At 39.7% G+C, this 44,133-nt stretch carries 44 protein-coding genes and 1 tRNA gene (1 of these 45 cut by a window edge); 18 read left to right on the top strand and 27 right to left on the bottom strand.

Going from position 1 to position 44,133, the window contains the following annotated elements; translation table 11 throughout:
• The first annotated feature begins 105 nt into the window (after positions 1–105).
• The 4 genes from dnaN to W908_RS08640 all read left to right on the top strand — a co-directional run bounded on the left by dnaN (position 106) and on the right by W908_RS08640 (position 5,771).
• Positions 106–1,209 (top strand): DNA polymerase III subunit beta, encoded by a 1,104-nt coding sequence (gene dnaN, locus W908_RS08655; protein WP_053820762.1) that lies wholly within the window; start codon positions 106–108, stop codon positions 1,207–1,209.
• A 13-nt stretch (positions 1,210–1,222) separates the two neighbouring features.
• A complete protein-coding gene (gene recF / locus W908_RS08650) occupies positions 1,223–2,311 on the top strand; it encodes a DNA replication/repair protein RecF (RefSeq protein WP_053820761.1) in 1,089 nt (362 codons plus the stop codon).
• 100 nt (positions 2,312–2,411) lie between these two features.
• Positions 2,412–4,799, top strand: coding sequence for a DNA topoisomerase (ATP-hydrolyzing) subunit B (gene gyrB / locus W908_RS08645; RefSeq protein WP_053820760.1), 2,388 nt, complete (start codon positions 2,412–2,414; stop codon positions 4,797–4,799).
• Positions 4,800–4,910: 111 nt separating this feature from the next.
• On the top strand, positions 4,911–5,771 hold the full coding sequence (locus W908_RS08640; RefSeq protein ID WP_053820759.1) for a phosphoribulokinase: 861 nt from the start codon (positions 4,911–4,913) through the stop codon (positions 5,769–5,771).
• A gap of 18 nt (positions 5,772–5,789) precedes the next feature.
• On the opposite strand, the gene leuS is transcribed toward W908_RS08640, so the two are convergent.
• Complete coding sequence (leuS, locus tag W908_RS08635) at positions 5,790–8,249, bottom strand: leucine--tRNA ligase (RefSeq protein WP_053820758.1); 2,460 nt, start codon at positions 8,247–8,249, stop codon at positions 5,790–5,792.
• A gap of 9 nt (positions 8,250–8,258) precedes the next feature.
• Positions 8,259–9,197 (bottom strand): dihydroorotate dehydrogenase, encoded by a 939-nt coding sequence (locus tag W908_RS08630; RefSeq protein WP_053820757.1) that lies wholly within the window; start codon positions 9,195–9,197, stop codon positions 8,259–8,261.
• Between the two features lie 50 nt (positions 9,198–9,247).
• On the opposite strand from W908_RS08630, the gene bioD reads away from it, so the two are divergent.
• Positions 9,248–9,889, top strand: coding sequence for a dethiobiotin synthase (gene bioD, locus W908_RS08625; RefSeq protein ID WP_053820756.1), 642 nt, complete (start codon positions 9,248–9,250; stop codon positions 9,887–9,889).
• Here bioD and W908_RS08620 read toward each other — a convergent pair.
• The 6 genes from W908_RS08620 to W908_RS08595 form a co-directional block, all read right to left on the bottom strand.
• Positions 9,881–10,240, bottom strand: a complete 360-nt coding sequence (locus tag W908_RS08620) for a ClpXP protease specificity-enhancing factor SspB (RefSeq protein WP_053820755.1) — start codon at positions 10,238–10,240, stop codon at positions 9,881–9,883. The two genes, bioD and W908_RS08620, sit on opposite strands and share 9 nt — an antisense overlap.
• Positions 10,241–10,246: 6 nt before the next feature.
• Positions 10,247–10,876: a glutathione binding-like protein gene (locus W908_RS08615; protein WP_053820754.1), complete on the bottom strand. Its 630-nt coding sequence runs from the start codon at positions 10,874–10,876 to the stop codon at positions 10,247–10,249.
• Between the two features lie 75 nt (positions 10,877–10,951).
• Positions 10,952–11,635 carry a cytochrome c1 gene (locus W908_RS08610; RefSeq protein ID WP_053820753.1) on the bottom strand — a complete coding sequence of 228 codons (684 nt, stop codon included), beginning with the start codon at positions 11,633–11,635 and terminating at the stop codon, positions 10,952–10,954.
• A gap of 3 nt (positions 11,636–11,638) precedes the next feature.
• Positions 11,639–12,862, bottom strand: coding sequence for a cytochrome b (locus tag W908_RS08605; protein ID WP_053820752.1), 1,224 nt, complete (start codon positions 12,860–12,862; stop codon positions 11,639–11,641).
• Positions 12,863–12,870: 8 nt separating this feature from the next.
• The gene (petA, locus tag W908_RS08600) at positions 12,871–13,488 is read right to left on the bottom strand and encodes a ubiquinol-cytochrome c reductase iron-sulfur subunit (protein WP_053820751.1); all 618 of its coding nucleotides are present in this window, start codon (positions 13,486–13,488) and stop codon (positions 12,871–12,873) included.
• Between the two features lie 85 nt (positions 13,489–13,573).
• Positions 13,574–13,927 (bottom strand): hypothetical protein, encoded by a 354-nt coding sequence (locus tag W908_RS08595; protein ID WP_236849149.1) that lies wholly within the window; start codon positions 13,925–13,927, stop codon positions 13,574–13,576.
• Between W908_RS08595 and secA the strand changes: the two genes are divergently transcribed.
• Positions 13,926–16,592 carry a preprotein translocase subunit SecA gene (secA, locus tag W908_RS08590; protein WP_470250166.1) on the top strand — a complete coding sequence of 889 codons (2,667 nt, stop codon included), beginning with the start codon at positions 13,926–13,928 and terminating at the stop codon, positions 16,590–16,592. The genes W908_RS08595 and secA overlap by 2 nt on opposite strands.
• Before the next feature lie 36 nt (positions 16,593–16,628).
• Positions 16,629–17,666, top strand: a complete 1,038-nt coding sequence (gene pyrC, locus W908_RS08585) for a dihydroorotase (RefSeq protein WP_053820816.1) — start codon at positions 16,629–16,631, stop codon at positions 17,664–17,666.
• Here the strand turns inward: pyrC and ribF are convergent.
• The 10 genes from ribF to uppS all read right to left on the bottom strand — a co-directional run bounded on the left by ribF (position 17,663) and on the right by uppS (position 27,121).
• Positions 17,663–18,586, bottom strand: a complete 924-nt coding sequence (gene ribF, locus W908_RS08580; RefSeq protein ID WP_053820749.1) for a bifunctional riboflavin kinase/FAD synthetase — start codon at positions 18,584–18,586, stop codon at positions 17,663–17,665. The genes pyrC and ribF overlap by 4 nt on opposite strands.
• A 40-nt stretch (positions 18,587–18,626) precedes the next feature.
• The gene (gene mutY, locus W908_RS08575) at positions 18,627–19,643 is read right to left on the bottom strand and encodes an A/G-specific adenine glycosylase (protein ID WP_053820748.1); all 1,017 of its coding nucleotides are present in this window, start codon (positions 19,641–19,643) and stop codon (positions 18,627–18,629) included.
• 2 nt (positions 19,644–19,645) lie between these two features.
• Positions 19,646–20,698 carry a homoserine O-succinyltransferase MetA gene (gene metA / locus W908_RS08570; RefSeq protein WP_053820747.1) on the bottom strand — a complete coding sequence of 351 codons (1,053 nt, stop codon included), beginning with the start codon at positions 20,696–20,698 and terminating at the stop codon, positions 19,646–19,648.
• A 4-nt stretch (positions 20,699–20,702) separates the two neighbouring features.
• Positions 20,703–21,533, bottom strand: a complete 831-nt coding sequence (locus tag W908_RS08565; RefSeq protein WP_053820746.1) for an ATPase — start codon at positions 21,531–21,533, stop codon at positions 20,703–20,705.
• Positions 21,534–21,545: 12 nt separating this feature from the next.
• Positions 21,546–22,346, bottom strand: coding sequence for a DUF2797 domain-containing protein (locus tag W908_RS08560; protein ID WP_053820745.1), 801 nt, complete (start codon positions 22,344–22,346; stop codon positions 21,546–21,548).
• Positions 22,337–23,212, bottom strand: a complete 876-nt coding sequence (locus W908_RS08555; protein ID WP_053820744.1) for a phosphoribosylaminoimidazolesuccinocarboxamide synthase — start codon at positions 23,210–23,212, stop codon at positions 22,337–22,339. Before W908_RS08555 ends, W908_RS08560 begins: the two co-directional genes overlap by 10 nt.
• 78 nt (positions 23,213–23,290) lie before the next feature.
• A complete protein-coding gene (locus W908_RS08550) occupies positions 23,291–24,409 on the bottom strand; it encodes a M23 family metallopeptidase (protein ID WP_053820743.1) in 1,119 nt (372 codons plus the stop codon).
• Between the two features lie 11 nt (positions 24,410–24,420).
• Complete coding sequence (dxr, locus tag W908_RS08545) at positions 24,421–25,572, bottom strand: 1-deoxy-D-xylulose-5-phosphate reductoisomerase (RefSeq protein ID WP_053820742.1); 1,152 nt, start codon at positions 25,570–25,572, stop codon at positions 24,421–24,423.
• Positions 25,569–26,375, bottom strand: coding sequence for a phosphatidate cytidylyltransferase (locus tag W908_RS08540; protein WP_053820741.1), 807 nt, complete (start codon positions 26,373–26,375; stop codon positions 25,569–25,571). Before W908_RS08540 ends, dxr begins: the two co-directional genes overlap by 4 nt.
• Entirely contained in the window at positions 26,375–27,121 is a 747-nt protein-coding gene (gene uppS, locus W908_RS08535; protein WP_053820740.1) for a polyprenyl diphosphate synthase, read from the bottom strand. Before uppS ends, W908_RS08540 begins: the two co-directional genes overlap by 1 nt.
• A 122-nt stretch (positions 27,122–27,243) precedes the next feature.
• On the opposite strand from uppS, the gene hisF reads away from it, so the two are divergent.
• Genes hisF through W908_RS08515 form a run of 4 tightly spaced genes read left to right on the top strand, consistent with a single transcriptional unit; the run spans position 27,244 to position 29,703 of the window.
• On the top strand, positions 27,244–28,017 hold the full coding sequence (gene hisF / locus W908_RS08530) for an imidazole glycerol phosphate synthase subunit HisF (RefSeq protein WP_053820739.1): 774 nt from the start codon (positions 27,244–27,246) through the stop codon (positions 28,015–28,017).
• 59 nt (positions 28,018–28,076) lie between these two features.
• Entirely contained in the window at positions 28,077–28,613 is a 537-nt protein-coding gene (locus W908_RS08525; protein WP_053820738.1) for a redox-active disulfide-containing membrane protein, read from the top strand.
• Positions 28,613–29,509 (top strand): heme o synthase, encoded by an 897-nt coding sequence (gene cyoE / locus W908_RS08520; protein ID WP_020026680.1) that lies wholly within the window; start codon positions 28,613–28,615, stop codon positions 29,507–29,509. Before W908_RS08525 ends, cyoE begins: the two co-directional genes overlap by 1 nt.
• A 2-nt stretch (positions 29,510–29,511) precedes the next feature.
• Positions 29,512–29,703, top strand: coding sequence for a DUF2970 domain-containing protein (locus W908_RS08515; protein ID WP_020026679.1), 192 nt, complete (start codon positions 29,512–29,514; stop codon positions 29,701–29,703).
• Here the strand turns inward: W908_RS08515 and W908_RS08510 are convergent.
• Both W908_RS08510 and W908_RS08505 read right to left on the bottom strand, forming a co-directional pair.
• Positions 29,689–30,423 (bottom strand): SCO family protein, encoded by a 735-nt coding sequence (locus W908_RS08510; protein WP_053820737.1) that lies wholly within the window; start codon positions 30,421–30,423, stop codon positions 29,689–29,691. The two genes, W908_RS08515 and W908_RS08510, sit on opposite strands and share 15 nt — an antisense overlap.
• 23 nt (positions 30,424–30,446) lie before the next feature.
• The gene (locus W908_RS08505; RefSeq protein ID WP_053820736.1) at positions 30,447–31,421 is read right to left on the bottom strand and encodes a COX15/CtaA family protein; all 975 of its coding nucleotides are present in this window, start codon (positions 31,419–31,421) and stop codon (positions 30,447–30,449) included.
• 311 nt (positions 31,422–31,732) lie between these two features.
• Between W908_RS08505 and coxB the strand changes: the two genes are divergently transcribed.
• From coxB to W908_RS08470, 7 genes are all read left to right on the top strand, one after another.
• Entirely contained in the window at positions 31,733–32,854 is a 1,122-nt protein-coding gene (coxB, locus tag W908_RS08500) for a cytochrome c oxidase subunit II (RefSeq protein ID WP_053820735.1), read from the top strand.
• Between the two features lie 15 nt (positions 32,855–32,869).
• A complete protein-coding gene (ctaD, locus tag W908_RS08495; RefSeq protein WP_020024941.1) occupies positions 32,870–34,483 on the top strand; it encodes a cytochrome c oxidase subunit I in 1,614 nt (537 codons plus the stop codon).
• A gap of 99 nt (positions 34,484–34,582) precedes the next feature.
• The gene (locus W908_RS08490; protein WP_020024939.1) at positions 34,583–35,104 is read left to right on the top strand and encodes a cytochrome c oxidase assembly protein; all 522 of its coding nucleotides are present in this window, start codon (positions 34,583–34,585) and stop codon (positions 35,102–35,104) included.
• A gap of 15 nt (positions 35,105–35,119) precedes the next feature.
• Positions 35,120–35,998 carry a cytochrome c oxidase subunit 3 gene (locus W908_RS08485; RefSeq protein ID WP_020024938.1) on the top strand — a complete coding sequence of 293 codons (879 nt, stop codon included), beginning with the start codon at positions 35,120–35,122 and terminating at the stop codon, positions 35,996–35,998.
• Positions 35,999–36,067: 69 nt separating this feature from the next.
• Complete coding sequence (locus W908_RS08480; RefSeq protein ID WP_053820734.1) at positions 36,068–36,286, top strand: DUF2909 family protein; 219 nt, start codon at positions 36,068–36,070, stop codon at positions 36,284–36,286.
• Positions 36,286–36,984, top strand: coding sequence for an SURF1 family protein (locus W908_RS08475; RefSeq protein WP_053820733.1), 699 nt, complete (start codon positions 36,286–36,288; stop codon positions 36,982–36,984). The genes W908_RS08480 and W908_RS08475 overlap by 1 nt, the downstream gene beginning before the upstream one ends.
• Positions 36,985–37,047: 63 nt before the next feature.
• Positions 37,048–37,123 (top strand) — tRNA-Thr (locus tag W908_RS08470).
• Between the two features lie 52 nt (positions 37,124–37,175).
• Here the strand turns inward: W908_RS08470 and W908_RS08465 are convergent.
• From W908_RS08465 to W908_RS08435, 7 genes are all read right to left on the bottom strand, one after another.
• Positions 37,176–38,819 carry an acyl-CoA synthetase gene (locus tag W908_RS08465; protein WP_053820732.1) on the bottom strand — a complete coding sequence of 548 codons (1,644 nt, stop codon included), beginning with the start codon at positions 38,817–38,819 and terminating at the stop codon, positions 37,176–37,178.
• Positions 38,807–39,631, bottom strand: coding sequence for an enoyl-CoA hydratase (locus W908_RS08460; protein WP_053820731.1), 825 nt, complete (start codon positions 39,629–39,631; stop codon positions 38,807–38,809). Before W908_RS08460 ends, W908_RS08465 begins: the two co-directional genes overlap by 13 nt.
• Positions 39,632–39,671: 40 nt before the next feature.
• Positions 39,672–40,124, bottom strand: a complete 453-nt coding sequence (locus W908_RS08455; protein WP_020024933.1) for an OsmC family protein — start codon at positions 40,122–40,124, stop codon at positions 39,672–39,674.
• 28 nt (positions 40,125–40,152) lie between these two features.
• Positions 40,153–41,292 carry a glycine cleavage T C-terminal barrel domain-containing protein gene (locus W908_RS08450; RefSeq protein ID WP_053820730.1) on the bottom strand — a complete coding sequence of 380 codons (1,140 nt, stop codon included), beginning with the start codon at positions 41,290–41,292 and terminating at the stop codon, positions 40,153–40,155.
• Positions 41,293–41,373: 81 nt separating this feature from the next.
• Positions 41,374–42,459: a M24 family metallopeptidase gene (locus W908_RS08445; RefSeq protein WP_082345037.1), complete on the bottom strand. Its 1,086-nt coding sequence runs from the start codon at positions 42,457–42,459 to the stop codon at positions 41,374–41,376.
• Positions 42,460–42,485: 26 nt separating this feature from the next.
• A complete protein-coding gene (locus W908_RS08440; RefSeq protein ID WP_053820729.1) occupies positions 42,486–43,463 on the bottom strand; it encodes a dipeptide ABC transporter ATP-binding protein in 978 nt (325 codons plus the stop codon).
• On the bottom strand, positions 43,463–44,133 hold the 3' portion of the coding sequence (locus tag W908_RS08435; RefSeq protein ID WP_053820728.1) for an ABC transporter ATP-binding protein. 301 nt of this gene lie beyond the right edge of the window; only the last 671 of its 972 coding nucleotides appear in the window; its start codon lies off the right edge, out of view; it ends in the stop codon at positions 43,463–43,465. Before W908_RS08435 ends, W908_RS08440 begins: the two co-directional genes overlap by 1 nt.

Genomic DNA, 44,133 nt, shown 5'->3' with positions numbered 1-44,133 from the left:
ATAACCACAACACAAACTATTGATTATTTTCAAAAAAAGAAAGTAATTAACAAATAATAGATCAGCTAATAATAACAATAATTAATTTAATAAGAAAGGCAACTTATGAACACTGAATTAAGCGTTGAAGAACTTATAGAGCCGTTGCAAACTGTGATTGGAGTAGTTGAGAAAAAACAAACTTTACCAATACTCTCTCACGTACTAATTCAATTAAAAGACAACAAACTTACACTAACAACCACTGATATGGAACTAGAAATCAGTGCTTCAAATAAAATCATAAGTGATTCAGAAGTCACCTTTACAATTTATGCAAAAGACTTGATTGACATTGTAAGAAAACTCCCAGAAAAAACCCAAATAAAATTTAAAATAGAAGAGAACAAAGTTTATCTAAATGCTAACAAAAATACGTTTGAACTAAATACTTTTAATCACTTAGACTTTCCCGCCCTTCCTAAAACTCAAAACTCAAGTATTATCAAAATTAAGCAAGATACACTCAAAAAGTTAATTGAAAACACTAGTTTTTCAATGGGAAATCAGGATATTAGGGCATATTTAAACGGTCTCTTTTTTGAACTAAATAAAGACTCTTTAACAGTGGTTGCAACAGATGGGCACAGACTCTCAATCGGCGAGGTCAATCAAGAAAGTAGTTTAGAAGAAAAAAAGACAGTGATTCTTCCTAGAAAAGCAGTACTAGAACTAACTAAACTACTGAATAAAAGCACACAAAGTATTGCTGAAATACACCTATCTGATAATTATTTTTCATTAGTTGACTCTAGTAGTAAAATTATCAGCCGTTTGATCGATGGTAATTTTCCAAACTATAAACAAGTAATGCCAACTGATTTTAGTAACACTATTGTTATTGATCGTGAAGACTTTTTATCTAGCTTGCAGCAAGCCTCAATATTTGTAGATGAGAGAACTAAAGGTGTCAAACTTGTTTTTAGAGAAGACAAGCTTAGTATTTTTTCTCACTCAGAGAGAGGTAGAGCTGAAACCCAAATTGAGGTAACGAAGCAAGAAAAAGAACTAGAAATTGCTTTTAATATTCATTATTTAATTTCAGTTCTTGAAAAACTAACTTCTAAAGAGGTGAACATGGTCATACCAGGAGGTGAAAACAAATCGTGTTTATTAAGTGCTGTCGGTGACGAAAGTTATCAATATATTATTATGCCAATGAGAATATAGTTGTTGTGCTTTAATGGCAATTATTGAAAAGCTGCATGTTTTAAAGTTTAGAAATTTGACAGATCAATATCTGCTGCCCAACAATAACATCAATTTAATAATTGGACAAAATGGCCAAGGCAAAACAAACTTCATTGAATCAATATATTACTTAGGACATAGTAGGTCATTTAAGACTAAAAACCTAAAAGACATCATTCCATTTGACGAGCAACAAATAAAAATAACCGCACTTGTAGACAAACAAAAAGTCAGTATTATAAAATCTCGCGATAAAAGCCAGATTTTAATTGACGAAGAAAAAATCTCTAGTAATAGTCTTTTAAGCCAAATTCTTCCGATACAAATTATCTCACCAGATCGTGGATTTGTTGTAGGGGGGTCTCCCAAATTAAAAAGATCTTATCTTGATTGGGGGGTTTTTCATAATAAAAGTAACGAAACACTTACAGCATATAAAACTTATAAAAAAACCCTTAAAAACATTAACACGCTGCTCACAAGCGGGAACAAAGGAGAGCTTGACGAGTGGTTTACACAGTTTGCAAGTCTTTCTGTAGACATTACAAAGGGCCGTATGGATTATGTGGAGCAGTTAAAAACTCTCCTTAACGACCAATCCAAGGGAAGACTCAATAGTTTAATTAAAGCTAATGATAATTTTACTTTTCACATTCAAACAGGCTGGCCAAAAGAGGTTGATCCCCTTAGTCAGGTAAAAATATTAGAGTATCTTTTAAAAAATAAAACAAATTTTTTTAAAACTAAATACTTGAGTTATGGACCCCATAGGGCGAATATTGAATATCTCTTAAACAAAAGAAACGAAAGCTTTCTTTCAAGAGGTGAGCAGAAAAAAATGTCAATTGTTTTTTGGATGCTTCAAGTTTTGATTCTTGTTCAAAACAAAACAAAACCAATTGTATTAATTGATGATGTTTCATCAGAACTTGACCAAAGCAAAATTAAGTCTATTATTGATTATTTAACTGAAATCAATATTCAAATTTTTATTTCAGATATTGGCAACATTGACTTACCCTTAGACCCCAAAAAGACAACCATTTTTGAAATTAAAAAAGGCGTTCTAAAGGGTTTATAACGATCTTTTTTTAATACATAATTAGACTTAAAAAATACAGATGAAATGGCGCTAAACAACGCAGCCGTGGTATAATAAATTTATTTTTAAAGGGGCAGTTATGACCGAAGAATACCAAGCCTCCAATATTAAAGTTTTAAAGGGTTTGGACGCTGTTAGGAAACGCCCTGGAATGTATATTGGCGATACCGATGATGGTACAGGTTTACACCACATGGTTTTCGAAGTTGTCGATAACTCAATTGATGAAGCTTTAGCCGGCCATTGCTCCAAAATTGAAGTTGTAATCCACGATGATAACTCCATATCAGTTACTGATGACGGAAGAGGTATTCCTGTAGACATTCACCCTGAAGAACAAATATCTGCCGCTGAAGTTATTATGACAATCCTGCATGCGGGAGGTAAGTTTGATGATAACTCTTATAAGGTATCTGGGGGGCTTCATGGGGTTGGTGTTTCAGTAGTAAATGCTTTGTCTGAGTCGCTTCATTTGACTATTTTCAGGGGTGGTGATATTTATGAGCAAGACTATGTGTTGGGCGTTCCTAAAGAGCCATTAAAGACAACAGGAAAAACAGATAAAACTGGAACCATAATTCATTTTAAGCCTAGTGCAGAAATCTTTACAGAAACCGTTTATAAGTTTGAAACACTTTCTAATAGATTAAGAGAGCTTTCATTTTTAAATTCAGGCGTACACATTGAGATCAATGATGAAAGGTCTGATAAAAAAGATGTCTTTGTTTATGAGGGCGGAATTACAGCCTTTGTTGAGCATTTAAACAAATCAAAGAACCCTATACATAGTGATATTATTTCCATTGCTACAGAAAAAGATGACATCTCAGTTGATGTTGCGCTTCAATGGAGTGATTCTTATCAAGAGAGCGTTTATTGTTTTACAAACAACATACCGCAAAGAGATGGAGGAGCCCATCTTGCAGGCCTTAGGGCCGCCCTCACTAGAACACTTAATAATTTTATCGATGCCTCAGGACTAGCTAAAAAAGAAAAAGCAGCTATTACCGGAGAAGATACCAGAGAGGGTTTAACAGCGATACTTTCCATTAAGGTTCCTGACCCAAAATTCTCTTCCCAAACTAAAGATAAGCTTGTTTCCTCAGAGGTTAGGGCGCCTGTTGAGTCTTCTGTAAACGAAAAGCTTGGAGAATATCTTCTTGAAAACCCCGCAGAAGCAAAAATCATAATAAGTAAAATTTTCGAGGCCTCAAGGGCGCGCGACGCAGCCAGAAAAGCCCGAGAAATGACCCGTAGAAAAGGTGCTTTAGATATTGCAGGCCTTCCTGGAAAGTTGAGTGATTGTCAAACAAAAGACCCTGCTGAATCAGAAATTTTCCTTGTTGAGGGGGACTCAGCGGGAGGCTCTGCTAAACAAGGAAGAGATAGAAGAACTCAGGCAATTCTTCCTCTTAAGGGAAAAATATTAAATGTAGAGAAAGCTAGATTTGAAAAAATCCTTTCCTCCCAAGAAGTTGGTACTTTAATTACTGCTTTGGGTTGCGGAATTGGCAAAGAAGAATATGATATTGAAAAACTCAGATACCACAAGATTGTGATTATGACGGATGCTGATGTAGACGGCGCCCACATTAGAACCCTTCTATTAACTTTCTTTTATAGACACTTTCCTGAGCTTATTGAAAATGGCTATCTTTATATTGCACAACCGCCTTTATATAAAATCAAAAAAGGAAAACAAGAGCGATACTTAAAAGATGATGCAGAGCTTGATGAGTATTTGCAACAAGAGGCTATCCATGATGCTAATCTTTTTGTTAATAGCGATACTCCAGCAATTCAAGGTGTTGCACTTGAAAAAATTGTATCAAGCTACTATGAGTCTATTGGGATTATTGTAAAACTTGGTAAAAAATACAATGAGCCTTTGTTAAGGGCTATTCTAGGAATGCCAAAGATGGACCTAAATGATCCAAAGAAAGCTAAAGAATGGTGTGAGTCTCTTCAACAAAAAATGAATAATAGTAGCTCCATGTCTGAGAGTCACGATCTAAGCTTTTCAAACAATAGCGTGATTTATTCGATGAAAACATATGGTGTTGAAACAAGTACATCTGTTCTTGATGTAGGTTTTTTTGAATCAAGAGAATATAAAAATATAGAAAAGTACTCAAGCCAGGTTGAGAGTATGTTTACTGACGAAACATTTGTTCAGAAAGGCGCAAAAGAGGTAAAAACACCAGACTTTACTACCGCCCTCAACTTTCTTTTGGTTGAGGCAAGAAAGGGACAGGGTTTTCAACGATATAAGGGGCTTGGAGAAATGAATCCTGATCAGTTGTGGGATACTACAATGAATCCTGAGTCTAGAGTAATGCTTAAAGTTAAAATCGAAGATGCAATTGCTTCAAACGATGTTTTTACAACACTTATGGGTGACGAGGTTGAGCCAAGAAGAAACTTTATTGAAGAAAATGCACTTAAGGTAGACAACCTCGACTTCTAATTTAGTAAACTAATAACTTGAATTGAATTAATTCGAGTTACGAATTTATTTACTAACCACCTGACCGCATTTGTAAGATAATTACTTTAATTACTTACAAATGGTAGGGTTATGTCAAAAGAACATCCTGTTATCGCTATAACTGGCTCTTCCGGAGCTGGAACGTCGACTGTTAAAAATGCATTCAATCATATATTTGGAAGGGTTGGTGCTAGGCCAGTTATTATTGAGGGTGATAGTTTTCATAAGTTTGATCGCAAACAGATGAAGACTGCAATGGAGCTTGAAGATAAAAAAGGAAATAAGTACTTTAGTCATTTTGGTCCTGAAGCAAATCATTTTGATCTGATTGAAAAAACATTTAAACAGTATGGTGAAAAAGGGCATTGTGATCGACGCTACTATATTCATTCTGATGAAGAGGGGGCTCCTTTTGGGAAAAATGCTGGTGAGTTTACCGAGTGGGAAGATGTTGGAAGAGATAGTGACTTATTGTTTTATGAGGGCCTGCATGGGGGCGTCAAAGATGGAAACATCGACGTAGCTAAATATGTTGATTTACTGATAGGCGTGGTGCCCGTTGTGAATCTGGAGTGGATTCAAAAAATTCATAGAGATAAAGAGCAAAGAGGATATAGTGCAGAGGCAACTGTTGACACAATCCATAGACGAATGTGGGATTATATAAACTACCTTACCCCCCAATTTTCAAGAACCCATATAAATTTTCAAAGAGTTCCAACTGTTGACACGTCTAATCCTTTTATAGCAAGAGACATACCAACTCAAGATGAAAGTTTTGTCGTTGTTAGGTTTCAGGACCACAAGTATTGTGACTTTGTTTACCTACAAGATATGGTAGCAGGCTCATTTATGTCCCGACCCAATACGTTAGTTGTTCCAGGCGGAAAGATGGGCTTTGTAATGGAGCTAATTTTAAGAGAGCAAGTAGAGAAAATGCTTAAGCATTAAGCACGATCCATTAGATATTTAGTCTTTTACAACAATGTTGATTAGTCGATTTGGAACAACAATTACTTTGATTATTGCTTTGCCTTCAGTGAACTTTAAAACTCTTTCATCTGAAAGCGCTGCCTCTTCTACAAGTTTATTTTCGGAGTCTAATGGCACTTCTATTTTTGCCCGTAGTTTTCCATTAACCTGGGCTATTAGTTGAACATTTTCTTGAACAAGGGCTGAATCATCCACTATAGGCCAGCTTGAGTTAACTACCGCTTCTTTCCCTCCCAACAAAAACCAAAGGTGGTGACAAACATGAGGCATAACGGGGCTGAGGCATTTAACCATTATCTCAATTGCCTCTCGTTTTATGAAGGCCCCTTCTCGTGAGTCATCATTATATTTTGATAGCGTATTGTTTAACTCCATCATAGCAGCAATTGCGGTATTAAAAGAATGCCTTCTTCCAAAATCATCGCCTACTTTTTGCAGGGCTAAATGGGTTTTTTGACGAATTGTTTTTTGCTCTTCTGTAAGCTTAGAGGTATCTATTTTTGAAACAACAACGCTGTTTTTTGACTCCACAAAACTACTTACAAGTCGAAAAAATTTGTTTATAAACCTATGAGAGCCTTCGATGCCCGTGTCTGACCACTCAAGATCTTGAGTTGGAGGAGCAGCAAATAAAATAAAGAGTCGTGCGGTGTCTGCCCCGTATTTTGAAATCATTTCTTCTGGGTCAACTGTATTGCCTTTTGATTTGCTCATTTTGGCCCCATCTTTAAGCACCATCCCCTGAGTGAGAAGATTGGTGAACGGCTCATTTGTCTTTACAATGCCCTCATCCCGCAGGAGTTTTGTAAAAAAACGTGAGTATAAAAGATGTAATATGGCGTGCTCTATGCCTCCAATATACTGGTCTACTGGAAGCCAATAATTGGCTCGTTCATCTAATATCGCATCCTTCTGATCAACACAGGTGTAACGTGCAAAATACCAAGAAGATTCAAAAAAAGTATCAAAGGTATCTGTTTCTCTCTCCGAATCTATTCCACATTTTGGACAAGGCGTCTTATAAAAACCAGGCATTTTTTTAAGTGGTGAACCCACTCCATCTATTGCCACATTTTCTGGGAGTCGAACCGGGAGATTTTCAAGAGACTCTGGAATAGCCCCACAAGAAGGGCAGTTTATTATTGGAATTGGACAACCCCAATATCGCTGTCTTGAAATTCCCCAATCTCTTAGGCGATAATTAGTTTTTTCTTCACCCATTTTTAGGCTCGATAGTTTTTGGCTTATTGCCTTAAATGCGACGCCGAAGTCAAGGCCACAGAACTCACCAGAGTTGATAAGAATTCCTTTTTCAACGAATGCTTCTTCGCTTATATCAACTAGGCCATTGGAGTCAGCAATCACTTCTTTAATAGGAATATTGTATTTATTGGCAAACTCATAGTCTCTTTGATCATGGGCTGGAACACTCATAACTGCTCCAGTGCCATAGCCCATTAAAACAAAGTTTGCAATCCAGATAGGAGTTTTTTCCCCAGTTAGGGGGTGGATGCACGTGAGTCCAGAATCAACACCCTTTTTTTCCATGGTTTCGATTGCAGCCTCAGCAGTTTCCATTTTTTTGCATTCATCAAGAAATTTTTGAACCTGTTTATCTTTTTTACCGGATTCTATTGCCAGAGGGTGCTCTGCAGCGATGGCAAGATATGTAACGCCATAGAGCGTATCTGGCCTTGTTGTATAGACTGTAATTGAATTTGCGTTATTAAGCTTAAACTCAATATCTAGACCAACTGATTTACCTATCCAGTTAGTTTGCATCATTTTAACAGCATCAGGCCAACCATCAAGTTTTTGAATGTCTGCCAAGAGCTCGTCTGCATAATCAGTTATTTTCATATACCACTGAGAAATCTCTTTTTTCTCAACGGGAGCGCCCGAGCGCCATCCACAACCATCCACAACTTGTTCGTTAGCAAGTACTGTATGATCAATGGGGTCCCAGTTTACAACAGCCTTTTTTTTGTAGACTAGGCCTTTTTCAAATAACTTAATGAAGAACCATTGTTCCCATCGATAGTATTCTGGATGACAGGTTGCTAGCTCTCGCGACCAGTCATAGCCAAAACCTAATTCGATTAATTGATGCTTCATATGGCTTATGTTTTCATAAGTCCATCCTGCAGGCGGCACCTCATTTTTTATAGCAGCATTCTCTGCTGGGAGGCCAAAAGCATCCCATCCAATTGGCTGCATAACGTTTTTACCCAGCATCTTTTGATACCTTGATATAACATCACCAATACTGTAATTTCTTACATGTCCCATATGGAGTCTCCCAGAGGGATATGGCAACATAGATAGGCAATAATATTTCTCTTTAGTTTCGTCCTCTGTAACTACAAAAGAGTTATTTTTTTCCCAATAATTTTGAGCCTCTCTTTCGATTTTTTTGGCGTTGTATTCTTGTTGCATTGTTTAGTTTTAATTTAAGTTGAGAGTTCCAACGAGCGAGCCTACACTATTCATTTCATGTTTTTCTAGATACTGACTAATTCCAGCATTAATTTCTTGACAGACCAGCGGGTCATAAAACAAAGCAGTGCCAATTCCTATTGTATCTGCTCCTGCAATAATAAACTCGATTGCGTCTTGTGCATTAACTATTCCGCCTTGCCCAATAATAGGAATATTATGGTTTTTGCTGACTTGGTAGACCTGATGAACCTTAAGAAGTGCTATTGGCTTTATTGCTGGACCAGAAAGTCCGCCTTGATTATTCCCAATTATGGGCTTTTGTTTTTCAATATCTATAGCCATACCCATGACTGTGTTTATTACAGCTAAGCCATCACTTCCAGCATCAATACACCGAAGTGCATTTGAGGCAATATCAGTTTGGTTGGGCGAAAGTTTTGTGATAATAGGCTTGCTTGTATTTTTGCGACATATTTCTACAACTCTAAAGGACATATCAGGATCATTTCCAAAGGCTACGCCTCCTTCTTTGACATTGGGACAAGAGATATTAATCTCAATTGCATCAATATCTGTATCATCAAAATGCTTAGCTACCTCACCATACTCTTCAACACTAGAACCAGAAATATTAATAATAAACTTAGTTTCATCTTTATCTAAAGTGGGCAAAATATCAGTAATGACTGAGTTAGTTCCTGGATTTTGAAGGCCAATTGCATTAAGCATTCCATTTGGAGTTTCGGCGACCCTGTGTGTTTTATTTCCTAGTCTGGGTTCTAGAGTAGTGCCTTTTAAACAAACTGCGCCTACATGAGAGTTAGAGAACCCTTTTATTCTGGTGTATTCTTCTCCAAATCCAACACACCCCGAAAGCAGAACGATTGGGGAGTTAAGGGACATCCCACAAAAACTTGTTTTAAGATTATTTTGCATTGTCGACATTATACTTTTATGATGACTTGGGAGTCATTAACTTCGTCTAAAATGTTGCTATGAATGGAGTTTTTGTTACTGGAAGCAATACAGAGGTTGGAAAAACCACAGTTTCTGTTGAAATAATAAAGCAGCTTAGAAAAAAAAGAAAAGTCGTTGTAAGGAAGCCGGTAGAGACGGACTGTGAGTTGGTAGACGGAAGTTATTTTCCAAAGGATGCGGTGAAGCTCAACGAGGCTTGTGGTTCCGGAGAGAGTTTAAGTCAAGTCTGTCCTTATTGTTTTGAACTTGAGGCGAGCCCTGAAGAGGCTAGTTTGGATGCTGGAAAATCCTTAGGCCTTGAAGACTTGGTATACGCCTGCAATGATGGAGTTGGTGAGCGTTTTGTTTTTGTTGAAGGGGCAGGTGGGTTTTATTCACCGATTGCAGACAAAGCCCTCAATTCGGATCTTGCTGTTCAGCTTGAATTGCCAGTTATTATTATTGTTAAGGACGAGCTAGGAGCAATAAGCCAGGCTTTGTTGGCCATCGACGCTGTTCTCAGCAAAAAACTTAAAATTGCTTTCGTCGTTCTTAATGAGGTTCGTGAGAATACGCTTTCAAATCTTGAAGCGCTTCGCTCTTATACAGACGTTCCTGTTCTAAAGTTTTCGATTAAAAATTCTGAGTTATTTTATTTAGAGGTTGAAAAACTAATCTAGTATCGTAAGGCTTGGTTTTTTATCCCCCTTATCTGAACTAATGCCTTTGTTGTCAAAAAGCATTCCCTCGCCATTCTCATTGGCATAGATAGACATCACAGCTTCACAGGGAACAATAATCTTTTGGGACTTGCCATTAAAGCGCGCTTTAAAGCTTATGATTTCGTTATTGATAAGTCGATCAGCAGTTGCTGAAGCGCTAATGTTTAAGACTATTTTTCCATTGTTTTCAAACCCATCAGGAATTGAAAGGCCCTTACTTTTGGCCCTTACTAAGACGTATGGAGTGAGATTGTTATCCTCTATCCAGTTGCAATATGCTCGGATTAAGTAGGGAATAACGCCTGGCATTTGTCTCTAGTTAAAGTCCTTTTCAGCAAAAGTCAAACTATCATGAAAACCTTCTTTTTCAAAAAGCCTATTTGCATATTCTTTGATTGGCTTTGCTTTTTCGCCTAATGAGATTCCTAGAAGATCTAGCCTCCAAAGGATTGGTGCAATACAAACATCAACAAGTGTCATTGTTTCGCTTTTAAAGTAAGGCTTATGAGAAAACAAAGGGAGAAGCTCTAATAAGTTTCCATTCAATGTTTTTCTAGCAGCATCTGCTTCTTTTTTGTTTCCATTGAGAATTTTCGAGACAAGCTCATACCAGCATCCATCTGCTCTTGTGAAGCGGTAGATCAAAAGCCTTTTTTCGGCTTTTTCAATTGGATCTACTGGCAAAAGCGGCGGGAAAGGAAAGCGTTCATCAAGGTATTCCATGATAACTGAAAGATCATATAAAACCATCCCCCTGTCAAAAAGAGTGGGAAGCGTCTCGCAAGGATTAAGCTCAAGCACTTCTTCTGGCATTTCATCAAATTTTAGTTCTATGACTTGTCTTTCTATCGACTTGTGAGCCATAATAAATCTGACAGCATGAGATTCTAGCTCTTGTGATGCAGAATAAAGGGTTGTTGAGGCCGGATTGGGTTTTGTTAGCATAGTTTTTACCGAATTAAAAAAAAGTCCCTTGCCGTTTTAATGACAAAGGATGATTATGAAAGATTGTATCAGAAATCAGTCGCGAGGTCTCCAAATGCCATATTTGACATCCTTCCAGTATTCTTTTTTGAGAAGATAAACCAGGATAAATAGGATGCTTAAGAATAATAGAACCCATTTACCAAGCTGTAGCCTTATTAATTTCGCTGGCTCGCCAACATAGTCTAAAAAGTTTGTTATGTCACGAACACTATTATCAAACTCTGACTCAGATTGAGACTCTCGAAGCGACCATAGGACATCTGGCATAGAGGCATTTACTAAGACTGTGTTGTTTACCCCAAAAATTCGCTCTTCATCATCATAAAAGCTTCGTAGATAGGTGTAAATCCAGTCAGTTCCTTTTGATCTTGAAGTTAAAGATAGGTCTGGTGGGACGCCTCCAAACCATTTCGCTGCAGCATCTTCTGGCATAGCTGAAGTAATGGATTGCCCTACTTTATTTCCTGCAAACATTAGATTTTTAGCAACATGCTCTTCGGTTAGGTTTAGGTCTTTAGCAATTCGATTGTAACGCATTAAGCTTATCTCATGACAACCTGAGCAATAGTTCATGAATAGTTTGGCCCCATTTTGCAAAGAGGCTTCGTCAAAAATATCAGTATTTGCATGATCTAAATGAACCTTACTTGCAGCAAAAATATTTACAGAAAAAAGAAGAACAGAAAGGCCAACTATTAATTTTAATTTTATTCTCATATATTATTCAGTAACCCTTTCTGGAACCTCTTTGGTTTTTCCAAGGGTGCTAAACCAGGGCATTAAGATAAAAAAAGCAAAATACAAGGTCGTAAAAATACGAGCTAGTAAAGCATATAAAGGGGTAACTGGTTGAACACCAAGCCAACCTAAAATAATAAAGCTTACAACAAAAATCCCAAGAATCCATTTATAAATAGGACTTCTGTAACGTATTGATTTAACTGGGCTCCTGTCTAGCCAAGGAAGAAGGAAAAACACTCCAAGCGCTGCAAACATTGCTAATACTCCAGGGAATTGTGAACCAAACAGGGGAGGGATTGCCCTTAATACAGAGTAATAGGGGGTTAAGTACCATAATGGTGCAATATGTTCTGGCGTTTTAAGTGGGTTAGCCTCAATGAAGTTTGGAGCTTCAAGAAAATACCCATTTAGGGCTGGCGCATAAAAAACAACTGCACAAAATATCCATAAAAACCCAACAACAACAACACTATCTTTAATTGTGAAGTATGGATGAAAGGGGATTCCATCTTTTGGAATTCCATCCGCATCTTTATTTTTCTTTATTTCAATTCCATCTGGATTATTTGATCCAACGTGGTGAAGAGCAACAATATGCAAAAAGACAAGAACAACAAGAATAAGTGGAATAACAACAACATGCAATGAAAAGAAACGATTTAAAGTCGAATCACCAACAGCATAATCACCCAAAATCCAAACTAATAGATCTGGCCCTACAATCGGGACTGAGCCAAAAAGTGAAATAATTACTTGGGCGCCCCAAAACGACATTTGCCCCCAAGGTAAAACATAGCCCATGAAAGCTTCAGCTAATAAAAGAATATATAGCACCATGCCAAGTATCCATATCAATTCCCTTGGCCCCTTATAAGAGCCATATAAAAGGGCACGCATCATATGAAGATAAATTATTACAAAAAAAGCAGACGCTCCTGTCGAATGCATATAGCGTATAAACCAGCCCCATTCAACGTCTCTCATAATATACTCAACTGAGGCAAAAGCATACTCTGCATCAGGCTTATAGTGCATGGTTAAGAATATCCCAGTAACTAACTGCATTATAAGCATCACCACTGCTAAGCCACCAAAGAAATACCAGAAATTAAAGTTTCTAGGCGTATAGTATTCTGCTAAATGCTCATTAATAACCCTAGTTAATGGAAATCTTTGGTCTATCCAGCTTTGCTTATTATTCATGTTTTCTCTTATGTATTTTGTTGGTCAACGCCAACACGAATCAATGAATCAGTGACGTATTGATAGGGAGGTATTACTAGGTTGGTTGGGGCAGGCACACCTGCATAAACTCTTCCAGCAAGGTCAAACTTAGAGCCATGACATGGGCAATAAAAACCGCCTTTCCAGCTGTCTCCACCAAGATCAGCTGCACCAGGCTCTGGTCTATAGGTTGGTGAGCAGCCGAGATGTGTACAAACGCCCACAATAACAGCAACACTTTCTTTGTTTTCAATTGAGCGATAGTTTGCTGTAACGTAGCCAGGCTGTTGGCTTTTAGAGTTGCCAGTTCCATCAGCGTCAGCAAGCTTGCTGATTAGGTCCTCTGAGTCAAGAGACTCTAAAGCTTTTTCATCACGTTTAAATATCCAAACAGGTTTTTTGCGCCATAAGACGCGAACAAGCTGACCAGCCTCTAATTTAGAAATATCAACATCTACAGGCGCCCCAGCTGCTTTAGCTTTAGCCGACGGTTTCCAGGTTGACAAAAAAGGCCATGCTGCAAAGCCAACACCAACTGCGCCAACTACACTGGTAGCCTTGGTTAAAAAACGTCGTTTTTTTAGGTCGATTGTTTGTTCTGACATTAAAATTCCGAATGATATTTGGTGAAAAACCGTATTATTATAAAGTAAAGGGCTGATATTTAAAAGCTAAAAGTATTCAACTAATCTAGTATTTTTTTTCATCAACTCTAACAGCTAAAGATTTTGTATCAGAGAGGCCATCAATTTTTCTTATGATTGAGATAAGCAGCTTTTTTTGTCTTTTGGCGCGAAAGGCAACAGAAGCGTTCTCGGCAATGAGAAAGACCTTTTGATCATCAACAAGAGAAAGAGTGAGGCCATTTAGCTCAGTGGGAACTTGGGATTGAAATTCAGAATTAAAGCGATTGTGTGACTTTGCTTTTTCGAACATTGTTCCTAGTTTGCCTTCAGCTTTAAAATTTGTAGGGTTTTCTTTTGTTTTATCTTGCATATATGAGAAAATACCACAGTTTTGTCTACTAATGTTTCGTTCTTCCATGAGTATTATAAATAATGTTTTATCAAAGGTTTTAGGGTCGCACAATGACCGGCTAATTAAAAAGTACAATAGCCAGGTCAATAAGATCAACTCGCTAGAAGAACAGATGAAGTCTTTGAGTGATAGTGATTTGTCATCAATGACTGAAAAATTCAAAGCAAGGCTTAAGGAAAATGAGTCTGTTGAGAGTGTTTTGCCAGAAGCGTTCGCACTAGTTAGAGAAGCAAGTCAGAGAACATTAGGCCTTAGACACTATGACGTTCAGCTTATTGGCGGCATGGTTCTTAATGAGGGCAGTATTTCAGAGATGGGAACTGGTGAAGGCAAGACGCTTGTTGCAACTCTTCCAGCCTACCTAAACGCAATAACTGGAAAGCGAGTTCACATCGTCACAGTCAATGACTACTTGGCATCCAGAGACGCCGAATGGATGGGAAAAGTCTTTTCTTTTTTGGGGCTTACTGTTGGAACCTCAGTTTCAGGAATGTCTGGAGAGGAAAAACAAAAAGCCTATTCTTGTGATATCACCTATGCAACTAACAATGAGCTTGGTTTCGATTATCTTAGAGATAACATGGCCTTTTCCCAAGAACAAAAAATGCAGAAAGAGCTTTCCTTTGCAATTATTGATGAAGTTGATTCAATTCTAATTGACGAAGCAAGAACTCCGCTAGTAATCTCTGGTCCGACCGGAGATCATGCTCAGGCATACAAAGCCATTAATAAAATGATTCCTAGCTTTACACTTCAAACTGAAAAAGGGGAAGGCAAGGAAGTTGAGATTCTAATACCAGGCGATTACACTATTGACGAAAAACATAAACAGGTTTTTTTGAGTGACGATGGACACACAAAAGCTGAAGATATGCTCATAGAGGCTGGGGCTTTGCAAGAGGGAGCTAGTCTTTATGATGCAAGCAATATTATTTTACTTCAGCATTTGATTTCTGGGCTTAGAGCGCACGTTTTATTCCAAAAAAACGTAGACTACATTGTTCAGAATGATGATGTTGTGATTGTTGATGAGTTTACCGGCAGAACAATGGAAGGAAGAAGGTGGTCTGAGGGGCTTCATCAGGCGATAGAAGCCAAAGAAAATGTAAGTATTAAGAAAGAAAACCAAACCTTAGCATCAATCACTTATCAAAATTATTTTAGGCTTTATGAGAAGCTTTCTGGGATGACGGGTACTGCAGAAACTGAGGCTTCAGAGCTTCAAGATATTTATGGCTTAGAGGTTGTTGTTGTTCCTCCAAATACAAAGTCTTCAAGAGTTGATCATTCAGATCTAGTTTATGGGACTATGCAAGAAAAGCTTGATGCAGTGGTTAAAGACATTCAGGAGTGTCAAGCTAGGAAGCAGCCTGTTTTGGTTGGCACCAACAGCATAGAGAGTTCAGAAAGCGTATCAGCTTTGCTTACAAAGCATAAAATTAAACATGAGGTCCTTAACGCAAAACAGCATGAGAGGGAGGCTGAGATTGTTGCAAATGCAGGAGCCCCGGGCGCCGTTACAATTTCAACTAACATGGCCGGACGAGGAACTGATATCGTTTTAGGCGGCAGGCCAGCTGAAGATGCCGGTGAGCCTGAAAAGAATGCTTGGAGAGACAAGCATAATGCTGTTATTGATTCAGGAGGGCTTCATATTGTTGGTACTGAGCGAAACGAATCACGACGTGTTGATAATCAGCTTAGAGGGCGCGCTGGAAGGCAAGGAGACATTGGTTCAACCAGATTTTACTTGTCTTTAGAAGACAATTTGATGAAGATATTTGCTTCTGAAAAAACTGCAAGTATGATGAAAAAGCTCGGCATGAAAGAAGGAGAGGCTCTTGAGCACAGCTGGCTCAATAAGACAATCGCCAATGCTCAAAAGAAGGTTGAAGGAATGCACTATGACGCTAGAAAGCACCTTCTAGAATATGATGATGTTGCGAATGATCAAAGAAAGGTAGTATATGAACTAAGAGATGAGCTGATGGGCACTGAAGATGTAAAGGTTCGTTATGAAACAATAAGAGATGATGTTATTAGTGATCTTTTTGGCGCTCATATCTCACCCAGGGTTGCAGAAGAAGATTGGGATGTTGAAGGCCTAAAAAGCACTTTGTTAAAATCTTATGGAACTGATATTCCTCTTCAGGGGATGCTTGATGAGGGGATGAATGTCGATGAAATGTTAAAAATGATTCAGCAAGGCTTTCTTAAGTCTCATGAAACCAAGGAAAATAACCTTGGTGTTGAGATGATGAGAACATTTGAAAAAGCGGTTATGCTAAGAGCTCTGGACCATCATTGGAAGGAGCATTTGGCCATTATGGACCAGCTCCGACAAAGTGTTAATTTGCGCGCAATAGGCCAAAAAAACCCAATTCAGGAGTTTAAGCGTGAGTCATTTTCTATGTTTACTGAGCTTCTTGATACCATTAATATTGAAATTGTTCAGGCGCTTTGTAGTGTGAATCTTGAGCAAGTTAGTTCAAAGCAGCAAGAAATCCTTGAAGAGCAAAAGCAAGAGGAAAGCCCAAAACCTCTCCCTAGAAAAGCTGCGCCTCCACGGAGAGTGGTCTCATCAAAACAACCCATTAAAAACTTAAAAGTTGGAAGAAACGATCCTTGCCCATGCGGGTCTGGAAAAAAATATAAGCAGTGCCATGGTTAATGACCCCTTCTATTTTGATGCATAGTGTCAGATAAAGTGCAACAACTAACTATAACTAAGCCTGATGATTGGCACTTGCACTTGAGGGGAGGGCGAGAAATGAGCTCAGTTGTCGGAATGACTGCAAAACAAATGGGTAGAGCTATCATTATGCCAAATCTTTCTCCGCCTATAAGAACATCAGAGCAAGCCTTGGCATATCGTGAAGAGATTATGCAAGCTCTTCCCAAGGATACGAGCTTTAGTCCTCTAATGACGCTGTATTTGACAGATAGTACAACTCAAAAAGATATAATTAACGCTAAAAAAGAAGACCATATATATGCTGTAAAGTATTATCCTTCTGGCGCCACAACAAATTCGGATAGCGGCGTTACAAACATATCAAAAGTCTATCCTGTTCTTGAACAGATGCAAAAAGAAGGTGTTCCACTTCTTGTTCACGGAGAGGTTACTGATAGTGATATAGATATTTTTGATAGAGAGAAAGTTTTTTTAGATTCTATCCTTGGGCATTTGGTTAAAAACTTTCCTGATCTTAAAATTGTTTTGGAGCATATTACAACTAAAGACTCTGTTGATTTTGTGACCCAAGGCAATACAAATATAGCTGCAACAATAACTGCACATCATTTACTTTCGAATAGAAATCACATGCTTGTTGGTGGTATTAAGCCGCACTATTACTGTCTGCCTGTCTTAAAAAGAAGGGTTCCTCATCAAGAGGCATTAATAACAGCCGCCACTTCTGGAGATTCAAAATTTTTCCTAGGAACAGACTCCGCTCCGCATGATAAAAGTCAAAAAGAGTCGGCTTGTGGGTGTGCTGGGGTGTTCAGTGCGCATGCAGCTATTGAGCTTTATGCAGAGGCTTTTGACGGTGTAAATAAAATCAATATGCTAGAGGGCTTTGCCTCATATTTTGGACCTGACTTTTATGGACTGCCCAGGAACTCCGAAAAAGTCACATTGGAAAAAGCTAAATGGCAAATCCCAGAAAGCTATGACTTTTCAAGCTCTAGAGTTATTCCTTTTTATGCTGGAAAAAGCCTTTCTTGGAAGCTAAAGGTTTAAGAAATATTTTGGCGGAAGTAGAGTCTGCTTTTTTCAACATCTTTTTTGATTTGAGTTTTTAATTCGTCAAATGATTCAAATTTTTTCTCTTCACGACACTTCTGTTTGAATATTACAGTTACATACTCACCATAAATCTCTTTGTTAAAATCAAATATAAATACCTCTAAAAGAGTTTTATTGCTCCCAAGTGTTGGTCTTTTCCCTACGTTGCATATCCCATTGTATGTTTTTGATTTAAGTTTGACAAGGACACTATAAACCCCTAGAACAGGACTTAGTTTTCTGTGAATGCTTATGTTTGCAGTAGGAAAGCCAATTGTCCTGCCAAGCTTATCTCCATGCGCAACCTTGCCACTAATTGAAAAAGGCCTGCCAAGAAATTTTTTAGCCTCAGCAAAGTTTCCATCAGTAAGGAAATTTCTTACTGCAGAGCTGCTAACACGTTGATTATCTAGTAGCACACTGTTTAATTTCTCAATCGTATAGTTGTTTTCATGAGAGGCTGCCTTTAGCATAGAAAAGTCACCAAGACGATCCTTTCCAAAACGAAAGTCATCACCAATAAAGCAGTGCTTAACCCCAATTTTCTCCACAAGGACTTGATTAATAAAAGAGGATGCTGAAAGCTCAGAAAAGTCTTTATTAAACCTAATTAAAAGATGCTTGTCTACTCCCAAAGACTCCAGAAACAAATGCTTATCCCTAAAGCTACTAAGCCTTGCTTTTGGTCTTCCAAAAAATGTTTCGGGCGTTACTGAAAAAGAGACAACAAGAGAGGGTAGCCCCATTTTTTTTGACTTAGAAACAAGCTTTTTTAATATCTCTTGGTGTCCAAGATGAACGCCATCAAAATTACCAATGGTGAGGATACACCCAGACTGTTTTTTTAAATTGTGAAGGCCTCTTATCAGTTCCATTCTTGTATTTTACTCACTGACTCTATTGATTATTGGTCAATTAAAGCGCCTGAAGTATCTTTTTAACAGGCGCAGGAGTGCCAAGAGCTAAGCTGCCTGCATCATAATAGTTGGCTAACCCGCCAGGCGAATCAACCAAAATTGGGTTGATCCACAAATTAAAGTGAGTGAAGGTGTGTTTAAATTTTGAAAGCCGTCTTATAATCTTTGCGCTATCGTTATGCTGGCGAATTGCCAAATCAATAGCTTCAGTATTGTCATCACACTCTACAAAGCTCCATAGCCCGCCCCATATTCCCCTGCCAGGTCTTTTTTTGAGAAAAACCTCATGACTTTCATTTTTAAATATCAGAAATGTAATAGTTTTTTCAGGAAGCTTATCTTTTTTTGGTTTTTTGTTTGGATAAATACCTTGCTCTTTGGAGAGACAGGCTCCACAATGACTAGCTATTGGGCAGTTGCCACATAGTGGGTTTTTTGGTTTGCAGATGGTTGCACCAATGTCCATGATTGCCTGAGTGTATTCAGCATTTTTAGTTTGGGGCGTGTGATGTTTTGCTAAACGCCATAATTCCTCCATGACTTTGCTCAAAGAGTAATGGCCTTCAACTTTGTGATAACGTGAAAGAGTTCTTTTCACATTGCCATCAAGAATTGGAGTGGATAAGCCGCTTCCTAATGACAAAATTGCGCCAGCAGTGGAAGGACCAATGCCAGGTAGTGCAACAATCTCATCATATTTTTTTGGAAAGACTCCCTTATGATTAGATGCGATTATCTTCGCAGTTTTGTGAAGGTTCCGGGCGCGACTATAATACCCAAGCCCTGCCCAATTTGACATGACCTCATCTTCTTTTGCATTTGCAAGAGCCGTTAGGTCCGGAAAGCAGATGATGAACTTATTAAAGTAGTCAATGACTGTGATGACTTGTGTTTGCTGGAGCATGATTTCAGAAAGCCAAATATGATAAATATTGGGCGGGGTTGATTGCCACGGAAGGTTTTTTCTCCCATTGAGCTTAAACCAATGCAGTATGTCGCTTGCTAGCTCTGTCACCTTTACAATCCAAGTGGATTTTGTGGGTCTACCGACTCCATAAATGGTAGCTTAATATCTTCATTGGTTACCTGATAAAAGCATCCAATCCAGTTATTGATAATTGCACTTGCACTATCGTGCCATGTATTGTCAAGCGTTTGCATGATGAGCTGCTCAGGAAAATCTTTTATTGAGGCTGACTTGGCTATGAGCCTGGTTTTATATTCCTCTAAAATTGCACAACATTGAGTCGTAAGATAATTCGCAGGAAAAGGCGGATAGTCTGAACGACTGCCTTCAAGGTAAAGGGCAATTTCTCTTTTCAGTTCCTTTAAAAGACTAATGGAGTCATATTCTGGGTGTCCTTGAAAGAAGACAATGCGAAACAAGTCTGGGCTAACAGCCAAATGAACACCAATTTTGCTAGCAGCTAAAACTTTAATATTTGCCATTTCAAACTGAGGCCTAGAAATTTCATTATAGCGAGAGTGCGGAACATCAAATCGTGTGTTAACTCCCTTGACTAACGGATGGGTTCGATCAACAACCTGATGGGGGAAAACTCCCCAGTGTTTTTTTCCAATAGGGCTTCTTTTTTGTTTGTATTTAAACTCTAAAACAGCGTGAGTAGCGAGACATGAGCACAATGTCGAGGTTACATTTTCATAAGACCAGTCAACAACTTCACGAAGCTCATTATAAAAAGGGGCGAGCTGAAGGTCAGGATCAGTAACATTTGCACCAGTAATAATCAGAGCATCAAGGCCTTGAAATTTTATTTCATCAAAGCTTTTATAGTGGCTTTTAATATGTTCTGAGGCTTTTTTGCCTCGTTTGATGCTAGGGAGGGAAAAAGGATGAATGTAGAGTTGAGCCACTTGGTTAGAGCGACCAACCAACCGAAAAAACTGTCTTTCGGTGGCCTCAAGCGCAGAATCAGGCATCATATTCAGCAGGCCAATGTGAAGGGCTCTAATGGCCTGATGAGAGGCCCTTTCTTCAGACAGTATTGTTTCCCCTTGTTTTTCGAGGCGTTCAAAGGAGGGTAGTTTTGAGTGTGCTATAAGAGGCATGACTTCAGAGTGCGCTAGTGATTAAATTAATAACATCATTTGCAGAGCGGCAATTATGAAGATCATCGCTTTGAATTGTACAGCCATATTTATTTGCAATCGCTGTATATTTTTTAAGCCTATATTCTATAAGCTTTGGAAAAACCCAGCTTACAAAATCATCAGGGTTAACTTGAGCTGCATAATCTAAGCTATTTTCAGCAAGATACGTATTGATAGACTTCTCAAAAAAATGCGAATTATAATACATAGGCTTTGGGTTAGTTTTGGCACGCTCAATTAGAATTCGTTCATTCTCTGCGTTGGTCTGTATGTATACGATGAGGCTTTTTTCTGAGAGAAGCTTGAACAGGACTTGGTCTTCGAGCTCACAAAGGCTCCCTCCAGCATCATTTATAAAATGACTAAAGCCTTCCGCTTGGGACTTTTTAATAAAGTTAGGCACTTCATACATTGTCTTTTTTTCTGCCTCAAAAAAAAGACTTTGACGACGAATAAATTCACCTATTGGAAGGCCCCCTTCTTCTGGGTTGCCAACCTTTCCTAAGAATGCTGAGATTGGCTCTAGATTATCAAAGCTTACTTGGCTATTAATGCTGATTGACTGGTTATCTAAAAGTCTCCTTAGCCAATTATCTGTTTTCATCTTATCAGAAATATTTGCAATTATAGCTTCTTTTAGATGGGCTGCACCAATCCTATAGTCTCCAGAAAAATGAAACCAATCTCCTTCTTCTCCAATAAGCTTTGCCAGATGAGTTTTGCCAACACCAGACATACCCAAAAGAGTAATAGACTTATTTTTCAGTTTTTTAAACTCTTCTGCAGATATCATTATAAAAGACCATTAGCTATTAATTATAAGATGATATGAGCTGAATTTTCTAAGGTTTAGCACGCCACCATCTAGTAATAAGTATTGTCCTTTAATTCCTTGCAAAACGCCAGAGATGAGGGGTGTTTTGTCAAAATTTAAAGAGACAATCTTTGTTGGATATTTTAACACAGGGTACCTGATATTGATTATTTCGCCCTTAAGGTCTCTAGCTTGAAGCTCGTTAACTAAGCTAGGTATTTTTGCTAAAAGGCCATTTTTAGCTTCTACTAAGTCAATATCTTTGACCTCGTTTTTAAGCATTGTGCGCCAGTTTGTCTTGTCAGCCACATAGGACTTAAGGGCCATCTCAATTTTCCCAGAATCAAGCCTTGTTTTAACCTCTAAAATTGGTAAAGCGCATACTGCTCCTTGGTCTATCCATCTTCCTGGAGTATTTGTTTTTCGAGTAATCCCAACCTTTATCCCAGAAGAGTTAGCTAGATAAACGATATGTGGAGAAAAACAATTGGTAAGGCCCCACTCGGGCTCTCTACAGGTCCCTAGGTGATGATGGCAGGTTTCTGGCTTCATGATGCACATGTCACATCTTGCAAGTGAGCGAGCACATGGGAAGCAATATCCTTGTGAAAAGCTTTTATTGGTTTTTTTACCACAATTTGAGCATGTAATTTCTTGTTGAAAGCTCAGCTCAATTTGCCTGCCTACTAGCGCATTCATGTCAACAGTTTCGCTACCAATCGGTAGGCTATATTTTGCCTCTCCATCAGCCAGAGAAGTTTTCATCATACTTATAGGTCCAGCTAGTTGCATAATATTGACTGAATATCCATATATTTATTTGCTGCTTGGCGCATGATTTTTTGCGGAATTTTAGGCGCGGGAGGCGCCTTGTTCCAGTCAAGCGTCTCAAGATAGTCTCTGATGATTTGTTTGTCAAAGCTTATTGGACTTATTCCGGGAGTATAGTCAGGCAGCGACCAAAACCTGGAAGAGTCAGGCGTCAAAACTTCATCCATAAGCGTGAGTTGGTCATTTGAGTCAAGTCCAAATTCAAGCTTAGTATCGGCAATAATAATGCCTTTTTCTATCGCAAGTTTTGATGCAAAGCTATATATTTCAAGACTTACCTCTTTCATTTCTTTAGCTAGATCTATGCCAATTAGGCTCTCAACCTCTTCAAAAGAAATATTGGCATCATGTTCTCCAACTGCAGCCTTTGAGGACGGCGTAAAGATTGGTTTTTCAAGTCGGCCTGCAAGCCTTAGGTCTTCAGGTAAAGCAATACCACAAACCGACTGAGACTCTTTATACTCTTTCCAGCCAGAGCCAATTAAGTAGCCTCTAACGACCGCTTCAACAGGAAGAGGCTTGAGCTTTTTGACAACAATCGCCCTTCCTGAAAGTGTCTCCGCCTCTTTGGCTGTTAACACCTCTTCAGGTTTTATTTTGGTTAGATGGTTTTGAACAATATGCTTAGTTTTGTCAAACCAGAAGTTTGCTATTTCTGTAAGGATTTTGCCTTTACTTGCAATTGGCTGGTCAAAGATAACATCAAATGCGGAGAGCCGGTCGGTAGCTACAATGAGCATGTATTGAGAATCAATATCATATATGTCTCTTACTTTTCCCTGATGAAGTAGAGGCAAGGATAGATCTAATCGAATAGGAGAGCTCATTTGATTACTTTAATAGCTTTATGGCTTTATTTTAATCGATTGAGCTAAAGGTTTGTTTAAGTTGCTATGGATAGAGACCTATTTAATTTTTAATTTTGTAAGTATTTGTTTGGCTCTTTTTTGAAAGCTTGCCATCTCAGCATTTGGAACGATTGATTTTTTGCTAAGCTTAACTTTTTCAGCATCTTTGTGAACTCCGTTGATACGAATCTCGTAATGAAGATGCGGCCCCGTTGACATTCCAGTAGTTCCCACGTATCCAATGAGCTCACCTTTTTTTACTCGCTTGCCCGATTTTAGGCCCTTAGCAAATTTTGACAAATGGGCGTATACCGTGACATACTCTGAGCCATGCTTTAGATAAATGACGTTACCATAACCTGATAGTGTGGCAACATATTTAACAAGCCCTTTTGCTGGGGCATATACAGGGGTTCCGCTTGGTGCAGCAAAATCAGTACCTCGATGAGGCCGATAAGTCTTAAGGGTTGGGTGATAGCGGCGCAATGAAAACCCAGAGCTAATCCTGTTGTACTTTACAGGAGCAAATTTAAATGAGTCGTTTAGCGTTTCACCATTGGCGCTATAGTATTTCTTTCTGCCAAGAGAGTCCTTGTGAGAGAAAAGCGCAATAGTTTTTCTTCCGCTAATATAAATCATGGCACTCGGCGTCTTCTCTCCTTCCCATGATAAAAAGAACCTGTCACCTTTTCTGAGATCACGACTGAAGTCAATCTCCCATGAAAAGTTATCCACCATCATTTTTACAACTTCAGCATCAACACCAGCCTTCTTGGCATCGTAATTAAGAGACTTATTGATTGTAATGACAGTAAAGGAGACATCTCCAACAGGTTGTATATTTGATTTTTCAAAGCTAAATCTTTTTCCATCATAGTTTATGAAGAGCGGATTATCATTTGCAGGGTTAAATATAATTTGCTTGAGAGCATGATTATCATTAAGGCTAATCTCGAATTTATCACCGGGATAGATATTGTTGAGCCTTTGAGCTCTCGGATCTGACGTCATTAGTTTTGTCAGCAGCTTGCCTGAAAGCCCTGCGCTATAGAAAAACTTATAAAAAGCATCCCCACGCGAAACCTTAAAGCTAAAGTCATGCTGACCGCCTGCAAAAGAGGGGGCTGAGAAAACCACACATGCTAGAAGCAGTGAAATAAAAAAAGATTTAATCATTAGTGTTGAGTTTAGTCGTTTTTAGAAATTAACGACAAGGCCAGTTGACGTGAAAGCTGGTCATTTTCCACAACACTAGGGAGTGTGTCAAGATTTTGAGTGGGCGTCTCGTTGAGTGTTTTTTCAATTATCTTACTGATGTCTAAAAAGCTTATTTTATTTTTTAAAAAGGCATCAACAGCAACCTCATTCGCTGCGTTTAGAGTGCCAGGGGCGTTTCCTCCTTGTTTTATGGCTTGATATGCAAGCTCTAAACATTTGTACTTTTTCATGTCGGGCGGAAAAAATTCCAGTGGAGGCTGTTTAGTAAGGTCTAGCACCTCGACTCCTGATAGCTGTCTTCCAGGAAAAGACAGGGCATAAGATATTGCACTTCTCATATCGGGAAGGCCCATTTGTGATAGAACGCTGCCATCATCATAATAGACGCACGAGTGAACAATGCTTTGAGGGTGCACAATAACTTCAATGTGAGTTGCAGGAAGATTAAACAAGAAGCTGGCCTCAATCACTTCGAGCCCCTTGTTCATCATTGTTGCAGAGTCAACAGAAATTTTTTGTCCCATTTTCCAGTTCGGATGATTACATGCCTCCTCTGGAGTGACTTTACTAAGAGAGACAAATGGCATATTTAAAAATGGCCCGCCAGAAGCGGTCAATTGAATTTTGTTTAATCCTTCCTTGCCCGCCTGAAGGCATTGAAAAATTGCGCTATGCTCAGAGTCAACTGGAATGATTTCAGCACCTGATTTGTTGGCGGCGTTCATTAGAAGAGCGCCGCCTAAAACCAGAGACTCTTTATTAGCGAGCATTATTCTTTTGCCAGCCATAGCGGCAGAAAAAGTGGACGACATACCAGCTCCACCAACAATTGCAGCCATAACAAAATCAGTTTGAACATGAGAGGCGATATCATCAAGTGCATTCTCACCGCTTAAGACTTCCACCCCCTTTGGTGCGAGCTTTCTTAGGTTGTTAGCCGCTTCTTCATCGACCAAAATTGCGTATTTTGGCATATGTTTTTTGCAGAGCTCATTCAGGCTTTTCCAGTTTGAGTGCGCGCTGACAGCGAACGCACTATATTCGTCTGGATGGCGAGCAATAACATCTAGCGTATTGAGTCCAATTGAGCCTGTCGCCCCAAGAATTGCAATATTTTTCATAGGACAAAGACCAGAAAGAGAAGAAATATTGGTGCAGACGATGTTAGGCTATCAATGCGATCCAAAAGCCCGCCATGCCCTGGAAGAATATCTCCACTATCTTTATAGCCGCTAATGCGTTTTAATAAGCTCTCAAATAAATCACCAAGGACTGAGACTAAAGAGACCACGAGGGCTAAAATACTAAAGACCAAAAAGTCTTTTAAGTTCGGCGCCTGAACAACAATGAAGACATAACAGAGAGCAACAGCCTGGGCAAGAAGAACGCCGCCATATAGGCCTGCCAGTGTTTTGTTTGGGCTCACCTCAGGACAGAGTTTTTTATTGCCAAACTGTCTTCCTGAAAAATAAGCGCCGATGTCTGCTGCCCAGATTAGTGCCAGTAGAAAAAGCACTAATGAACTATTTTGAGACTGAAGAATAATGAGTGAAGCCGCCATCGGCACAAATAGAAAGAGCCCATTTATTACTGATGTGTAAATATTTTTGCTAACACTGGCATGACTATCTGGGTATTTTATGACCCAATATAAAGCGACAAACCACCATGTTAGTGCTAGGAATAGTAAGGGTGCTAGTAGTGCTGTGTTTTTAGAAAAAACAAAAGCCAGCGCTAATATTGCTATAGTGAAAATGGCTTTATTGGTAGGGCTGGTTATTGAAACTAGTCTGCAATACTCCCAAGAGGCAATAATAAGAATCAATCCAAGAGCTGCTGAGAACCAAGTCTCATTTAATAGTAGTATTCCTGTAATAGCTATTGGTGCTAAAACAAGTGCTGTTAGAGCTCTTTTAATGAGCATTACCTCTCCCCATTGCGCTCACCATAGCGCCTATCTCTAGAATGAAAGTCCTTAATTGCATTATCTAGAGCATCTTCATCAAAATCTGGCCACAAGGCTTCACAAAAATAGAATTCACTATAAGCAATATCCCACAGCAAAAAATTGCTTAGCCTGATCTCGCCACTTGTTCGAATAAGAAGGTCAACTTTTGGATAGGCGGCTAGAGAGGTGAATGATTGAAAGGTTGAGGAGTCAATATCTTCTGGATTAATGTTGCCATTAGCGGATTCAAATGCAATTTTCTTTGCCGCTTCTGCAATGTCCCATTGGCCTCCATAATTAGCTGCAATGACGAGATTTAATCCTGAATTATTGGAAAGCTGTTTTTCTGCTTCGCGAGCAAGTGATTGTATTTCAGGGGTGAATACGGAGAGATCTCCAATAATTTTTAGTTTGATGTTGTTGTCTTTAAGTTTTTTTGTCTCAGTTTTCAAAACGGTTAAGAATAGCTTGAAAAGGAGACCCACTTCTTCACTTGAGCGTTTCATATTTTCACTACTAAAAGCAAAAAGAGTAAGTGTATTGACGCCTAACTTTGCACAGTGCTTGACAATTTTTCTAACAGTTCTAACGCCCTTTTGATGGCCACTCGAGCGCGGCAGATGCTTGGCTTTAGCCCACCTTCCGTTGCCGTCCATAATGATAGCTATATGCTTAGGAGGGCTTTGATTGTTGGTTTGCAAACCGGCATTTTCTGAGCTCATAGAGCGCAATTATACCCACTAGTCATTAAATTTCCCATTGCAAAGTATTTCAATTTGAACGATTAATTAAATAGGGCTCTCGTCAGACAGTAAATGAGGATTTATACGGTAAAATCCATACTATGAGTTTAGCAAAGAGAATAATTCCCTGCTTAGATGTCCGTGATGGAAGGGTGGTCAAAGGCGTTAAGTTTGTTGACATCAAGGACGCTGGAGACCCTGTTGAGGTTGCAAAGCGCTATGACAGGGAGGGTGCAGATGAAATTACGTTTCTTGATATAACGGCTTCGCATGAAGGAAGAAATACGACAGTTGCCATGGTCGAAAAAATTGCTGAACAAGTTTTTATTCCGCTGACTGTTGGCGGCGGCATTCGAGAGGCTGACGATGTTAGAGCCATGCTTAAGGCTGGGGCAGACAAGGTTGCAGTTAATTCTGCAGCTATTTTTAACCCGGGCCTAATTAATGAGCTCTGCGCTATTTTTGGGTCACAGTGTATTGTGATTGCAATTGATGCTAAAAGAGTTTCGTCAAAGCCTTCTAAATGGGAAATCTATACTCATGGCGGCAGAAAAACAACAGGCATAGACGCTATAGAGTGGTCTATAAAGATGACCGAGGGAGAGAATGGCGCTGGTGAAATACTGCTTACCTCGATGGATAGAGACGGAACAAAAGACGGGTTTGATCTTGAGTTAACGCGAGCCGTGTCTGATGCTGTCAATGTTCCAGTGATTGCCTCTGGCGGGGTTGGTAATTTATTGCACTTGTCCGAGGGTGTGGTCGATGGCGGGGCCGATGCAGTTCTTGCTGCGAGTATTTTTCATTTTGCCGAGTTTACAGTTGATGAGGCTAAAAAATCGATGCAACAAAAAGGCATCGAAGTAAGGCTATAGCAAGTTGAGTTTTTGACTCCTTCAGCGTATCATTACGCAGTTTTGATTTCAGGAAAAACATGACCTTTAAAAAAGAATTTTGGGCGCTTTTATCAATATTTCTCCTTCCTATAGGTCTGGGAACTTTGTTCTTTTATTTAAACCCAACTTATTTCAGCCAAAATACGGTTAACTATGGCGAATTAATTACCCCAGTAATTGTTACTGAAAAGTCAGACCTTGACATAAAAGGAGATGCCTCCCTGCAAGGAGTTTGGACGCTAGCCTACGTAACAGATAGTTGTGACAGCCTCTGCAATCAAGCTATTGCAGACGTGAAGACTATTCGCACACTGATCAATATGGACATGCGCCGAATCCAAAGAATGCTTATTACTAATGATGGATCAGCGCCTTCTGTTGAGGATGAAAAACTCATCCTAGCGAGCATCACAAGTGACAAGCTATTAGGCCAGCTTTCAAGGTTGCCAGAAAACTCTATTTTTCTGATTGATCCTATTGGAAACTTTATGCTTTATTACGATCCAAAGGATATCAACATAAAATTTGTGCTTAAGGATTTAAAGCGACTTCTTAAATACTCAAGGATAGGCTAATGGGCAACCTACCTTCCTTGAAAGATCTTTTGGGCCTCTGCAAGATTAAAGTTGTGATGCTTATTTTGCTTACAGCGGTCGTTGGAATGCTCCTAGCTGTTCCCTATGTGCCTAGTTTATTGCTCATTATTGCAGCGTCAGCAGGAATTTCATTGGCTGCAATGTCCGCAGCTGTATTTAATCATGTTGTTGATGAGAAAATTGATACGCAGATGTCTAGAACTGATCAGAGGCCTTTGCCTCAGGGCAAAGTTACAAGGGACCAGGCGCTTATCTGGGGTGCATTTTTGGGCGTTGTTGGAATCGCCCTTCTAGTCGTTTTTGTAAACTTATTAACTGCAGTTCTAACTCTTCTTTCTTTAATAGGATACGCCGTCTTTTATACTATGTATTTGAAAAGAGCTACTCCACAAAACATAGTCATTGGCGGCGCAGCAGGGGCTGCGCCACCAGTTCTTGGGTGGACATCTATTGCGGGTTCGAATGGCCTTGAGTATGCATTACTCTTGTTTCTCATTGTTTTTATATGGACCCCTCCGCACTTTTGGGCTTTGGCTATTCACAGGAGCGAAGAATACAAAAAAGCCGAAATTCCAATGCTGCCAGTTACACATGGACTAGAATTTACTAGAGTACAGATCCTTTTGTATACAGTCCTTTTGTTTCTTGTAACTTTGCTACCTTTTCTAACTGGAATGAGTGGCTTGATATATTTGATTTGTGCAGTATCCCTTGGGGCACTTTTTTTAGGATACTCAATTAAGATTTTTCTTGAGCCTGAGAATTCTAAGATTGCGTTTAAGACTTTTAAATATTCAATTAATTATTTGATGGTTTTATTTGTGGGGCTGTTGATAGATCATTACCTTCTGATGAATTTTGGAGTTGTTGCCTAGACATGAAATCTTTGTTTCAGGTTTTTAGAGCAGTAGCCTCTGCAATGATTGGAGTTGGAAAAAAAAAGAATCTTGCCCAAGACTTTGATGCTACAGAAAAAACAGGCCCATGGCCATACATCATTGTAGCTCTTATGATGACCGTGCTTTTTATTGGCTCATTAATTTTTGCTGTAAGGCTAGTCCTGTCCTAAAACCTCTATGATCTTATCAAGAGCCTCAGCCATTGGTGCAGGCTCGTGAGGGTTTGTCAAAAGAGCAACTAGTTCCAGTTCTGGATTAAAGAGCAAATAGCTGCTAGTGTGATCAACATCATAATGTGCATCTTTTGAAGAGCTGGGCTTTTCATTAGCAACCATTTTGTGCGAATCATCAGCGTGATCATCGTGAGAATGATTATGATTGCTATGATCCTCTTGAGCTGTTTTTTGAGACTGAACCACTTCGTGATAAACGCCAAGAGCTTTGCTAATAGAAATTAGCTCATCTTGTTTTGCTGTTAAGCCCTTGAACGATGAATTAAAAGCTTTAGCAAAGTTATCTAGGTTTCCTAGATCTCTATCCGGATCAACAGAGACAAATACAACTTGAAGTTGATCACTATTTTCCATTAACTGTGATGCTTGGTTTATTTTGGAGAGGTCAATTGGACAAACATCTGGACAAGAAGTGTAGCCAAAATACAGAAGCGCCCATTTATCATCTGCCACATCTGATAAAGGAGTGTTTTTTGATGCATCATCGATAAAGTTGAGTTTGTCTGAAACTGATTTTGCTTCAGGATATAAGGACGCAGCAGGAGCAACAGACTTTTTGAGTTCCTCCATATTGGGCTTGCCACCAAAGAAGAAGAAAACTGCAGCACTAATAATGGCCGCAAGAATAAGGAAATAAATTTGAGTACTTTTTGTCATAATAAGACCTACAAATGTGGCAATTAGTTTTGAAGAGCGTTTTCTTTTGTGAACATTTTGTGAGCAAGGCTCACAAGACTCAAGAGCAGCGCAAGACCGATTACATTGTGCATTGTGGCAGCAAACATAGGCAGAGACATTACTACATTAATAATCCCCAGCGCAACTTGAATTGTTAGAAGGGCAAGAACTATAAGTAAACTGTTTCTGAGTGCTTTGTAGTTTCTAAGAGCAAATGAAAAAGTAATTATTGCTGCAGTTACAACAAGGGCGCCAACACGATGAACCATTTGGATTGCTGTTCGTGTTTCATTTTCTAGGACACCAAACTCATAATCAACTCCAAGTGGTCCCCAATAATAGGCATTATTAAAGTCCATGTCATCAGGCCACATCTCTCCTAGACAGCTAGGAAAATAGTCCCCACAGGCAAGTGCAGCATAGTTAGTGCTGGTCCACCCTCCAAGAAAAATTTGAAAAACTAGAAGTACAGTAACAATGGCAAGCATTATCTTATGCTTGTTGAGAATTGGCTGATCAAGAGTAAGAGGCTTACGTTCATTGAGAAGCAGCCAAAAGAGAAGAGTTGTTGTTGAAAAGCCACCCAATAAATGCATCGTAACTATCCCTGGATGTACTAATTCCGTTACTGTCCACATCCCTAGGGCGCCTTGAAAACCAACCAATAGTAGAAGTGCAGTTGGCAACTTTACAGAACGGAGCGTGTCCGGCCTCCTAAAAATTGCCAATAAAAAGATAATAACAATTGATAGGCCAAGTATTGAAGCGGCGTAGCGATGGACCATTTCTTTCCAGGCTTTTGCTATATCAAGGGGCCTGTCATATTCTGCAGAGATGACATCTGGAACCAACAGCTGACCATAGCAGCCTGGCCAGTCGGGACATCCTAGTCCCGCATCAGCAAGGCGAGTATATGCTCCTAAGATGACAACTATGAGAGCTAAAATAAATGAGAGGTTAAGTGCTTTAGAGTACATAAAATCCAGTAAATGAGGCAACCATTTTAGTTAACAAAGTAGTTGCTTGATTAAAAAATTCAAAAAACTTTAAATAAATGTGCATCTTTTATTTAGGGGTTTATTCTTTTTTTTCAACAATAGGAGTGTAATTTTTTAGCATTCAGTTTATTGGTGAAAAAAGTTCAATCAATATTGAGAATAAAGGTGAATTATTACTTGGTAAAAAAGAGATAAACAGGTATCATTTGGTTGCATTTTTTAATTGAAACTTGAAATTGCACATTCAAGTACTATTTATATAGCTATAAAAGGTTTAATTCGGAGAATCTATGAAACTATTTTTGACTATTACTAGCGCTATTGCAGCATTATTAGGCCCTAGATCTGCTTTTGCAGAGTACACACTTAATATGACAAAAGGCATCACTGACCTTAGCCAGGACATTTACTGGCTTCATATGATGGCATTTTGGGTTTGTGTTGGTATCGGCGTTGTAGTATTTGGTGCTATGTTCTATTCAATCATTGCCCACAGAAAGTCAAAGGGAGCTAAGGCTGCACATTTTCATGAGAGTACTACAGTTGAATTTATATGGACAGGAATTCCAATCTTAATCTTAATTGCAATGGCAATTCCGGCCTCCAAAACATTGATTGATATTGAGGTCCTTGAAAAGGCAGACATGACTATCAAGGTTACCGGCATTCAATGGAAGTGGCAGTATGACTATCCTGAAGAAGGAATCAGCTTTGTTTCAAATTTGGCACAATCTTCGAGAGACGTTATTAAGGCATCACCTGAGGAGCGTGAAGCTGTTCACAAGGAAAGTGACTACCTTCGCTCAGTTGACAATCATCTCGTTCTTCCAGTTGATACAACGGTTAGATTTTTAATTACTTCTAATGACGTTATTCATAACTGGTGGGTTCCCGCTTTTGGCGTCAAGCAGGATGCTAATCCTGGATTTATCAATGATGCATGGGCTAAGCCAAATGAAATTGGAACTTATAGAGGACAATGTGCTGAGCTTTGTGGAAAAGATCATGGGTTTATGCCAATTGTGGTAGACGTAGTTTCTAAAGCCGACTATGCGGCTTGGGTTGAGAGCAAACAGGCTGAAAAAGTTGCTGAATTAGCTAGCGCTACACAAGAATGGACAGAGGCTGATTTGGTTGCAAGGGGTGAGGAAGTTTACAACGCAAACTGCTCTGGTTGTCATCAAAAAGACGGCTCAGGTATTCCAGGAGTCTTCCCAGCAATGATAGGGTCAGAAGTAACAAATGGCCCCGCAGATTATCAAATAGGCATGGTTTTAAATGGCTTAAGGGGAATGCCTGCATTTAAGATGCTTAGCGATACAGATATTGCATCGGTAATTACCTACGAAAGAAGATCTTTTGGTAACAATGGATCAGTTGTTCAACCATCAGATGTTACATCTGCACGTTAATTTAAGGAGAAACACATGAGCTCAACTACAGCGGCAGCAGCACACGACGATCACCATCATGGCCCTGAAAAAGGACTCCTAAGATGGGTTAAAACAACTAATCACAAGGATATTGGAACGCTTTATCTGTGGTTTTCTTTTGCAATGCTCTTGGTGGGCGGTGCCTTCGCTATGGGCATTCGTTCAGAATTATTACAGCCCGGACTGCAATTGTTTGAACCACAATTCTATAACCAGCTGACAACAATGCATGGGTTGATCATGGTATTTGGTGCCATTATGCCTGCCTTTGTAGGCCTTGCAAACTGGCTGATTCCTATGATGGTAGGAGCTCCCGATATGGCTCTTCCAAGAATGAATAATTGGAGTTTTTGGATACTGCCTTTTGCTGGCACGATCCTACTGAGCACATTTTTTATGGAAGGTGGTGCACCTGCTTTTGGATGGACTTTTTATGCTCCACTCTCAACAACATTTGCACCAGATTCAACTGACTTCTTTATCTTTGCAATTCACTTGCTTGGTTTCTCATCAATCATGGGCGCCATTAATATTATTGCAACCGTTCTTAATATGAAGGCACCTGAAATGAGATTAATGGATATGCCTCTTTTTGTTTGGACTTGGTTAATCACATCATTCCTGCTAATCGGCGCAATGCCAGTTTTGGCTGGAGCTGTAACTATGATGCTTACAGATCGTAATTTTGGAACCGCTTTCTTTGATGCAACTGGCGGTGGAGACCCGGTCATGTTTCAGCATATTTTCTGGTTCTTTGGGCATCCAGAGGTGTACATTATGATTTTGCCAGCCTTTGGCATTATCTCCCATATTATTCCTACTTTTGCAAGGAAGCCACTCTTTGGTTATTCATCGATGGTTTATGCAACTGCATCAATTGCATTCTTGTCTTATATTGTATGGGCTCATCATATGTTCCTAACGGGAATGCCTGTGGCAGGAGAACTCTACTTTATGTACGCAACGATGTTGATCGCTGTTCCAACTGGTGTTAAAGTTTTTAACTGGGTTGCAACGATGTGGAAGGGTTCAATGTCATTTGAAACGCCAATGTTATGGGCGCTGTCTTTTGTATTTTTATTTACAATTGGCGGCTTCTCAGGCTTAATGCTTGGAATAGCGCCTGCTGATATACAGTATCACGATACATATTTTGTTGTTGCACATTTCCACTACGTTCTTGTAACTGGAGCCTTGTGGGGAATCATTGCAGCTGTTTTCTATTGGCTGCCTAAGTGGACTGGAAAAATGTATAACGAGCGCTTAGCGAAAGTCCACTTTTGGATTGCTATGATTTCAGTTAATGTAACATTTTTCCCACAACACTTTATAGGATTAGCGGGGATGCCTCGTCGTATTCCTGACTATGCGCTTCAGTTTGCTGACTTTAACTTCATTTCATCAATTGGCTCTTTTGCCTTTGGCCTATCATTTCTTTTGTTTACCTATATTCTGGTTGACTGTATTCGAAATGGCAAGCCAGCAGTTGCAAGACCTTGGGAGAGTGCTAAGGGCCTAGAGTGGACATTGGCTGCGCCAGTTGCTTACCATACGTTTGATGAGCCACCAACCAGAGCTGAAATTTTAGCTGAGTCTCAGCACAGTTAATGGCAGAGAAGAACAGCAAAGGCCAAGGCCGAACTGCACTCATAGTGGCCATTGTAGCAATAGGATTGTATTTAGCAACCATAATGCTTAACGGCTGATATGGAGAGAAAAAAAATAACAAAAGGGTTTTGGATAAAGCTTGTATCCGTCCCTGTTTTGATGTTCTTTTTTGCTTATGCCATGGTGCCAATATATGATGTATTGTGTGACTTAACTGGGTTTAATGGTAAGACGGGCACTGTAGAAACTGAAAAGCAGTATCAGATTAATGAAGAGCGTGAAGTAACGGTTAGTTTTTTTGCGTCAACTAGTTCTGGTTTTCCAGTTCAATTTGCGCCAAAAGTGACTTCAATGGAGGTTATTCCAGGGAAGTTTTATAACATGAGCTACATTGCTAAAAATACGACCGATGAGGTAATTTTTGGTCAAGCAATACCCAGTGTGGCGCCAACAGATGCGGCGTTACATTTTAAAAAATTAGAGTGTTTTTGTTTTGTTAAGCAAGAGTTTCAGCCTGGAGAGGAAGTAGAAATGGCACTTCGGTTTGTGGTTGAGCCTGAAATGGCAGAATGGATTAAAGATGTGAGCTTGTCATATAATTTTTATAAGTTAGATAGTTAATTAAAGGGAGAGAAAATGAGCAACGAAAAATATTATGTTCCTCATGGTACATATTGGCCAATTATAGGATCAATAGGCATTTCAACACTATTTGTTGGCTTTGCAAATCAAATGCATGATGTCAGCTGGGGCTGGCCTGTGATGGTTCTGGGTTTTGCCATCATAGCATTTATGATGTTTGGTTGGCTTGGTACGGTAGTTGCTGAGAGCGTGGGTGGGATGTATAACTCCCAGGTCGATAGATCTTTTAGGTGGGGCATGAGCTGGTTTATTTTCTCTGAGGTTATGTTTTTTGCGGCATTCTTTGGGGCTCTTCTTTATGCAAGGGTCTTGAGTGTTCCATGGCTTGGAGGAGAGTATAACAACATTTATACACCACAGCTTTGGGAGGGATTTAAGGCGGCTTGGCCACTAATTTCTACTCCAGGTGATGTGGGCCAGAATGGGGTGGCTTTTTCAACAAACTTTAAACTAGTAGACACTTGGGGGCTGCCAGCTCTAAATACGGGGCTTCTTTTAACTTCAGGTGTAACTCTTACATATGCACATCATGCCTTAAGAGCTGGACACAGAGATGCTTTGATGGCATGGATGCTAGCAACGATTGCGCTGGGCGTTATTTTTCTGGGCTTTCAAATTACTGAGTATGGCCATGCGTACCATGACGGCCTTAAATTAACCTCAGGGATTTACGGCTCTACATTCTATTTGTTAACTGGGTTCCACGGGTTCCACGTAACAATTGGCGTTATTATGCTAACAGTTATTCTTTACCGTATTCAAAAAGGACACTTTAATCTCGAAAATCATTTTGCATTTGAAGGAGTTGCCTGGTATTGGCACTTTGTTGATGTGGTATGGCTAGGACTGTTTATTTTTGTATACTGGATATAATATCGAAATAGAGGTTTAGTTAAAGGCCCCTATCAAGGGGTCTTTTTTTTCAAGCAATCAAGGAAAGGTATGAATTTATTTGTAATTGCAGTACTCGTTTTAATATTTTTATTTTTAGGCTCAGCAGTTATCGGCCTCCTTAGAGGCGGTAAAGCGGGCTCAGATAGAATGTTTAAAGCGCTAAGAATGAGAATTATTCTATCAGTTCTCCTTTTTGCATTCTTGTTGCTTGCAGGTGCATTAGGCTGGATTGAACCAAATGGCTTTAATCTTTTGCCTACTCAGTAATGAGCTTTAGGTTCTTAATTCCATCGGTACTTATAGTTGCAACTATTGCCTTTCTGACGTCATTGGGATTTTGGCAGCTTGACCGCGCTAACGAAAAGCGTGCAATAGAGGCTTCAATTCAAAAAGCAAATACAGGCATTGTAGAATTAATCGCTGATGAAAATAGGCTGCTTGAAAAAGAGTATTACCAGGTCAGACTTAAGGGGCAATACCAGAGTAATAAGCAGTTCATCTATGATAACCAGATTGTTGACCAAGTTTCTGGCTACTATGTTTTAACGCCATTTAAATTAGAGAACCAACCCAGCGCTATTATTATCAATCGAGGCTTTATTCCTTGGAATGGCGATAGGGAAAAACTAGCCGACGTCTCAATAAAAAAAACCAAGTCAGAGATTAAGGTTCAAATTTCAAAGCCAATCAAAAGAATTGAATTGAAATCAAGCGAGATAGGCAATAACTTCCCAGTTCTAATTCAGGCAGTCGATTTAGTCAAAATGAGCGAGTTAGCAGGCATTGATTTTTCTAGCATGGTTGGACTATTAGACGCATCAATGGATGATGGATTTGTTAGAAAATGGGTGCCTTATACGGGAAGTATTGAGAAGCATATTGGGTATGCCGTGCAGTGGTTTTTGATGGCAATCGTTCTTGGAATTATAGGTATCCGTATTGCTATAAAACAGAGAAAAAAGTAACTCTATTTTGAGGCTATAAAATAGTACTGAAAAAAAATTCTTTACTGTATAATTTCGCTCTAAGCCGACATAGCACAGTTGGTAGTGCAACTGATTTGTAATCAGTAGGTCCGCGGTTCGAGTCCGTGTGTCGGCACCAACAAATCTTGATTAAGCGGCCCGGCGGGCCGCTTTTTTATTTCAAACTTCTCTTATAAGTTTTTTACCTGCTCACGCAAAATAAACTTTTGTACTTTTCCTGTAGAGGTTTTTGGGATGTCCTCAAAATAGAATTGACGAGGAAGCTTAAAAGAGGCCATATGATCTCTACACCATTGGCTGAGCTCTTCTTCAGAGGCGTGGCTTTCTTTTTTAAGCTGAACAAATGCGCACGGAGTCTCGCCCCACTTTTCATCTGGCATCGCTACAACAGCAGCCGCCTCAACAGAGGGGTGTTTATATAGCACCTCTTCAATTTCGATTGATGATATATTTTCACCACCAGAGATAATAATATCTTTGGAGCGATCTTTCAGCTGGATATACCCATCTTCATGGATAACTCCTAGGTCTCCTGAATGAAACCAGCCGTCCTTAAAAGATTCATCAGTAGCAGCTTTATTTTTTAGATAGCCTTTCATGACTACGTTGCCTCTAAACATGACTTCGCCTATTGTCTTGCCATCACGAGGCACGGGCCGCATTGTTTTTGGATCCATAACAGCTAAAGATTCAAGTGGCAGGTAGCGAACCCCTTGTCTTGCTTTTAAAGACGCTTGTTCACCGTCATCTAGGACGTCCCATTCTTGGTGCCACTCATTTACCACTGCAGGGCCATAGGTTTCAGAGAGTCCATATAGATGTGTAATATTAAACCCGACATCTTTCATATTGGTTAAGACTGACTCTGGAGGTGGGGCCGCTGCTGTAAAAAAATCGATTTGTTTTTCTAATAATTTTTTTTCATTATCTGATGCCGCCAGTATTGTTGACATAACAATTGGAGCTCCGCATAAATGGGTTACCTTGTGCTCAGCAAGGGACTCCCAAATTGGCTCTGCCATAACACGTCTCAAGCAGACATGTGTCCCAATAATAGCTGACATTGTCCAAGGGAAGCACCAGCCATTGCAATGAAACATGGGCAGTGTCCAAAGGTAGACCGAATGCTTTTTTATTGAGGCAATCATCGCATTTCCTTGTGCCAAAAGATAGGCTCCTCGATGATGAGAGACAACGCCTTTGGGGTTTCCAGTTGTGCCAGAAGTGTAGTTTAAGGAGATTGCATCCCATTCATCCTCAGGCATGAGCCAATTGTAATTTTTATCGCCCTTTAATAAAAATTCCCCATACTCTATTGCCCCAGGCAATGATTCTTTGATGGGGTATTCGCTATCATTAAACTCAATCAAAATCGGCGATACTCCAGCAAGTTCCAGTGACGTTTTAGCGGTTTTTAGAAATTCACGATCAACTATTAAAGCCTTGGAGTTTGCGTGGTCTAGCTGATACGCAATAGTATCTGGATCAAGGCGCGTGTTAATGCTGTGTAAAACTGCGCCACACATTGGAACGCCATAATGGGCCTCCAGCATCGCGGGTGTGTTTGATAATATTACCGAGACAGTATCGCCTCGAGCAATGCCCTGTTCAGAGAGTGCAGAGGCAAGTTGTCGAGAGCGACTATAAAAGTCGCTGTAGTTGCGTCTTAATTTACCATGAACGATAGCAGTATGATTTGGGTATACCGATGCCGCACGTTCTAAAAATGTTAGCGGCGTAAGTGGCTGAAAGTTGGCAGGATTTCGATCAAGATTAGTATTATAAGGATTATTCATTGCCACTAATTTTGCCATTTAGGTTTGCGCTTTTCTAGGAACGAGCCAATGCCCTCCTTAGCATCATGTTCTAACATGTTTTCTACCATGACCTTTGACGCGAAGTCATAAGCCTCTGAAAGAGGCATATCTTTTTGTTTATAAAAGGCTTCCTTTCCAATCTTTAATGTCAGACTAGATTTTGAGGCAATAAGTTCTGCCAGAGCTGTTGTCTCTTGTTTCAAATCAGCATCATCTGTAACTCGGTTTATAAGTCCAATGTGTTCCGCTTTATCTGCACTTACCATTTCACCGGTCAGGAGCATCTCCATCGCTGCTTTGTTGGATACATTTCTGGACAGTGCAACCATTGGGGTGGAGCAGAATAGCCCTATGTTTACGCCCGGAGTAATAAATCGAGCAGACTTTCCAGCTACAGCAAGATCACAACAGGCAACAAGCTGGCATCCTGCTGCTGCTGCGACGCCTGAAACTTCAGCAATGATTGGTTTGGGGTGCTCAACAATCATTTGCATTAGCTCTGAGCAAGATGCAAATACTTTTTTAAAGTAGGTAAGACCTTGGTCATCGTTGTCTCTTCCGGCAGTCATTTGTTTTAAGTCATGTCCTGAGCAAAACGCTGGTCCGTTGCCCGCAATTATTATTACTCTTATGGATTTATTGTCCGTAGAATCTGTGAGCAAGGATTTGAGTTTGGCCATCATCTCTTCTGAAAGAGCGTTTCTCTTTTTGGTGTCGTTAAGTGTTAAGCGGTATAGGCCATTATCTATAAATTCTTCAAGCAAAATTGAATCATCGGTATTAGCTTCGTTGTTATTATTGCTGCTCATAATTTAGGCTCCATATTAGCAGAAACGCATTGCCAACTTTTTAAATGTTGATATTGACCTCGACTTCAGAGTCTAATGTATTAGCTATAAAGCAATATCTGTGGGCCCTATCATGCATTTTTGCTAATTCTTCATCACTGACTTCAAAGCCGCTATCGAACGAGACTACTGGATTTAAATCAATTCGGTTAACAACCATCTGTTTCTTGCTATTTTTACCCAGATGAGCAACAGCATGGTCAATGTAAGAATTGACGGGCCACTTAGTTTTTGCAGCAAGAGCTAAAAAAGTCATCATGTGACAGCTGCTTAATGAGGCAGCGAGCGCCTGCTCTGGATTGGTGTTATTGGCAGACCCTCCCCAGTCAGGAGCAGTATCCGCTATTACTTTATATTGTTCGTTATAAGTAACCTGATGTTCGCTGGAAAACTTTCCAGGAGAGAGCTCTTCTTCTTTTCTGTTCCAGCTGAGGTCGATAGATAGTTCAGACACAAATTTCTCCTAATCCTATTTACTCGGGCTAAGATCCCGAGGTAATTTTCTTCTTGGGGTCATAGAATGGCTTCTGGACAACCTTGATAGGAAAATTACCTTCTGGGGTTGTCGTCTCTGCAGCAGTATCTATGGCCGAGTGGTTAACATCCATCATAGCAAGTGCAATATTTTTGTCAAGTCGCGGCGAATAAACCGCTGAAGTTATATACCCGACTTCTTCTGATTCAACCAAAATTGGCCAATAGCTTGTGTTTGGGTGCTTAAGCGGTGTGCATGAGATTTCTATTCCAACTTGGTGTCGCTTAACTCCTTCAGATTTAATTTTTTTAAGCGCCTCTTTGCCAATAAAGTTGGCATCCATCTCAAGATCAACAAGACGCCCCAATCCAAGCTCGAACGGATTTACTGTGTAGTCCATATCAGCCTGATATGAGAGCATGCCGCCCTCTATTCTTCTTATCGTAGAGGTATGGCCTGGAACTAATCCCATAGGCTCTCCGATCTCCATAATATGATCCCAAAGCTCGTTTCCACGAGATCCATCGCGAAGATAGATTTCATAACCAAGCTCACTTGACCAGCCTGTTCTAGATATGATTAATGGAATACCATTGAGTTCAAATTCCTTAAGCCAGTAATATTTAAGGCTATCTATTCGCTCACCAAATATTGCTTTAGCAATTTCACCAGACCTTGGGCCCTGGAGTTGCAGTGGTGAAACATCAGGCTCACCTAAATTAACATCTAACCCAGAGTTAACCGCTACTCCTTTGGCCCACATCAAGATGTCGCTGTCAGCCAAAGAAAGCCAGAAATGATTTTCAGCAAGTCTTAATAGAACTGGATCATTCAACACGCCACCATTTTCATCAGTAATTAGTACATATTTACATTGTCCTACCGCACATTCTGAAAGATTTCTTGGCGTTAGTAGTTGGACAAATTGAGCCGCATCAGGGCCAGTTATTTCAACTTGGCGCTCAACTGCAACATCACAAAGTATTGCATCATTAACAAGATTCCAAAAGTTTTGAACAGGGTCACCAAAGTCTCTAGGAATATACATATGGTTATAGACCGAAAATCCCTTTGCTCCCCAACGCACAGTCGCATCAAAATATGGAGATTTTCTAACCTGTGTTCCAAAACTAAATTCTTTTTTCATAGCTACTAATAACCATTAAACAGAATGCAAAATAATACACATTTTTCAATATGTTGCAGATGTTTTTTTGGCGCTTTTTGACTACGTTATAAAGTTCGTTTTTCGAGTGAGTTCCGAAAGAATTTCGGGCCCATCAGCCCTTAAAATAACAATCTCTTCTAGGCGAACACCAAACCTACCCTGAAGATAAATTCCTGGTTCGATTGAGAACACCATTCCCTCATCTAGGACAACTTCAGAAGTTGCAGTGATATAGGGTGGCTCGTGAATATCAATGCCAAGACCGTGTCCCGTCCTATGAACAAAAAATTCTCCATACCCGGCCTCAGTAATAACATCCCTTGCTGCAGCATCTACATCTTTGGCCATAACTCCTGGTTTTGCTGCCGCCATTGCTGCTTGCACTGCACGTTCTACAATCGCATGAACCTCAAGATAATCTTTTGGCGGCTCACCCAGAACAGACATGCGAGTCATGTCACTTGGAAAAGTGCCTTTTCTACCCCCAATATCAATCAGTACTACGTCACCATTTTCTACTTTTCTATTTCCAGTATGATGATGTGGAAAAGCGCCATTTGGGCCAGACCCTACAATACAAAACTGAGGTTTTGCGCCTTCAGAAATAAAGTGTGTGTTAATTGCCTCACCTATTTCGAGTTCAGTTACACCTTTTTTAATTGCTGCAAAGCCAGCTTGCATTGCGCGATCATCAATCAATGCATTCTCTTTAAGGTTAACAAATTCATCAGCATCTTTGCGCATCCTGAGTGCGCCAATCGTAGAGTTAGTAAACTCATAGGTTGGTTTTGGTAATGCGTCAATAAGTATTAAAGCGAAGTGAGAGCGCATTGCCTCATCTATTGCAATATGTTTTGCATTTGATGAACCGGTAAAAATAAGAGCTTCAACCAGCGCTTTACTAGGACCGCTTTCATCATTCCAGCTAAACATTTTAATATCTGAACGCTTCATAGCATCTTCTGCATTAACCGATGGCATTAGAAACGCATCCTTTTCTAATCCCAACAAAAGCATGCAAGGCCTTTCATCAGGATAAGGGTTAAATCCTAAAAGCCATCTCATATGAGTTCCAGGACCCAGGGCTAATAGATCAACCTCGTTTTCCTTCATTAATTTTTTAAGTTTTAATAATTTATTTGACATAAGGTTTTTCCTATTATCGCTTATTATTATATTCGACCCTCGTCAAGCGCAAGACAGGCGGCTTGTGATTTGCCATAAGTTTCCATAACCGGCTCAGATGTTTTGCAGCTCTTTTGAGCATGTTGACATCGCGGGTTAAAAGTGCATCCACTTGGAGGCTCTATTGGCGAAGGCAACTCACCAGTAAGCTTTATGCGTTTTTTGTTTTTGTCTACATTGGTGCTAGGTGTTGCCGATAAAAGAGCCTGAGTGTAGGGATGCTTAGGAGTTTTAAAGATGACCTTACTAGGCCCTTGTTCAACAGGCTTGCCTAAGTACATGACTAAGATATCATCAGCAATATGACGCACAACGCTTAGATCATGAGAGATAAAAACATAAGCAAGTCCAAGTTCCTTTTGAAGCTCTATTAGAAGATTGATGACCTGTGCTTGAATAGATACATCGAGCGCTGATACAGGTTCATCAAGAACAACAACCTTTGGTTTTAATATGAGGGCTCTTGCTATTGCGATTCTTTGCCTTTGTCCACCTGAGAACATATGAGGGTAACGATGAAAATGCTCTTCCTTGAGGCCCACCAGTCTCATAATATCTAATGCCTTCTCTCTCCTTTCAGTAGCACTTAACTCAGTATTTATTAGGAGCGGCTCCTGAATAATATCACCCACTTTTTGCCTAGGATTTAGTGATCCAAATGGATCTTGGAAGACCATTTGAACTGTTTGTCTAAGCTTTTTAGACATTAGTTTGTCTTGTGAGTCTGCCATATCTATTCCGTCAACACTTAAATATCCAGAGGTTGGACTCTCAATCGATGTAAGAAGGCGAGCCAATGTAGATTTACCACAGCCAGACTCACCAACCACAGCTAGGGTTTGACCCTCAAATAAATCAAAGCTAACACCAGAGAGTGCCTTTAAATCTTGAGGTGCGTGAAGTAATCCATCTTTTATTTCATAGTACTTATGAAGATTGCGAGCTTTAATTATAGGTTCAGACATTATTGAGACTCCACTTTAAGAGACTCCTCTCCAAGAGGAAAGTGACACAATATTCCGTCATTTAGGTTTGGACTTTTTTCTTTACAAATGCTTGTCGCATACTCACATCTTGGACTAAATAGGCAGCCCTGGGGTCTATCCATCTGGCCTGGAACGACGCCTGGTATTGCATTTAAAAGTTTATCATTTGCCCTTTCAGGAAGAGCGTTTAGAAGTGCCTCAGAGTATGGATGTTTTGGTTCTTTAAATAACTGTTTTACTGTTCGCTGTTCAACCTGCTGACCCGCGTAAAGCACCACAACACGCTCCGCTGTTTCGGCTACAACGGCCATATCATGTGTGATTAACACTAACGCCATTCCTTGGCTCTTCTGAAGCTCTATTAATAACTCAAGTATTTGAGCTTGGATAGTTACATCTAAAGCTGTTGTAGGTTCGTCAGCAATAAGGAGTTTTGGCTGGCAGGCAATCATCATGGCAATCATGACTCTCTGACACATTCCACCAGAAAGTTGATGAGGGTATGAATTCAGTCGGCTCTGAGCAGCTGGAATACCTACCTGATTTAGCAGTTCTATTGCTTTGTTGTTATAACTTCTTCTTTTTCCGCCAAAATGCTGAGCTAGAACCTCAGTGATTTGATAGCCAACAGTGAAGCAGGGGTTAAGGC

Origin of the sequence: Candidatus Pseudothioglobus singularis PS1 (genome assembly GCF_001281385.1) — a bacterium.
Taxonomy (GTDB): Bacteria; Pseudomonadota; Gammaproteobacteria; order PS1; family Pseudothioglobaceae; genus Pseudothioglobus; species Pseudothioglobus singularis.
Note: the sequence above shows the minus strand (reverse complement) of the source record. Positions and strands in the feature narration are given on the sequence as shown.

Excerpts from the sequence above, each read along its gene's own strand:
- dnaN (WP_053820762.1), top strand. The coding sequence starts at position 106 with ATGAACACTGAATTAAGCGTTGAAGAACTTATAGAGCCGTTGCAAACT.
- recF (WP_053820761.1), top strand. The coding sequence starts at position 1,223 with ATGGCAATTATTGAAAAGCTGCATGTTTTAAAGTTTAGAAATTTGACA.
- gyrB (WP_053820760.1), top strand. The coding sequence starts at position 2,412 with ATGACCGAAGAATACCAAGCCTCCAATATTAAAGTTTTAAAGGGTTTG.
- W908_RS08640 (WP_053820759.1), top strand. The coding sequence starts at position 4,911 with ATGTCAAAAGAACATCCTGTTATCGCTATAACTGGCTCTTCCGGAGCT.
- leuS (WP_053820758.1), bottom strand. The coding sequence starts at position 8,249 with ATGCAACAAGAATACAACGCCAAAAAAATCGAAAGAGAGGCTCAAAAT.
- W908_RS08630 (WP_053820757.1), bottom strand. The coding sequence starts at position 9,197 with ATGTCGACAATGCAAAATAATCTTAAAACAAGTTTTTGTGGGATGTCC.
- bioD (WP_053820756.1), top strand. The coding sequence starts at position 9,248 with ATGAATGGAGTTTTTGTTACTGGAAGCAATACAGAGGTTGGAAAAACC.
- W908_RS08620 (WP_053820755.1), bottom strand. The coding sequence starts at position 10,240 with ATGCCAGGCGTTATTCCCTACTTAATCCGAGCATATTGCAACTGGATA.
- W908_RS08615 (WP_053820754.1), bottom strand. The coding sequence starts at position 10,876 with ATGCTAACAAAACCCAATCCGGCCTCAACAACCCTTTATTCTGCATCA.
- W908_RS08610 (WP_053820753.1), bottom strand. The coding sequence starts at position 11,635 with ATGAGAATAAAATTAAAATTAATAGTTGGCCTTTCTGTTCTTCTTTTT.
- W908_RS08605 (WP_053820752.1), bottom strand. The coding sequence starts at position 12,862 with ATGAATAATAAGCAAAGCTGGATAGACCAAAGATTTCCATTAACTAGG.
- petA (WP_053820751.1), bottom strand. The coding sequence starts at position 13,488 with ATGTCAGAACAAACAATCGACCTAAAAAAACGACGTTTTTTAACCAAG.
- secA (WP_470250166.1), top strand. The coding sequence starts at position 13,926 with ATGAGTATTATAAATAATGTTTTATCAAAGGTTTTAGGGTCGCACAAT.
- W908_RS08595 (WP_236849149.1), bottom strand. The coding sequence starts at position 13,927 with ATGGAAGAACGAAACATTAGTAGACAAAACTGTGGTATTTTCTCATAT.
- ribF (WP_053820749.1), bottom strand. The coding sequence starts at position 18,586 with ATGGAACTGATAAGAGGCCTTCACAATTTAAAAAAACAGTCTGGGTGT.
- metA (WP_053820747.1), bottom strand. The coding sequence starts at position 20,698 with ATGCCTCTTATAGCACACTCAAAACTACCCTCCTTTGAACGCCTCGAA.
- W908_RS08565 (WP_053820746.1), bottom strand. The coding sequence starts at position 21,533 with ATGATATCTGCAGAAGAGTTTAAAAAACTGAAAAATAAGTCTATTACT.
- W908_RS08560 (WP_053820745.1), bottom strand. The coding sequence starts at position 22,346 with ATGCAACTAGCTGGACCTATAAGTATGATGAAAACTTCTCTGGCTGAT.
- W908_RS08555 (WP_053820744.1), bottom strand. The coding sequence starts at position 23,212 with ATGAGCTCTCCTATTCGATTAGATCTATCCTTGCCTCTACTTCATCAG.
- W908_RS08550 (WP_053820743.1), bottom strand. The coding sequence starts at position 24,409 with ATGATTAAATCTTTTTTTATTTCACTGCTTCTAGCATGTGTGGTTTTC.
- dxr (WP_053820742.1), bottom strand. The coding sequence starts at position 25,572 with ATGAAAAATATTGCAATTCTTGGGGCGACAGGCTCAATTGGACTCAAT.
- W908_RS08540 (WP_053820741.1), bottom strand. The coding sequence starts at position 26,375 with ATGCTCATTAAAAGAGCTCTAACAGCACTTGTTTTAGCACCAATAGCT.
- uppS (WP_053820740.1), bottom strand. The coding sequence starts at position 27,121 with ATGAGCTCAGAAAATGCCGGTTTGCAAACCAACAATCAAAGCCCTCCT.
- hisF (WP_053820739.1), top strand. The coding sequence starts at position 27,244 with ATGAGTTTAGCAAAGAGAATAATTCCCTGCTTAGATGTCCGTGATGGA.
- W908_RS08525 (WP_053820738.1), top strand. The coding sequence starts at position 28,077 with ATGACCTTTAAAAAAGAATTTTGGGCGCTTTTATCAATATTTCTCCTT.
- cyoE (WP_020026680.1), top strand. The coding sequence starts at position 28,613 with ATGGGCAACCTACCTTCCTTGAAAGATCTTTTGGGCCTCTGCAAGATT.
- W908_RS08515 (WP_020026679.1), top strand. The coding sequence starts at position 29,512 with ATGAAATCTTTGTTTCAGGTTTTTAGAGCAGTAGCCTCTGCAATGATT.
- W908_RS08510 (WP_053820737.1), bottom strand. The coding sequence starts at position 30,423 with ATGACAAAAAGTACTCAAATTTATTTCCTTATTCTTGCGGCCATTATT.
- W908_RS08505 (WP_053820736.1), bottom strand. The coding sequence starts at position 31,421 with ATGTACTCTAAAGCACTTAACCTCTCATTTATTTTAGCTCTCATAGTT.
- coxB (WP_053820735.1), top strand. The coding sequence starts at position 31,733 with ATGAAACTATTTTTGACTATTACTAGCGCTATTGCAGCATTATTAGGC.
- ctaD (WP_020024941.1), top strand. The coding sequence starts at position 32,870 with ATGAGCTCAACTACAGCGGCAGCAGCACACGACGATCACCATCATGGC.
- W908_RS08490 (WP_020024939.1), top strand. The coding sequence starts at position 34,583 with ATGGAGAGAAAAAAAATAACAAAAGGGTTTTGGATAAAGCTTGTATCC.
- W908_RS08485 (WP_020024938.1), top strand. The coding sequence starts at position 35,120 with ATGAGCAACGAAAAATATTATGTTCCTCATGGTACATATTGGCCAATT.
- W908_RS08480 (WP_053820734.1), top strand. The coding sequence starts at position 36,068 with ATGAATTTATTTGTAATTGCAGTACTCGTTTTAATATTTTTATTTTTA.
- W908_RS08475 (WP_053820733.1), top strand. The coding sequence starts at position 36,286 with ATGAGCTTTAGGTTCTTAATTCCATCGGTACTTATAGTTGCAACTATT.
- W908_RS08465 (WP_053820732.1), bottom strand. The coding sequence starts at position 38,819 with ATGGCAAAATTAGTGGCAATGAATAATCCTTATAATACTAATCTTGAT.
- W908_RS08460 (WP_053820731.1), bottom strand. The coding sequence starts at position 39,631 with ATGAGCAGCAATAATAACAACGAAGCTAATACCGATGATTCAATTTTG.
- W908_RS08450 (WP_053820730.1), bottom strand. The coding sequence starts at position 41,292 with ATGAAAAAAGAATTTAGTTTTGGAACACAGGTTAGAAAATCTCCATAT.
- W908_RS08445 (WP_082345037.1), bottom strand. The coding sequence starts at position 42,459 with ATGTCAAATAAATTATTAAAACTTAAAAAATTAATGAAGGAAAACGAG.
- W908_RS08440 (WP_053820729.1), bottom strand. The coding sequence starts at position 43,463 with ATGTCTGAACCTATAATTAAAGCTCGCAATCTTCATAAGTACTATGAA.